Origin of the sequence: Blattabacterium sp. (Blaberus giganteus) (assembly GCF_000262715.1) — a bacterium.
Taxonomy (GTDB): Bacteria; Bacteroidota; Bacteroidia; order Flavobacteriales; family Blattabacteriaceae; genus Blattabacterium.
On sequence record NC_017924.1, the window covers coordinates 403,700 to 461,370 of the forward strand.

Consider the following 57,671-nt stretch of genomic DNA (forward strand, 5'->3'; position numbering starts at 1 on the left):
ATTGTTCGATATTTTCTTTTATGTCCACCTCCAAAATAACGCATAGTCATGCGACCTACATTATTTCTACCTCCAGATTTACTCTTTCCTTTTACTAAAGTTTTTTCAGGATCAGAATTTGTAAGTTGATCAAACCCATTCACAATTTTAAAACGTTGACCAGGTGTTATCGGTTTCAATTTTTTTATTGACATTAAATTTTTTTTTCGTTTAAAAAATTAATTTTTTGGTTTTCATGAAATTGAACAATTGCTTTTTTTATTTTATTACTTCTTCCATAAATAAATCCTTTTTTAGTATATTTAGATTTATTTTTTCTAGGAGAGATCATTGTTTTAATATTTTTTACAGAAAATCCAAATAATTTTGTGATCTCTTTTTCAATTTGAATTTTATTACAATTTATATTCACAGAAAAAATATAACGATTGCATTTTTCTTCTTTATAAGATTTTTCTGTAACAAAAGGTTTTACTAAAATCATTGTATTTATATTATATAGATAGAAATTTATATATTTTTTTTATGGAATTTTCAGAAAAAATAATATATGGAAAATTTATCAGTGAAAAACAATCTAATTCATTTATATTTAATAATTTAAAATTTTTCAAATTTCTAGAAGACAAATATAAATTTTTATTTATTTCTCCAATGATCATCAATGATTTCTTATTTTTTAATTTTAAAAATTTTAATAAATTCAAAATAAATTTAGTTTTTGGAACGTTTAATTGAAAATTTTCTATAATCAAAACTTTATTCTGTATTAATTTTTGTTCTATAATAAATTTTCGTACTATATTTTTAGTACGTTTATTTAATTTTGTCAAATATTTTCTTGGTTTAGGTCCAAAAACTCTACCACCACCTCTAAAAATGGGATTTTTTATATCTCCTTTTCTAGAACCTCCAGTTCCTTTTTGTCTATGTAATTTTCTGGTACTTCCAGATAATTCTCCTCTTTCTTTAGACTTGTGTGTTCCTTGACGTTGAGCCGATAAATATCTTTTAATTTCTAAATATATAGAATGATTATAAGATTTTTTAAAAAAAATCTTATCGTTAAATTCAATTTTTTTATTGGTATAATTACCTTTTATATCTAAAATTTTTAATTCCATTCTTTTTTTTGAATCATTAAATATGAATTTTTGTTTCCTGGAACTGAACCTTTTAAAATCATGATATTATGATCAAAATCGATTTTCAATATTTTTAAATTTTTAATAGTTACACTTTTTTTTCCCATTCTACCAGCCATTTTTTTCCCTTTGAAAACACGAGATGGATCAGACCCCGCCCCTATTGAACCTGGAGCTCTTAAACGATTATGTTGTCCATGAGTTCTTTCTCCTACTCCTGAAAAATTATGTCTTTTAACTACACCTTGAAAACCTTTTCCTTTAGAAATTCCTTTTACATGAACTAATTCATTTTCTTTAAAAAAATTAATATTGATCGAACTTCCCAAAACAAAATTAGAACCCTGATTTATTCTAAATTCTAACAATTTCTTTTTCGGAGTCAATCCAACTTTTTTAAAATGATAGAATAAAGACCTATTAGTTTTCTTAATTTTCTTATCATCTATTCCTAATTGAATAGAAGAATAACCATCATTTTCTACTGTTTTTATCTGAACAATATAACAAGGGCCTACTTTCACAATAGTGCATGGAACGTTTTCTCCATTTTTCAGAAAAATACTAGTCATTCCCATATTTTTTCCTATTAAACCAGACATATTAATCACACTTTTATCTCTGCTTCCACTCCGCTTGGTAATTCCAATTTCATTAGTGCATCTACTGTTTTAGATGAAGCATTATGAATTTGTAAAAGTCTTTTATGTGTAGGAAGAAAAAATTGTTCACGAGACTTTTTATTTACATGAGGAGATCGTAACACCGTAAATATTTTTTTTTCAGTAGGTAAAGGAACTGGTCCGTTCAATACAACTCCTGTGGGAAGCACAGAATTTACAATTCTTTCGGCCGATTTGTCTAATAAATTATAATCATAAGATTTTAATTTAATTTTTATATCATGACCCATAGTTATTTTTTATTTCTATTTTTATTTTCTATATTGTTTATTACATTTTCAGGAACTATTTCATAATGAGAAAATTCCATAACAGAGGTTCCTCTACCAGAAGAAAGTGTTCGCAATACTGTAACATATCCAAACATTTCTGATAAAGGGATTAAAGCTTGAATTACTTTTATATTCTTTTTGCTATTCATATTTTGTACAATTCCTCTTCTACGATTTAAGTCTCCTATTATATCTCCCAGACTTTCTTCTGGAATTAAAACTTCTAATTTCATAATTGGTTCTAACAAAACAGGTTTAGCTTTTTTAGCTGCTTCTCTAAAACCTAATTTACTTGCTATCTCAAAAGATAGTTGATCAGAATCAACAGAATGATAAGAACCATCTAATATAGTAACTTTAGCACTATCTATTTCATATCCAGATAAAGGTCCATTTTTCATCATTTCTCTAAATCCTTTTTCTATAGAAGAAATATATTCTTTTGGAATATTTCCTCCTTTTATTTTATTAATAAAAACTAAACCAGATTTACCTATGTTCCCGGGTTCTAATCTGAATAATATATCCGCATATTTACCTCTACCTCCTGTTTGTTTTTTATAAATTTCTCTATGCTCTACTAAATCTGTTAAAGCTTCTTTATATTCTACTTGAGGTTTCCCTTGATTAACTTCAACTTTAAATTCTCGCTTCATTCTGTCAACAATTACTTCTAAATGAAGTTCTCCCATCCCTGAAATAATAGTTTGACCTGTATAATTATCTGTTCTTACCTGAAAAGTAGGATCTTCTTCCATTAATTTTGATAAAGCTAAACTCATTTTATCTATATCCGATTTATATTTAGGTTCAATTGCTAAACCTATTACTGGTTCAGGAAACAATATTTTTTCCAATAATATTGGATATTTTTCATCACACAAAGTATCACCTGTTTTAATATCTTTAAAACCGACCACAGCCGCTATATCTCCAGCTCCAATTTTATCTACCGGATTTTGTTTATTTGCATGCATTTGATATATTCTAGAAATACGTTCTTTATTTCCAGATCTAGCATTAAAACTATAAGAACCTGATTCTATTTTACCAGAATAAACTCTAAAAAAAGCTAAACGACCAACAAAAGGATCACTTGCTATTTTAAAAGCTAAAGCAGAAAAAGGTTCATTTTCGTTAGGTTTTCTTTTTTCTTTTTTTTGGGTTATAGGATTGATCCCAACTATATCTTTAACCTCAAGAGGAGAAGGTAAATATTTACATATAGCATCCAACATAGCTTGAACTCCTTTATTTTTAAAAGATGAACCGCATAAAATAGGAATTACTTTCATTTTTATTGTATTTTCTCGCAAAGAGAGAATAATATCTTCTTGTGATATAGAGGAAAAATTTCCATACAAAAATTTTTCCATGATATCATCGTCATATTCAGATAACGTTTCAATAAGTTTATTATGAAAATTATAAGCCATATTTTTCATATTATCCGGAATAGGAATTTTTTGATATGTCATTCCATAATCTTTATCATCCCATATAATAGCCTGATTAGTGATTAAATCGACAACTCCTTGAAAATTATCTCCAATACCAATAGGTATTTGCAGAGGAATTGGATGAGCGCCTAAAATTTTTTGTATTTGAGAACAAACATTAAAAAAATCGGCACCCTGACGATCCATCTTATTTACAAAAGCAATTCTAGGAATTGCATATTTATCTGCTTGTCTCCATACTGTTTCAGATTGAGGTTCTACTCCATCTACTGCACTAAATAAAACAACCATTCCATCCAAAATTCTCATAGATCTTTCTACTTCTACAGTAAAATCTACATGCCCTGGAGTATCTATAATATTAATTTGATATTTTTTATTATTGTATACCCATTCACAACATGTAGCAGCAGAAGTAATAGTAATTCCACGTTCTTGTTCTTGTTTCATCCAATCCATAGTTGCTGCCCCATCATGAACTTCTCCAATTTTATGATTAATACCTGTGTAAAATAAAATTCTTTCTGTAGTAGTAGTCTTTCCTGCATCAATATGTGCTGCAATTCCTATATTTCTTGTATACTTCAAATCTTTTTCCATAAAAAAAACATAAATAACTAAAATCTAAAATGGGAAAAAGCTTTATTAGCTTCTGCCATTTTATGAATATTTTCTTTTCTTTTTACAGCTTCTCCTTGTTCTTGGAAAGCATCCCATGTTTCATATGCTAATTTATGAGCCATTGTTTTTTCATTTCTAATAGAAGCACAAGATATTAACAATTTCATTGCTTTTGTTATTTTACTATTAGATGTAATAGGAACAGGAACTTGAATGTTAGATCCTCCCATACGACGACTTCTAACTTCTACATGAGGCATTACATTTTTCAATCCTTCTTTCCATATTTCCAACGCAGATTTTTCTTCTTTTTCTTTAATAACATCTATTTTTTCCATAGCATTATAAAATATATTATAAGCTATATTTTTCTTTCCATTTTTCATTAAATGATTAACAAAACGCGTCACTAAAGGATCCTGAAATTTAGGATCAGGAAAATATAATTTTTCTTTTTTTTTTACTTTTCTCATTAATAATTTAACCTTTTTTATCTACTTTAGCTCCATATTTGCTTCTGCTTTTTTTTCTTCCGTGAACTCCAGCCGTATCTCTAGCTCCCCGTACTATTTTATATTTTACTCCTGGTAAATCCTTTACTCTACCTCCTTTAACTAATACAATTGAATGCTCCTGAAGATTGTGTCCTTCTCCTGTTATATAACTAATAACTTCTCTTCCATTCGTAAAACGAACACGAGCTACTTTCCGCATTGCAGAATTGGGTTTTTTTGGTGTAGTTGTATAAACTCTAGTACATACACCTCTTTTTTGAGGACAAAACTCCAAAGCTACAGATTTTCGTTTTTTAGAAACAGAAGTTCGTCCTTTTCTAATTAATTGTTGTATAGTAGGCATATCCTATATTTAGAATGCAAATTATGCTATTTAACAATAAATTACAAAACTTATAAAAAATAAATTAAATTAAGGATTATCAATATTAATTCTTTTATTTTGAAAAAAATCTTCTTCTAATGATTTAATATTAAGTTCGTTGTAAATATAACTAAAAGTCGAGAGTAAACAAGGATATCCATCTACAATAGCAATGTTATGTTCATAATGAGATGAAATTTTATTATCTAAGGTAGTTATCGTCCACCCATCTTTATGAAAAACAATTTCAGATGAACCCATATTCACCATTGGTTCTATAGAAAGAACTAATCCTTCTTTTAATTTAATCCCTTTTCCTTTTTTTCCATAATTTGGAATTTTAGGATCTTCATGCATATTTTTCCCAAGTCCGTGTCCCACAAGATCTTTTACTACATTATAACCACTTTTTTCAACATAAGATTGTATAGAATAACCTATATCTCCAATTCTATTTCCATATTTACAATTAGATATTCCAATGTAAAGAGATTTTTTAGAACAATCCAAAAATTTTTTTGTATCATAAGATACTTTTCCAACTTCAAAAGTGTAAGCATGTTCCCCATAAAATCCATTCATATAAACTCCACAATCTATAGATAAGATATCTCCATTACATAATGGATTTTGATTAGGAATACCATGTACAATTTGATGATTTGGAGAAACGCACAAAGTATTTGGAAAATCATATAATCCTAGAAAAGCTGGTTGACCACCATGATCACGAATAAAATTTTCTGCAAGTTTATCCAAATAAAGAGTATTTACTCCTGGTTTTACTTCTTTAGCTAACATTCCTAATGTCTTGGATGCTAAAAAAGCACTCTTTTTGATTAATGTTATTTCTTCAATAGTTTTCACCATTATCAAAATAAATAATTTTATTTCTATATTATAGAAGTGAAATTCCACTCATAGTTTTAGGAATAGGTAATTTCATTATTTTCAAAATAGTAGGTGCTACATCTGATAAAATTCCCTCTTTTTTTAAAAAAATATTTTGTTTTTTTATATTTCTATCTAAAAGAATAAAGGGAACTGAAGAAGTAGTATGTGCTGTATGAGGAGTTCCATCTTGATTTATCATATAATCTGCATTTCCATGATCCCCCACTATAATAACTGTATATGAATTACTCATAGCTTCTTCAGAACAAGATTTAACACATTTATCAACAAATTCACATGCTTTTATTGTTTCTTTCATTTTACCAGTATGCCCAACCATATCTGGATTAGCAAAATTAAGACAGATAAAATCTGATTGTTTTCTTTTTAATTCCGGAATAATTTTTTTAACAATATTTTCTGCACTCATTTCAGGTTTTAAATCATAAGTAGAAATTTTGGGAGATTCACACAAAATCCTTATTTCCCTATCAAAAGGAGTTTCTCTCCCTCCAGAGAAAAAAAAAGTAACATGTGGATATTTTTCTGTTTCAGCTATACGTATTTGTTGTTTTCCTTCTCTTTCTAAAACTTCTCCTAAAGTATCTGACAAATATTTTTTCTCAAAAAGAACATGAACTCCTTTATATATAGGATTAAAACAAGTCATAGTTATGTAATAATACAAACTTAATTTTTTCATTCCTGAAAAAGGAATATTATTTCCTGTCAATAACTCTGTAATTTGTCTAGAACGATCAGAACGAAAATTAAAACAAAGAACGACATCTCCATCCTTTATTCTTGAAATAGGAATTTCATTTTCATCAACAATTATTAAAGGTGATATAAATTCATCTGTGATTCCATTATTGTAAAAATTTTCTATGGAAGAAAAAATATTTTTAGTATATATTCCTTTAGAATGAACCATTGCATCATATGCTTTTTTAGTTCTTTCCCATTTATGATCACGATCCATTGAATAATATCTTCCAATAATAGAAGACAATTTTCCAACATATCGTTTAGTGACATTTAAAAGTTCTTTTATATAAAAAATACTCTTCTTTGGAGAAGAATCTCTTCCATCTGTAAAAATATGTATAAAAACATTTTTTATTCTTTTTTCATGTGCAATTTTAAGAAAATAAAAAAGATGATTCATATGCGAGTGAACTCCCCCATCAGATAATAATCCAATAAAATGAACTCTTTTGTTAAGAAGAGAAATTTCTTTAAAAAAAATATCGATTTTTTTTATAAATGAATTGTTTTTTATAGATACATTAATTCTTTCTAAACTCTGAATGACCTTTTGTCCGGATCCTAAATTGATATGACCTACTTCAGAATTTCCCATTTGTCCTTTAGGTAATCCAACATCACATCCTGATGCTTTTAATTTACTATAAGGAAAATTAGTAGAACAATAATCAATAAATGGAGTTGAAGCTTGTTCTATTGCAGAAGAATAATAATTTTTATAAGAAGATAAACCCCATCCATCTAAAATTATTAACATTAATTTTTTCATCCAATTTATTTAATTAAATTCTTACTCTTTTAAAAAGATTTATTTTTAAATTTTTATCATATTTATCTAAATATTTTTGAACAGTTATTTTAGTATTTTTTATAAATTTTTGGTTTAAAAGAGTATTTTCCAACACAAATTTTTTAATTTTTCCTTGAATCATTTTCTTTTTTATGGAATCAAATTTATTATTTTTATCAATTTGATCTTGAATCATTTCGATTTCTTCATTCATTAATGATACGGGAATTTCTTTTTCATTAATAGCCACAGGATTCATAGCAGCTATATGCATCGCTATATTTTTAGCAATAGATTCGTTTATTTTATAAGAAAAACTAACTAATACAGCTATTTTTTTGGTATAGTGAGTATAATTCATCACAAATGGAGAATCTATTTTTTCAAAAATTTTTAATTCTAATTTTTCACCTACCACTCCCATTTGAGTTTCAATCATCTCTTGAATACTTTTGTATTCATTATATGGACTGTATAGAAAATCAACTTTATTATTAAATAATAATGATTGTTTTGAAAGTATAGATAAAAAATCTAAAAATTCATAACTTTTAGATAAAAAATCAGTTTCACAACTAATTCCTATAATTGTACCACAAGAATAATTTGAATTCACAGAAGAAATTAAAGCACCATCCTTCATATGATATGAGGAACGATTAATTGCTATTTTTTCTCCTTTTTTTCGTAAAATACGAATAGCATCATCAATGTTACCATTAGAATGAATCAACGCTTTTTTACAATCCATAATTCCAATTCCCGTGAGTTTTCTAAGTTTATTAATTTTTTCTAAGGAAACTTTCATAATTTTTTATTTATAAAATCTTTATTTTCACGTTCATTTTTATTAATAGAAATACCATGTTGAATGGCTTCTGATACAAACTTTAGAATAATATCTATAGACTTAGAGGAATCATCATTAGAAGGAATAGGATATTGAATGTCATTAGGATCTGTATTGGTATCTACCATTGCAAAAACAGGTATTTTTAATTTTTTGGCTTCAGTTAAAGCAATTTTTTCTTTATTTGGATCTACCAAAAAAATACCACCTGGTATATGATTCATATTTGAAATACTTCCTAAATTTTTATATAATTTTGCGTACAGTCGATCAATTAATATTCTTTCTTTTTTAGATAAAGTATCGAAAGTCCCATTTTTTTTCATTTTTTCTATGTTATTCATTTTTTTAACAGACTTACGAATTGTTGTAAAATTAGTAAGCAATCCTCCTAACCATCTTTCTGTTATACAAGGCATGTTTACACTTTTTGCATAAAAAAAAACTTTTTCTTTAGCTTGAGCTTTTGTTCCTACTAATAATATTTTTTTTCCATTCGTAGCTATTTTTTTTAAACCATTACAAGCTTCCTCTAATTTTGAAATTGTTTTTGATAAATCTATAATATGAATGCCTCCTTTTTTCATAAAAATAAAAGAACGCATATTAGGGTTCCATTTTCGTGCAATATGCCCAAAATGAACACCTGCTTTTAATAAATCTTGAGTATTGATTTTCATTTATATTTTAACGTTTTGAAAATTGATACTTTTTTCTAGCTTTTTTTTGACCAAATTTTTTTCTTTCTACTTCTCTAGAATCTCTAGTTAACAATCCTTCAGATTTCAATTTTTTTCTATTTTTTTCATCAACTTGACAAAGTGCACGAGATATAGCAAGACGAATTGCTTCCGCTTGACCATTAAATCCGCCTCCAAAAACTTTTATATTTATATCAAATTGACTTAATTTTTTTATTATTTCAATGGGATACAAAATCTTATGATGAAGATATTTTGGAAAATATTGATTCAATTCCATTGAATTAACAATTATTGATCCATTTCCTGTTTTCAAATATATACGGGCAAGAGATCTTTTTCTTCTACCTATAGTATGTATCATAATTTTTCTAATTTCAATAAAATAGGTTTTTGAGCTTTGTGTTGATGTTCAGATTTTGGATATACATGTAAATTTTTAAATATTAAACGTCCTAAACGATTTTTAGGTAACATGCCTTTAACTGATTTATATATTATATTTCTTGAATCTTTATCAAACAAATTTTTAATTGAAATAATTTTTTTTCCACCTGGATAACCGGTATAATAAATATATTTTTTATTATTCCATTTTTTCCCAGAAAGTTTAATTTGATTTGAATTAATAACAATAACATGATCTCCACAATTTATATGTGGTGAAAAAAAAGGTTTATGTTTCCCCATTATAATATGAGAAATTTTAGTAGACAATCTTCCCAAAATTTGATTAGCAGCATCTATTATGATCCAATATTTTACTATTGAATTTTTTTTAGCTGAATTCGTTTTTAAACTCAAATGATCCATATTATTTTTTCTTTAATATAAGAAATTTTCAAAATTTTAATTAATGACTTTTTGTCATATTTTTTTTTTATTGTCATACTTTATCTCTCTCTTTATTTATAAAAGTTTTATTTTCATTATGGCATAATGATTGGATAGGTCCTATTGTAATGAAACTAACACATGAAAAAAAACTAATAAAATGAGTAAAATTATAGGTATAGATCTGGGAACAACAAATTCTTGCGTTTCTGTTATGGAAATCAATGATCCGGTTGTCATTCCTAATTCAGAAGGAAAAAGAACTACTCCATCTATTGTAGCTTTTGTAGAAGGAGGAGAAAGAAAAATAGGAGATCCTGCTAAAAGACAAGCGGTAACTAATCCAAAAAAAACCATTTTTTCCATAAAAAGATTTATGGGAAGAATGTACTCAGAAGTTTCTGAGGAATTAAAACATATCCCTTATAAAGTTATAAAAGGAGGAAACAACACCCCCAGAGTTGATATAGAAAAAAGACTATATGCTCCACAGGAAATATCTGCTATGATTTTACAAAAAATGAAAAAAACAGCAGAAGATTATCTTGGAGAAGAAGTAAATAGAGCTGTAATTACAGTTCCTGCTTACTTTAACGATGCACAAAGACAAGCAACTAAAGAAGCTGGAGAAATAGCAGGATTAAAAGTAGAAAGAATTATAAATGAACCTACTGCAGCAGCTTTAGCTTATGGTTTAGATAAGAATAATCAAAATAAAAAAATAGTTGTATACGATTTAGGAGGAGGAACATTTGATGTTTCTATCCTAGAATTAGGAGATGGAGTCTTCGAAGTTTTGTCTACTAATGGAGATACTCATCTAGGTGGAGATGATTTTGATCAAGTTATCATTAATTATTTAGCAAATGAATTTATATCTAAAGAAAGATTAGATCTTAGAAAAGATCCAATGGCTTTACAACGTTTGAAAGAAGCATCTGAAAAAGCTAAAATAGAATTATCTTCTTCAAATCAAACAGAAGTGAATCTACCTTATATTACAGCAACAGAATCAGGTCCTAAACATTTAGTTTTAACTTTAACTCGATCAAAATTTGAACAATTATCAGAAAAATTAATACAACGTTCTATAAATCCTTGCTCTAAAGCATTAAAAGATGCAAATTTAACAACTAAAGATATAGATGAGGTCATTTTGGTAGGAGGATCTACTCGTATACCAAAAGTGCAAGAAGAGGTAGAAAAATTCTTTGATAAAAAACCATCTAAAGGAGTTAATCCTGATGAAGTTGTAGCTATTGGAGCCGCTATACAAGGAGGAGTATTAACGGGCGATGTACAAAATGTATTGTTATTAGATGTTACTCCTTTGTCTTTAGGAATTGAAACTTTAGGTGGAGTTTTCACTAAACTTATTGAATCTAATACTACAATCCCTACTAAAAAATCAGAAATTTTTTCTACAGCGTCTGATAATCAATCAGCAGTAACTATACGTGTAGGACAAGGAGAAAGACCTATGTTCAATGATAATAAGGAAATAGGTAGATTTGATTTAGTAGATATTCCTCCAGCACCTAGAGGAATTCCTCAAATTGAGGTAACTTTTGACATAGATGCTAATGGAATACTTCATGTTTCTGCAAAAAATAAAGGAACAGGAAAAGAACAATCTATCCGTATAGAAACTTCTTCTGGTTTGAACCAAGAAGAAATAGAGAAAATGAAAAAGGAAGCAAAAGAAAATGCCCAAAAAGATGATAAAATAAAAGAAGAAATCGAAAAATTAAATGCGGCAGATAATCAAATATTTCAGTCTGAAAAACAATTAAAAGATTATGGGAACAAATTATCTGAAAATAACAAAAAAAATATAGAAGATACTTTAGAAAAATTAAAAATAGCTCATTCCAAAAAAGATTTTACCTCTATAGACGATTCCATGAAAAAATTAAACGAAGCTTGGACCAATGCATCTCAAGATATTTATAACACAAAAAACACAAATAAAAACAATCAATCAAACCAAAAAGAAGATGAAGAAAAAAGTAGCAAAGGAAATGAAAATGTACAAGATGTCGATTATGAAGAAGTAAAATAAAATAATAAAATAAAGGGAGTCTATTTATGATGGAATTATGGAAATTTTAGTTTTTCCTCCAATAACTTTTTCTCCCTTTTTCACAAAAATTATAGAATTTAATGGTAAAAAAACATCAACTCTAGATCCAAATTTAATAAATCCAAATTCATTTCCTTTTTTTACTATGGAATTCTTTTTTGCATAAAGAATAATACGTCTAGCTAAAAAACCAGCTATTTGTCGAAATAATATCTTATTTCCTTTATTTGTTTCTACCACTATTGTTGTATGCTCATTATGTAACGAAGATTTAGGAAGCCAAGCTATCATATATTTACCAGGGTGGTATTTTACATAAATAACTTTACCGGAAACAGGATATCTATTAACATGAACATTAAAAGGAGACATAAAAATGGAAATGCATATGTGTTTTTTTTTCAAAAATTCATTCTCAAAAATTTGTTGTACATCCATAATTTTTCCATCAACAGGAGAGATGATTATTTCTTTATTTTTTTCATGAATATCATAAAAATTCCTTTTTGGATTTCTAAAAAAGAAAATTAAAAAAATATAGAATACAATAAGAAAAATTGATACAAAAATACAAATTAATCTAGATAATAATAAAAAAGAAAAAATGGCTAATAATAATACTATTACTAATGTATATACTAAAAATGGAATTCCTTCTTTATGAATCATGATTATAAAATTTTATAAATAAATCATAAAAATTTTTATAATTTTATAATTTTATTTAAAAACATAAACAAGACTAACTACTACAGTAGCTATAATAGGAATCACAAAAATAAAACTATCTAATCTATCTAAAAAACCACCATGTCCGGGAAACCAGGTTCCTGAATTTTTAACGTTACAAGATCTTTTAATAGTAGATTCAACAAGATCTCCAATAGTAGAAAAAATTGGAACTGTGAAAGATAAAATTAACCAATATTTTTTTTTCCATATTTTGTATAAAAGAAATCCTAATACAATACAAAAAAATAAACCACCAACAACTCCCTCCATTGATTTTTTAGGAGAAATAGATGTAGCTATTTTCCTTTTTCCCCATTTTTTTCCTATTAAATAGGATAAAGAATCATTTGTCCATATTAAAATAAATGTACCTAAAATTAATTGTTTTCCATGACAAACAATAGCATATATATAAGATGCTAAATAAAATGGCATAATAACGTATACCAATCCAAAAATTAAATGACTCACTTCTACAATTTTCTCTTTGTTAGAAGATTTTTTAGAAAATAATTGAATAACGAGAAAAATTATAGAATAAGGAATAAAACAAATAATATATGAAATTAATCCCTTTTCTTTTTCTGCTATAAAAAGATCCATAAAAATAGAAAGCAAAAAAAACAAAAAAGTTACTTTAATTAAAGTTGTATTCGTTCTTAATATTAATAAAAATTCAAAAAAACAAAAAAAAGATAATATCATCATTACAATTCTAAAAGTTTTTTCCCCTCTATCAATGGAAAATAGAATTGAAATAACATAAATAAAACCGGTAAAAAATCTTATCAAAAAGTCTAAATACTTCTTTTTTTTATCATTCATTATTCAATTAAGTCAAGGAGAAGATATATTACTAACAGAACCCAACATATCACCAATTTCATCAGGATAAGGTCTTTCTCCAAATATTTTTTTCAAATCTTCTCTAAATATAACCTCTTTTTCCAATAACTCATTAGCCAACATAGATAATTTTTTCTCATTGTTTTTTAATATATTTTTAGCTCTTTGATATTGTTCTGTTATAATTTTAGATATTTCTTCATCTATGATTTGAGCCGTTTTTTCACTATAAGGTTTAGAAAAAGACAATTCATTTTGTCCTGTAGAATCATAGTAAGAAACATTTCCAATTTTTTCATTTAATCCAAAAATAGCGACCATAGATTGAGCTTGTTTAGTGACTCTTTCTAAATCATTTAAAGCTCCAGTAGAAATACTACTAAAAATAATTTCTTCTGCTGATCTTCCAGCTAATAATGCACATATTTCATCTTTCATTTGTTCCGGAGTGGTCAATTGTCTTTCCTCTGGTAGATACCACGCTGATCCTAAAGATCTCCCTCTTGGAACAATGGTGACTTTTACTAAAGGAGAAGCATGTTCCAGTAACCAACTTATTGTGGCATGTCCAGCTTCATGATAAGCAATTCGTTTTTTTTCATTTGGTTTTATGATTTTATTCTTTTTTTCTAAACCTCCAATAATGCGATCTATTGCATCAATAAAATCTTGATTTTCTACCTTGGATCTATTTTTCCTTGCAGCAATAAGCGCTGATTCATTACAAACATTAGCGATATCAGCTCCACTAAATCCTGGAGTTTGTCTCGATAAAAAATCAATATCTACGTTATTAGATAATACCAATCTTTTAATATGTACACGAAATATCTCTTTTCTTTCATTTAATTCAGGTGGATCAACTAATATAGTTCTATCAAAACGACCAGGGCGAAGTAAAGCTTTATCTAAAATATCGGATCGATTTGTAGCAGCTAATACAATTACATTAGTGTGAGTCCCAAATCCATCCATTTCTGTTAAAAGTTGATTTAAAGTGTTTTCTCTTTCATCATTTGATCCAGCTATACTACTTTTTCCACGAGCTCTTCCTATAGCATCTATTTCATCAATAAATATTATACATGGAGATTTTTCCTTAGCTTTTTCAAATAAATCTCTTACTCTAGATGCTCCTACACCTACAAACATTTCCACAAAATCCGATCCTGATAAAGAAAAAAATGGAACCTTTGCTTCCCCTGCTACCGCTTTTGCTAATAAAGTTTTTCCTGTTCCTGGGGGTCCTATTAACAAAGCTCCTTTAGGTATTTTTCCTCCAAGTTTAGTATATTTTTGAGGACTTTTTAAAAATTCCACTATTTCTTGAACTTCTTCTTTAGCTCCTTCTAGCCCAGCGACATCTTTAAATGTTATTTTTACATTATCATTTTCATCGAATAATCTAGCTCTAGATTTTCCTATGTTAAATATTTGACCTCCAGGACCTCCACTTGTAGTGCCTATTCTTCTAAATAAAAATATCCAAAAAATAATTAATAATATAAAAAATATACCATAATCAAAGAAAAATTTAGTAATGGTATATTCTTGTTGATTTTTAAAATCAATAATAGTATTTAAATTATACTTATTTTTATACTCTTCAAATTTTTTTTGAAAAAATTGTAAATCTCCTATTTCAAATTCATATTGCAATGGCTGTGTGATGAGCCTTTTTTCTTCATTATTTTGATTATTATTAAATGGTAAAAATTGTTTTTTTAGATAAACATATACTATTTCTCTGTGTTTTACTATAATTTTTTGCACTTCTCCTTTTGACAGAATATCAAAAAAAGTATCCTGATCTATTTTTCTGGGATTAGAAAAAGAAGATTTAAAAAAAAATATCCCCAAAAATATGGCAAATATAACTGCATATACCCAAAAAAAGTTGTTTTTACTTTTTATTTTTTTATCTATCATATAGGTTTCTTCATTAACTTGATTTTAAAAATAAAATCTTAGTTATATTTAGTATTGTGATTCCAAAGATTTTCTATATCATAATGTAATCTTAATTTTTTTTTAAAAATATGAACAACGATAGAAACATAATCAACTAAAATCCATTCTTTATTTCTCAATCCTTCTATATGCCATGGTTTTTTCTGTAATTTTTCAATTGTTGTTCTCTCTATAGATTGAGAAATAGCATGTACTTGATTATGAGAATCTCCATTACAAATCACAAAATAATCACAAATAAAATTTTCCCTATCTTTTAAATTTATAATAGATATATCTTTTCCTTTAACCATTTGAATTCCTTCTATGATTTTATATAGTAGCAAAACAAAAATTATTTAAATAAATAAGCATTTATTAAATTTATTTTAAAAAAACAAAAATAAGGTTTTCGCTTTAAAGAAGTTATATTTTCCAATATAAAACATTATGAAAAAATTTATTTGGCCTATAAATCTAATTATATTAAAAAAAATAGACTCTACGAATCAATATGCTAAAAAATATATTTACGAAAAATATAATTGGGTAATTATTTGGACAATGAATCAAACCAAAGGAATAGGTATGAACAAAAATTCATGGTATACAGAAAAAAAAAAGAATTTGACTTTTAGCATAGTGTTAAAACCTATTATAACTTTATATATAAAAAAAATATACATCATAAATATTGTTATAAGTAATGCTGTACATAAAATTTTATCTAAATATTATAATAAAAAAAATAAAGAAAAAATTTGGATTAAATGGCCAAACGATATTGTTATTAACAATAAAAAAGTAGGTGGAATCTTAATAGAAAATAGCGTTTTTTCAAAAAAAATTCATACTATTATTATTGGGATAGGTTTAAATATTAATCAAACACAATTCAAAAAAGAATGGAATGCTTCTTCTATAAAAGAGATCTTCAATCTGAATCTTGATTTAGATTATATTTTTTATAATATTATATATTTTATTCAAAAAGAATATCTTTTTTTTATAATTCACGGAGAACAATTTATACGCAAATATTATATCAATCATTTATATTTAAAAGATCAAGTTTCTATTTTTTATATTTATAAAACAAATAATTATATTTTGGGGATAATACGATCTATAAGCAATCAAGGATTTTTAGTTATTGAATCAAATGAAAAATTCTATTTTTTTTCTCATAAGGAAATAAAATTTGTTATTACGTAAAGTAGAGCATATTTAATACTTTTTTTTGTCTACTATTTCTTTATATCCAATGTAATTTTGTCTTACAATTTTCTTTTCTTTATAATAATTTTTTTTTCATCTAACATTAATTCTTTAATGAAAAAGAAAAATCCAATATTAATTATATTAGATGTAAAATAATATAAAGACAAAGCAGATGCATAACTATTTATAAACAAAAGCATAACAATAGGCATTAAATATAACAAAAAATTCATATTAGGAATAGAAGGATCACTTTCTTTTTGATGAAAATCTTTTCTTCCATCATTGCTAAATTTTGTATAAACTAACAATGCTAAAGAATATAACAATGTGAGTAAACTCACATGATTTCCATAAAAAGGAATGAAAAAAGGTAACTTTAAAATTGAATCATATGAAGTAAGGTCTTCTACCCAAAAAAAAGATTTTCCTCTTAAATTAATTAGAGTAGGAAAAAATTTAAATAAAGAATAAAAAATAGGAATCTGAAATAATGTGGAAATACATCCAGACATTGGATTTATACCAACATTATGATATAATTCCATTATGGCTCTTTGTCTTTTGAAAACGTTTTCTCTATACTTATGATTTAATTTCTCTATCTCTGGACGAATCAATTTCATCATGGCACTTAACTTATATTGTTTATAGGTAATTGGATACAATATAAGTTTTACAACTACAGTCATCAAAATAATAATAACACCATAATTTAAATTTGTTTTCTCCAAAAATTGAAAAACTATTAAAAAAAAATATTTATTAATCCATTTAAGAAAACCCCATCCAAATGGAATAATATTTTCAAATCCATTTTGATATTTTTTTAACAAATTCAAATCTAAAGGACCAAAATAAAAACGAAAAGAAAAATGAAATTCATCATTTTTTACCGTATTTATAAATGTTCGAAATTGAATTTTTTTTAAAAAAGATCCTGAATAAAAATTTTCAGATCTAACAAAAACATTTTTCAACATTTTTTCCGGAATAAATATAAAAGAAAAAAATTGTTGTTTATGAGCAATCCAATTTGCTCCATATATATTTTTATCTTCTGTTTTTTTTTCAGACAAATATTTTACAGAAGAGAAATTATTTGGATTATCAGAAATAGAATAATATACTTGAGTATAAGAATTCTCCCAATCTCTATCCTTTTCTAAGGATAAAATTTTATGTTCTAAATTGAAATAAGATCCTTTTCTAATAAAATGAGAAAGATTTTTAGTCTGTATAGAAAAACCAATGTCATATTGATTTTTTTCTCCTATTGTATATTTGTAATCTAAGAATCCTTTTCCATAAGGATTTTTAGCTCTCATAATAAGAGTTTTAATTCTTGATGCTTTATCTTTTTCTAATAAAAAGGGTTTAAAATATAAAGTATTTGTATCAATATTTAATCCTTCTTTATTAAAAAAAGATAATTTGTATAAAAAACTAGAATTTTTTATTAAATAAAGAAGTTTAGCATGATATGCTAATAAAGAATCATATGCTTTATATTTTTTTAAAAGAACTTCATGGATTCCTCCCCCTAAACTAGATATTTTTAGTTTCAAAACATTATTTTCTAAGAAAAAAAAATCATTTTTTTTTCTTTTATCCGTAATAAAAATTTCTTTTTTTGAAAAATTTTTTTGACGATTAAAATTTTGTTTTTTGAAACTGCTGTTATTATCATTATTGATATAAGTAAAAATTATTAAAACAAACGATATAAGAATTAATCCTATTATAGAACTGTAATCTAAATTTTTATCCTTCATATATAGAAGAATTCTGATAATCTATAGACATTTGTATAAAATTAGTAAATAAAGGATGTGGATTTGTTACTGTACTTTGATATTCTGGATGATATTGAACAGCCAAGAAAAAAATATGATTTTCTAATTCTAATGCTTCTACTAAACCTGTATCTGGATTTATTCCAACAATCTTCATTCCAGCATTAGAAAAATATTCTAAATAATCATTATTAAATTCATATCTATGACGATGTCTCTCAAAAATTTCTTTTTGACCTCCATAAATAGAAAATATTTTAGATCCTTCTGTAAGAGTACATTTCCAATTTCCTAAACGCATTGTCCCTCCTATGTGAGTTAATTTTTTTTGTTTATCCATTAAACTTATTACTGGATGAGATGTATTTGGATTTGTCTCATAACTTTCTGCTTTTTTAAATCCTAATACATTTCTAGCAAATTCTATTACGGCAATTTGCATTCCAAGACATATCCCAAAAAATGGAATTCTATTTTCTCTTGCATACTTTACTGCAAGTATTTTTCCTTCTATTCCCCTATTACCAAACCCTGGAGCTACTAAAATTCCTGAAATTCCTTCAAAATCTTTTTTTATATTTTTTTCCTTAATCATCTCTGAATAAATCCATTTTATATCCACATCCGTATTATTTTCTGTTCCTGCATGAATTAAAGCTTCTGTAATTGACTTATAAGAATCATGTAAAGAAACATATTTTCCAACCAATGCAATTTTAGTTTTATATTTTGGATTTTTATATTTTTTTATAAAAGTTCTCCATTTTTTTAAATTCGGAATAGTAATAGAAGATAAGTTTAAATGATTTAACACAACTTCATCAAAATTTTGTAAGTGTAATAAACAAGGAATTTCATATATTATTTTAGTATCAATTGATTCAATAACATGTTTTGGTTTCACATTACAAAATAATGCTAACTTTTTTCTAATATTATCAGATATATGTTTTTCTGTTCTACACACTATAATATCTGCTTGTATCCCATTTTCCATTAAATTTCTGACAGAATGTTGCGTTGGTTTTGTTTTTATTTCTCCAGTAACCGCAATGTGTGGAAGCAATGTCAAATGAATAACCAATCCATTAAATCTTCCTAATTCCCACTTTAATTGACGAACGGATTCAACATATGGCAAACTTTCTATATCTCCTACAGTCCCACCTATTTCAGTAATAACAATATCATAATTTCTGGATCTTCCAAGAATTTTAATACGTCTTTTAATCTCATTAGTAATATGAGGGATTACTTGTACTGTCTGTCCTAAATAGGATCCTTTTCTTTCATTATCTATCACTGTTTTATATATTAAACCTGATGTTACGTTATTTTCCTTAGTTGTAGATTGATTCAAAAATCGTTCATAATGTCCTAGATCCAAATCTGTTTCTGCTCCATCTTTAGTCACAAAACATTCCCCATGTTCATAAGGATTTAAAGTTCCTGGATCTATATTAAAATAAGGATCTAATTTTAATATAGAAACTTTATAACCTCTAGCTTTTAACAACATCCCTAATGAAGCTGAAACAATTCCTTTTCCCAAAGAAGAAGTGACCCCACCTGTAACAAAAACATATTTTGTTTCCATCAAAATAAAATAAAAAAATTCAACAGATTAAAATTATATTCTGATCTTTTGATTTTTTTATTTTTATCTTATTTATCTTATAGAATTTATAGAGATTTCTCATTTTTTTGAATGAGAATTTATGATTTTTTTTTTATATTTACCAAACTTGGAGCAAGTCCTACACAATCAGCTCCCTGTAAATCTTCCAGGGTGGGAACACAGCAAAAGAAATCAGGTAGTAGCGATGTGATGTAGTTAAGCTTGCTCCTTTCATGTTAAGTTTGTTTAAGTTAGTGCTAGAATAAAAAAATGAAAATAGGAGTTTATGGAATATTCGTTAAAATGTAATTTCTGTGGAAGAAACAAAAATGATATCGCCTTTCTTATATCAGGAATTAACGGACATATTTGTAATTATTGCATAGAAAAAACTTATTCTATAATTCATAAAAAATTTATTATAAAAAATACTAACGAAAAATATAAAAAAGATAATAAAAACTTTGAAGAAATCAAAAAACCCAAAGAAATAAAATCTTTTCTGGATAAATATGTTGTGGGACAAAACGAAGCAAAAAAAATTATATCCGTAGCTGTTTACAATCATTATAAACGTATTCAACAATATAAAGATTGTAATAAAAAAAATATAGAAATCGAAAAATCCAATGTATTATTGATTGGAGAAACTGGAACAGGAAAAACTTTGTTAGCAAAAAGTATATCAAAACTTCTAAAAGTTCCTTTTGCTATAGCCGATGCTACTTCACTAACTGAAGCAGGTTATGTAGGTGAAGATGTAGAATCTATTTTAACAAAATTATTACAATCTGTTAATTATGATATTAGTTCTGCTGAAAAAGGAATTATTTTTTTAGACGAAATAGATAAAATTTCTAGAAAGAGTAATAACCCTTCTATTACTAGAGATGTATCTGGAGAAGGAGTACAGCAAGCGTTATTAAAAATATTGGAAGGATCCGTGATCCATGTTCCTCCACAAGGAGGAAGAAAACATCCAGATCAAAAAATGATACAAATGAACACTGAAAATATACTATTTATAGCTGGAGGAACATTTGATGGAATCGAAAAAATTATTTCTGATAGAATAGAAGAAATGTCTATTGGCTTCATCACTCATGTCTATCAAAAGAAAAAAAACAGCAAAAAAAATTATCTAAAAAATATTATTTCTGAAGATTTAAAAAAATTTGGATTAATTCCTGAAATTATAGGTAGATTTCCTATTGTTACTTACTTAAATCCATTAAATAAAAATATGTTAAAAAAAATTTTATTGGAACCAGAAAATGCTTTAATAAAACAATATCAAAAATTATTTGATATGGATCACATATCTTTAAATGTTACAGATGAAGCGTTAAATATTATAGTAGACAAAACTTTTCAACTTGGGTTAGGTGCTAGAGGATTACGAACATTTTGTGAAAAAATATTTTTAGATTATATGTTTGATATAGAAAACGTTCGATCTATACTAAATATAGATAAAGATATTGTAATACAAAAACTATCTTGTTCTTAATCTTACTTACTCTTAGTTAATTTCCATAATGTTTTTATTAATTTTGATAATCCCTCTTTTGTAAAAGAAGAAATGAAAATAATGTTTTCTTCTAATTTTGAAAAAAATTCTTTTATTTTTTTTTTCTTTTCATCATTAATCAAATCTGATTTAGATATAGCTAATAAACGTTTTTTTTTTAAAAGATTTAAATTAAATTTTTTTAATTCATTTAACAAAATGAAATATTCTTTTTTTTTATCACTTGTATCTGAAGATATTAAAAATAACAAAACAGAATTTCGTTCTACATGTCTTAAAAAATAATGACCAAGACCTTTTCCCTCAGATGCTTTCTCTATAATTCCAGGAATATCAGCTACTAAAAAAGAATTAAAATCTTCTACATTTACTACACCTATTTGTGGAGTTTTAGTTGTAAAAGCAAAATTACCTATTTTAGGTTTTGCTTTTGTAATTGTAGAAAGTAAAGTAGATTTACCACTATTAGGAAAACCTATAAATCCTACATCTGCTAAAATTTTTAATTCTAAAAAAACCCAATTTCCTTTTGTTTTAATTCCCGATTGTGTATAATGATAAGATTGATCAGTAAAATTTTTAAAAGAAGCATTTCCTTTTCCTCCTTTTCCTCCTTTAAATAAAACTTTTTTTTGAAAATCTTTGGTTATTTCCATTATAATATTTTTTCTTTCATCTTTTACTACAGTTCCTATAGGTACTTCTATTAATAAATCTTTTCCATTGGCTCCAGTTATATTGTTCCTCTTTCCTGGAAATCCGGCCTTAGCTATCCAATGTTTATGATATCTTAAATGTAAAAAATTATGAATATGAGAATTTCCTTGAATAAGAATATCACCTCCTTTTCCTCCTACTCCTCCATCAGGTTTTCCTATAGAGACATATTTATCTCTATAAAAATGAATGCATCCAGTTCCTCCATCTCCACTTTTACAATAAATCTTGATAAAATCAATAAAACAGTTTTTCATATTATTTTTTTAAGACAGATTCATAATTTTTTTTTCTATAAAAATAGAAATTTTTTTCACAGATAAAGAAGCGTTTAATTTTATTATACTATTTTTCCATTTTTGATTATTCCATATTAGAGAAGTTTCTTTATCATATTCTCTTATTCTTCTTTGAACTGTAATAATATCTGTATCATCATTACGATGACTTGTTTCCCCCCTCTTTAATAATCTATTTATTATCAATTTTTTTTGAATAAAAAAATAGAAAATTATATTAATTTTACCTAGACAAAATTTTGTTAATACTTCTTCTAAAGAAAAAATTTGATTTTTGGTTCTAGGATATCCGTCATAAATAATTCCTTTAGCCTTAAAATGTTTTTGAATTTCCATGTTTAACATATTTGTAGTAATTATATCAGGAACCAATATTCCTTGATTTATATAACAACTAGCTAATTTTCCTAGATTAGTTTTTCTTTTAATGTGATCTCTAAATATCATTCCAGTAGATAGGTGTATGAAACCAAATTTATTTGATATGATTTTAGCTTGAGTTCCTTTTCCACAACCTGGTGGTCCAAACAATATAATATGTATCATAAAACAATAAAAATTATGAATTTCATGCAAAAAAAAATACAGTAGATAAAATTATCTAGATATAATAAATAAAAAAGAAGTTTTATATTATCCGTACTAAGTCCACAATATTTGTGAAAATATAGAATAGAAGAAGTGTAGTTTATACTTAATTATACTTATAAATGAATAGCTTTACCATAAGCATTAGCTATAGATTCTATAATGGATTCACTTAATGAAGGATGAGGATGTATGCTTCCCAAAACCTCATGGCTGGTTGCTTCTAATTTTCTGGCTACTACTACTTCTGGAATCAAATCTGTGACATGATTTCCTATCATATGACATCCTAACCATTCATCATATTTATCATCAAAAATAACTTTTACGAAACCATCAGTATTTTCATCAGAAATAGCTCTACCTAGAGCATTAAAAGGGAATTTAGCTACTTTTACATGAAATCCTTTTTCTTTAGATTCTTTTTCCGTATAACCTACTGAAGCTATTTCAGGATCCGATCTAACACATTTTGGAACGTTATTGTAATCTATTTTTTGACAATTTAAACCTTTTATATTTTCAATGCAATTTATTGCCTCATATGAAGCAACATGAGCCAAAGATGGAGTTTTAATTACGTCTCCAATAGCATAATATCCATTTATATTTGTACGATAATTTTCATCTACAACTACAAATCCTTTTTCTGTTTGAACCCCTATTTCTTTCAATCCAATATGTTTAATATTAGGAACTACTCCTATTGCATATAGAATCATTTCTGCTTTTAAAATAATATTTTTTAATGATGATGTTTTAATCTCAACCATGACTTCATTATTTTCATTATTATAAGTGATTTGATTTATGTTAGAAGACACATAGTTTTTAATTCCTATTTTATCAAAATAATATTTCAAATAATCAGATATATCATCATCTCCATTAGGATATAATTTAGAACAAACTTCTATAACAGTAACTTTTGTTCCCATAGAATGATAAAAATAAGCAAACTCCAATCCTATAGAACCAGAGCCTATAATTATCATTTTTTTTGGTAATGAAGATAAGGATAGGGCATCCTTATATGTTATAATTTTTTTTCGATCATATTGAATGTTTGCATTCATTTTAGGAATGGCGCCAGTAGCAATAATAATATGTGAAGCAGAATATTCTCCTATGCTTCTTTCATTCTGAAAAATTTCTATTTTCTTTCTTTTTTTTAATAGTGCATTTCCATAAATAATATGAATTCCATTTTTTTTCATTAAAAACAAAACTCCTTTTTTTATTTTATCTACGATTTTTCTACTTTTATAAAGAATTTTAGAATAATTTATTTCAATATCTTCATTTTTTATTCCGAATAATTCTCCATTTTTCTTTATAGATTGCAAAATTTTCGCACTATTTAAAAGTGATTTTGTAGGAATACATCCCCAATTCAAACAGACACCTCCAACAGATTCTTTTTCTACTACAGCTGTTTTCATTCCAAGTTGTGCTGCGCGTATAGCAGCTATATAACCTCCAGGGCCACTTCCTAAAATAATAACATCAAAACGCATAATCGTAATATAAACAAATAAATAAATTTACAGATTTTTCTGTTTAATATTAATTTCACATACAAAAGAAAAATAATAAAAAGATTCCATTTATTTTGTTATGTAACATATGTAACAAATAAATATTATAAATTTGTTTGTAAAAGTAAAAAATAAATATGAAGTTTTTCATAGACACAGCTAATTTAAAAGAAATTGATGAAGCAAGGTCGTTAGGAATGTTAGATGGAGTGACAACAAATCCATCTTTGATGTCAAAAGAATCTGTATCAAATCAAAAAGAAATTCAAAAACATTATATATCCATATGCGAACGTTTAAAAAACAATGAAAATCTAAGTGCAGAAGTCATCAATACTAATTACATTGACATGATTCAAGAAGGTGAAAAACTTGCACTTTTACATCCAAGAATTGTAGTAAAAATTCCTATGACTAAAAATGGAATTAAAGCTATTAAATATTTTTCTAATAAAAAAATTAAAACAAATTGCACTCTCATTTTTTCTATAGGACAAGCAATCTTAGCAGCTAAGGCTGGAGCTTATTATGTTTCCCCATTTTTAGGAAGATTAGATGATCTATCTTATAATGGATTAAATTTAATACAAGAAATAAAAAATGTGTATGAAAACTATCATTTTGATACCAAAATATTGGCTGCTTCTATTCGTCATCCCTTACACATTATAGAATGTTCTAAAATCGGTGTACATGCTATAACCTCTCCCATAAGTGTTATTTATTCATTATTTTATCATCCACTAACTGATATAGGATTAGAAAAATTTATAAAAGATTTTCAGAAAAAAATAAGATAATTATATTTTTATTTTCCCATTTAATAAATATCGAATAGAAATAGATGTAGATTTTGGTAATTTCTCATAGAATTTTGATAATTCAATTTGTTCTTTGTTTTCAAAAATTTCTTCTAAATTATTTTTGTTTATAAAATTGAATTCTTCCAATTTAGTATCTAAATCTTCCTTAATTTGATTGTTTATTTCTTTACTTATTTTTTCTAATATACATATAGTTTCATATATATTTCTTTTAGATTTTTTTTCTAACGAAACACGATCTATAGTTTCTGTATTTATTGGAGCATTAATATCTTTTAAGAAATTAATAAGGGTCATATTGTTTTAATTTTTTACATTAGAAGAATACGGAAAATTTTTCATGTATTTTTCATATTTAAAAAATCCTTTTTTTATCAATTTTATATTAGGATACGAGAATTTTATACATAACTTTTTCTTTTAAAAAAAAACTTTTTGTAAAATCATGAATAAAATCCTGAAAATAAATTTGCATATTTATGTATACATTATAATATAATTAGCAATATAATAATTTTTTTCTATCAGGATTTTTTTTCATAAAATTTATTGAGTTTATTTGCAACATTAGTTTTTGTTTGATCTAAATTAAAATTAAAAAGATACAAGGATTATTTTTTTTCTGAAAAAAGAAAAGATTCTTTAAAAAAGAAACAAAAAATAACATTGCTATTAGATAGAAAAAATGATTTTAATCAAAATTTTTTATTTTTATGAAAATTTTTGATATCTCTATCAAATAAATACAAACCTCCTTTATCTTCTCCTATTAATTTGATTTTATCTAAAATCATTTTACTTAAAGCTTCTTCCTCTATTTGTTCTTCTACATACCATTGAAGAAAACTATATGTGAAATAATCTTTCTCTTGAAAAGAAATTTCTACCAAATAATTTATTTCTTTAGAAATTTTTTTCTCATGTTCAAATAATTTCATAAACAATTCTTTTAGAGATACACATGTTATATTTATAATTGAGATATTATTATTGTATGAAACTACATTTCCACCCCTTTTATTAATATATCTAATTAATTTCAACATATGTATTCTTTCTTCGTTTGAATGATCATATAAAAATTCACATATCCCTTCATAACCTTTTCTTTCTACCCAAGATGCCATAGATAAATACAATTGAGAAGATTCTGATTCTCTATTTAGTTGTTTAATTAATTCTGTTTGTATTTTTTCACTGAGCATATTTTTATAATTTATGAATCATTGATTTTATTTAACAAATGTAATATCTTTTCTCTTAAAGAAGAAGTTCCAACTAATAACGGTAATCTTACATATGGATCACATATTCCTATTATACTTAAAAATGTTTTAATTCCTGTAGGATTTCCTTCTTCATAAATAAGATCTATTATTTTAATAATATTGTAAAAAATAGAAAAAGCTTTTCTCACATTGTTATTTCTTGCTAAGGATACCATTTTAGAAATTTTATCAGGAAATCCTTGAGCAATTACAGAAATCACCCCTTCTCCTCCACCAAATACAACAGGCAAGGTAATAAAATCGTCTCCTGATATTACACTAAAATTTTCTGGTTTATGTTCTAATATTTTATAAGATTGTAAAACATCCCCAGATGCTTCTTTTATTCCTATTATATTTTCGAAATCAAAAGCTAAACGTAAAATAGTGTCTGGTGTAATATTAGATCCGGTTCTTTTAGGAACATTATAGATAATTATATCTGCTTCTGTACAATTTACAATTGATTTAAAATGTTGATATATTCCTTCTTGAGAAGGTCTATTATAATAAGGAGAAACTGAAAGAATAGCATAAAAATCAGGTAAGTTTTTTATGCTATTTATTTGTTTTATAACATTTTTTGTATTATTCCCTCCTATTCCTAATATCAAAGGAAGTTTTTTATAATTTGCATTTTGAATGCATTTTATAACATCCGATTTTTCTTCTTTTTTTAAGGTTGTTGTTTCTGCTGTAGTTCCCAATGCTACCAAATAATCTACATTATTATCCAATACATATCTTACAAGTTTTTCAAGTCCATTAAAATCAATTTGTTCATTCTTTTTAAAAGGTGTAACTAACGCTACACCTGTTCCATATAATTTTTTCATAATTTTATGATTCTTATTTCATATATATTTCATTATTTTTTGATATTTAATAAAAAATGAAAACAGATGTAAGCATACATAAAAAACCATGAAATAATGTAACTAATAATCTTTTTTTGCTCTTGGTCTAGCTGCAGATACAATAATATTTCGACCCATAAGTTCTGTTCCATTTAATTTTTCTATAGCTTGTTTAGCATTTTCTTCGTTAGACATTTCTATAAATCCAAACCCTTTACTTCTTTTGCTAGAAGTAGATTCATCAAAAATTATTTTCACATGAGTTACCTCTCCCACGGATTCAAAATATTTTTTCAATTCTTGTTCTGTCATATCATAAGATAAATTACCTACGTATAGTTTCGTATTGTCCATATTAAAAATAAATTGTTTTAAAAGCAAATTTAGAGAAATATTTTTTCTAAAAAAGAAAAATATATTACTTAATTAAAAATCAGTTTTTATAATAATTTTTTTTTAAAAAATAAAAAGATTAAAAAAACAAAAGTTTTCCATTTTTTTACGTTAATTTGGAAAATTTTTTAAAAAAAGAAGACTTTAATGAATAATTTTTCTATTGTCTCATCATTATTGGATAATGATTTTTACAAGTTTACAATGCAAAATGCTGTCATTAAATTGTTTCCATTAGCAAAAGTCAAATATGAATTTATAAATAGAGGAAAACACCCTTTTCCTAAAAATTTTGATAAAATTTTAAAGGAAAATCTAAATAAAATGACTTATTTGAAACTTTCAAATGAAGAAAGAATTTTTTTAGAAAAACACTGTCCTTATTTAGATTCTTCCTATTTAGATTTTTTAAATAAATATCAATATAATCCAAAAGAAGTAAATATATTTCAAAAAGGAAAAAATATTAAAATGCATATAGAAGGGTTATGGAGCCGTACTATACTGTGGGAAGTTCCTTTAATGTCCATTATATCCGAATTATATTATAAGTTAACAGAAACTAAAAACATATCGGAAAATAAAATTATAAATATAACCAAAGAAAAATTAAAAAAGTATAAAAAACTACAAGTTAAAATTGGAGAATATGGAACAAGAAGAAGATATTCTTATAAAGTACATAAACTAGTTTTAAAAATATTAAAAGAAGAAGGACAACCTTTTTTTATGGGAAGTAGTAATGCTCATCTTTCTCATATTTTTTCAATAAAACCAATAGGAACTCAAGGGCATGAATGGATTATGTTTCATGCAGCTAAATATGGATTTAACATAGCAGATCGTATTGCTATGGAAAATTGGTTTAACATTTATAAAGGGAATTTAGGAATAGCTTTATCAGATACATATACTTCTCCTATTTTTTTTAAAAATTTTAACAAAAAACTTTCAAATATTTTTCAAGGAGTGAGACATGACAGTGGAGATCCTATTTTTTTTGCTAAAGAAATTATAAAACATTACAAAAAATTTAAAATAAATCCAATAAGAAAAAAAATTATATTTTCAGATAATCTTAATCCATGTAAAGTTGCTTATATTTCTTCTTTTTGCAAAAAAAAAATAAATACTTATTTTGGAATAGGAACTAATTTTACTAATGATATAGGTCTTCCTCCCATGAATATGGTCATAAAAATGGTTAAAGCACTTCCAGAAAAAAAATGGATATCAGTCGTCAAACTTTCTAATGTAGAAGAAAAATCTACAGGAAAAAAAAATATGATTTTTTTTGCAAAAAAAATCCTTCATATATAAAAAATTTTTGTTTATGACATAATGACATTATGTATTTTTATGTAAAATATGTGTATGAAAAACAAAAATTTTTATATTGAAAATTATGGATGTCAAATGAACATATCAGACAGTAATATTATTACTTCTATTTTATTAAAGAATGGTTTTTTTTTATCTGAAAATTTAAAAAAAGCAAATATAATATTGTTAAATGCTTGTTCTATAAGAGAAAAAGCAGAATTAACTTTAAAAAAAAGATTGGAACAATTAAAATTTTTAAAAAAAAAGAAAAAAATTTGTGTTGGAATTATAGGATGTTTTTCAAAACAAATTAAAAATTTTCTTTTACAAGAAAAAATGGCAGATTTTTTTGTAAATCCGGATTCTTATAGAGAAATTCCTAATTTTATTTATTATTCTACAATCGGAAAACAGTATTTTCATGTTGCTAAAAAAAATGAAACTTATGCAGACATAAGTTCTATACAGAATAATAAAAAAATTACAACTTTTTTAAGTATAACAATAGGTTGTAACAATATGTGTACATTTTGTATTGTTCCTTTTACCAGAGGAAGAGAAAGAAGCAGAGATCCATATTCTATAATCAAGGAATGTAAACGTTTATATAAAAATGGATATAAAGAAATAACTCTTTTAGGACAAAATGTTGATTCTTATCTGTGGATAGACACAATTCAAAATAAAAAAAATATTGTAAATTTTTCCAAATTTTTGGATCTTTTAGCCAAAGAAATCCCTTATATGAGAATCAGATTTTCTACATCTAATCCTCATGATATGTCTAATCAAGTACTAAAAGTAATTTCTAAACATAAAAATATTTGTAAACATATTCATTTGCCTGTTCAATCTGGAAGTAATAAAATATTAAAATTAATGAACAGAAAATATACACGTGAAAAATATCTGTTTTTAGTTAAACAAATTAGAAATATTATTCCTGAATGTTCTATATCTCATGATATTATCACTGGATTTTGTAATGAAAATGAAAGAGATCATCAAGATACCATAAGTTTAATGAATGAAATAAAATATAATTATGGTTACATGTTTTCTTATTCTCCTAGACCTGGAACTTATGCATATAGAAAACTTAAAGATGATGTTCCTAAAGACATAAAAAAAAGACGATTAAAAGAAATTATTGATTTACAAATTAAACATTCATTTTATCGAATGCAAGAGCATTTAGGAAATATAGAAGAAGTTTTAATAGAAGGAGAATCAAAAAAAAATAATCAATATTGGTATGGAAGAAATACACAAAATTTAATCGTAGTCTTTCCTAAAAAATCTCTAAATATAGGAGATTTAGCACATGTAGAAATAATAGATATGACATCTGCTACTTTAATAGGAAAACTTTGCAAATAAAAATAAAACATGGAATCTGTTTCTGTCCAAAATATAAAACAAAAATTTGGAATCATTGGATATGATTACGCTTTACATAGAGCATTAGAAAAGGCTATACAAGTTTCATCCACTGATATTTCAGTGTTAATTCTTGGAGAAAGTGGAGTAGGTAAAGAATTTATTCCAAAAATTATTCATCAATATTCTTGTAGAAAGCATCATGCATATATTGCAGTAAATTGTGGAGCAATTCCAGAAGGAACTATTGATAGTGAACTTTTTGGACACGAAAAAGGTTCTTTTACAGGAGCCACAAGTATGCGAAAAGGTTATTTTGAGGAAGCCAATGAAGGAACCATTTTTTTAGATGAAGTTGGAGAACTTCCACTTACTACGCAAGTTCGTCTTCTTAGAATATTAGAGTCTGGAGAATTTATTAAAGTAGGATCTTCTAAAATTCAAAAAGCTAATATTCGTATTGTTGCTGCTACGAATTTGAATATGATAGAATCCATACAAAAAGGAAAATTTAGAGAAGATCTATATTATCGTTTAAACACAGTACAAATTAATCTTCCTCCTTTACGTTTTCGTAAAAATGATATTAAATTTTTATTTAAAAAATTTTCTAACGATTTTGCAGAAAAATACCATATGCCTCCAGTAACACTTACTGAAGAATCTTTAAAATATTTGGAAAATTATTCTTGGCCAGGTAATATAAGGCAATTGAAAAATCTCACGGAACAAATTTCCGTAGTTGAAACTAAACGTGAAATTTCTGTAGAAAAATTAAAAGAATATATTCCAGAAAATATTCCATCGATATCTTTTTCTAATCAGAATGTAATAGAAACATCTTTTCATGATAGAGAAAGAGATTTTCTTTATAAAATTTTATTTGATATGAAAAAAAATTTCAACAATTTAAAAAATATTACTTTTCAATTAATTAAAAATAATTCAAATACTAGATTTATTGAAAAAAATCAACAACTTATGGAAAAAGTTTTTGGAAAAATGATTTTTAATAGAAATAGAGATGATTCCATTTTCAGATTAGAAGATTCATCTAAATCTGAAGAAGATTTAGATTATGAAGAAGTAGAAGAAAATTTATCCAAAAACGAGTTATCTTCTTTTTCTTTACAAAAAAAAGAAATTGAATTTATTCAAAAAGCTTTGAAAAAAAATAATGGAAAAAGAAGAAAAGCAGCAAAAGAATTAGGAATTTCAGAAAGAACATTATACAGAAAAATTAAACAGTATGGCTTATAAAAAAATTTTTTTTGTTTTTATTTTATTTTTTATAGTTAGTTGCTATGATTCTTCTGTTTCATCATTTTTTGATGAAAAAAAAACAATAGAAATAGGAAAATTTTCAGAAGTAGTTAATATACCTAAAAGATCTATTTCCTTAGATTTTAAAAAAAATATTGAAGATTATATAATGAAACACAATCCTCACAATTTAGTAATAAAAAATGGAGATGTTGTTTTAGAAGGTATATTTTTGAATTATGCAATTATTCCAATAGAAAATTATCCATTAAAAAAAATTAAGGTTACAGCAAAAATATATTATATAGATAATTTAGAACCAGAAAAAAATTGGGAAAAATGTTTTGTTGTATCTGAAGAATTTTACAATAAAAAAAATTTTTTTTCAAAAGAGATTATTGACAAAATCATAAGTAAGTTAACAGTTCAAGTATATCGAAAAATATTTTATGATTACAAAAATACGATAATAATTGAATAATTAATTGAATTCAATCATACATACATAATTAATATTAATTATTTATAATTTATAATTATAATGGAAAATATATCTATAATCATGTTTGGTTTTTTTATTATTGTAATATGTATTTTACTTATACTGGTAATATTAATACAAAACCCTAAGAAAGAAAGTATTCACCAATCTTTTATGGAAAAAAATTTTAGATTTTTTGGAATCAAAAGAACAAATACATTTTTGGAAAACGTGACTTGGTTTTTATCCATTATTATATTTTTTTTGACTCTATTTTTTAATTTTTTATTAAAATCAAAAATAAATATGTCATAATGACATTTAATATTTATTATAAATTTAAAATTTTTCCATTTGGCATGTTTTTGGCTCATGAATAAATAATTAGAATCATTAACCTTAAAAATTATTTATAATATGAGGGAAGTTAAGATTAAACCTTTAGCAGATCGTGTTCTTGTACAACCAGATCCTGCAGAAACAAAAACTGCTTCAGGAATTATTATTCCTGATACAGCAAAAGAAAAACCACAAAAGGGGACTATAATAGCAGTAGGTAAAGGAAAAAAAGATGAACCTATGAATTTAAAAGAAGGAGATAGAATTTTGTACGGTAAGTATTCTGGTACAGAATTGAAATGGGAAGGAGAAGAATATCTCATTATGCGAGAATCTGATGTTATAGCTATCATATGATTCATGTATAACTTTATTAGGTAAATTCATTAAAATTTAAAAAATTATGGCAAAAGATATTAAATTTGATATTGAAGCAAGAGATAAATTAAAAAAAGGAGTAGATGCATTAGCAAATGCAGTTAAAGTAACTTTAGGACCAAAAGGTCGTAATGTTGTGTTGCAAAAATCTTTTGGCGGCCCTCAAGTAACTAAAGATGGAGTTACTGTTGCTAAAGAAATTGAATTGGAAGATTCTATAGAAAATCTTGGAGCTCAAATGGTGAAAGAAGTGGCTTCTAAAACAAATGATGTAGCTGGAGATGGAACCACTACTGCTACGGTATTGGCTCAAGCTATTGTTAGGGAAGGATTAAAAAATGTAGCAGCTGGAGCAAATCCTATGGATTTAAAAAGAGGAATAGATAAAGCTTTGGAAGTTGTTATATTAGATCTAAAAAAACAATCTAGAGAAGTAGGAGGAAATACAGAAAAAATAAAACAAGTAGCTTCTATTTCTGCAAATAATGATGAAAAAACTGGAGCTTTGATAGCTGATGCTTTTGAAAAAGTAGGAAAAGAAGGAGTAATTACTGTTGAAGAAGCAAAAGGTACAGATACATCTGTAGACGTAGTTGAAGGAATGCAATTTGATAGAGGTTATCAATCCCCTTATTTTGTTACAAATACTGAAAAAATGATAACAGAATTTGATCAACCTCAAATTTTATTATCTGATAAAAAAATAGCAGCAATGAAAGATTTGTTACCTATATTAGAACCTGTAGCACAATCTGGAAAACCTTTATTAATCATTTCTGAAGAAGTAGAAGGAGAAGCATTAGCCACATTAGTAGTAAATAAAATACGAGGAACTTTGAAAGTGGCAGCAATTAAAGCTCCTGGTTTTGGAGATAGAAGAAAAGCTATGTTAGAAGATATTGCTATTCTTACAGGAGGAACAGTTATTTCTGAAGAAACAGGAAGTAAATTAGAAGATGTTAAATTAAATATGCTAGGAAAAGCTGAAAGAGTTATTATAGACAAAGATAATACGACTATAGTCAATGGAGGAGGAAATAAAAAAGATATCAGAGCACGTGTAGATCAAATTAAAGCTCAAATAGAATCTACTACGTCAGATTATGATAAAGAAAAATTACAAGAACGTCTTGCAAAATTAGCTGGAGGGGTCGCTGTTCTTTATGTTGGAGCTGCTTCTGAAGTTGAAATGAAAGAAAAAAAAGATCGTGTGGATGATGCATTAAATGCAACTAGAGCTGCGGTTGAAGAAGGAATTGTTGCTGGAGGTGGAGTTGCTTTAGTTCGTGCTATTAAATCTTTAGATAATGCAAAAGGAGATAATGTAGATCAAGATACTGGAATTCAAATAGTAAGAAGAACACTTGAAGAACCTTTACGTCAGATTGTAGCTAATGCAGGAGGAGAAGGATCTGTTGTGGTAGCTAAAGTAGCAGAAGGAAAAGGTGATTTCGGATATGATGCTAAAATTGGTGAATATAAAAATATGATAGTAGAAGGAATAATAGATCCAACTAAGGTAGCTAGAGTTGCATTGGAAAATGCGGCTTCCGTATCAGGAATGTTGTTAACTACTGAATGTGTTGTAACAGAAATAAAAAAAGATGAACCTAATGTAGCGCCTCCAATGCCAGGTGCTGGAGGAGGAGGAATGGGTGGAATGATGTAATGAAAATGAATAAGTTAAGTTAAAAAAAATAGTGTCTCAGAAAAGACACTATTTTTTTATAAAATAAAACTAAAACCAATTTTTCTGAATTTTCAAAGTTTGTTCAATAACGTCTCTTACGCATCCTCTTCCTCCTCTTTTAGGTGAAATATATTTAGATATATCCTTAACTTCCTGAACTGCATCTATTGGAGAACAGGGTAAAGCTACTGATTTCATAATCTCAATATCAGGAATATCATCTCCCATATAGAGAACTTTTTTTTTAGTAATATTTAATATATTACAATATTCATCTAAATATTTTTTCTTATTATCTACTCCTTGATAAATATAACGAATATTTAAACCTCTCAATCGTTTAAAAACCATTAAATCAGATCCTCTTGTTATGATACATAAATTATACCCTTTTTTTTTTGCCAATTGCATTGCATATCCATCTTTGGCAAACATTTGTCTAACCAGATTTCCATCTGGAAATAAATTAAAAGTACAATTTGTCAATACTCCATCTACATCAAATATGAAAGTATTAATATCATTCATTATACTTATATAATTTTCCATATATTTCATTATACATCAATAAAATAGCATCTCCTTTTGTTTTATAACAAAAAACATCTATTCCAACACACAAAAAAAATATCATTACGACATATGAATCAATTAGATTTAAAAAAATTTAAATATCCTCAAAATTAATATTTGTGAAATTTTTTATCTCTGAGGTTTTTTTTTGTTGTCCATCCTTGATTTCCTGATTGTATGTAGTATGATTTTTAAAATCTTTTTGATGACGTTCTGAAATTACTTCTCTTCCTTTTTCATTAATAATGAATCGAATCATATCGTCAAGTATACTTTGAAACTTTGAGAAATCTTCTTTATACAAATAAATTTTGTGTTTTTTATAAGTTACTTCTCCTGTTTCGGAAAAATTTTTCTTACTTTCAGTTATAGTCAAATAATAATCACCAGCTCTTGTTTCTCTCGCATCAAAAAAATAAGTGCGACTACCAGTTTTTAGAGTACGTGAACAAATTTCATTTCTTTCTTTGATGTTTTCTTTTTCGTCCATTTCAATATATATTATAATCCTAATTAAGCAAATCTAAACAAAAAAAATGGTCCATACTATTTTTATTATAATTATTCAAAATAAATTTTTATAAATATTGTGATTTTCTATTTTTGATATTTTTCCATTTTTCAAAACAATAAATAAATCAAACTCCGAAATATAAGAAATATCATGAGTTATAATGATAATAGTGCTACATCTCATTTCTTTTTTGAGATAACGAAGAATTAATTTTCTAGTTTTCTGATCTATAGCAGAAAAACTATCATCAAATATAATAATTTTTGGATTTCTTATTATAGCTCTAGCTATACATATTCTTTGTTTTTGTCCTCCAGATAAAGTAATTCCTCTTTCTCCTATAATAGTTTCATATCCATTTTTGAAATTTAAAATTTCATTTTCTATCATAGCAATTTTAGCTGCATCATATACTTTACATGGAGTTACTTTTCCTACACTTCCTAAAGCTATATTATTATAAATAGAATCTGAAAAAAGAAAAGATTCTTGAGGAACATAACCTATATTATTTCTAAAATTATATAAATTGTGATTTTTTAAAGATAAATTATCTATTAATATTTCTCCTTGATTTGGATCATAAAAACGGGAAATTAATCTTCCTACAGTTGTTTTACCTGATCCTGTTTCTCCTGTTAAAATCAAAGTTTTTCCTTTCATCAAACTAAAGGATATTTTTCTAATTGTATGATTTTGATTATTCTTGTTTTTATAATTACAATAAAAAAAACTCACATTTTTAAATTGAATTCGTCCAAATATTTTTGTTTTTATAAGATTATTATTTAATATTTCAGGTTTTTCTTTCAAAAATTCACTAATACGAATTTGCGATACTTTAGCTTTTTCTGAAATAGAAACAACCCACCCTAATATAATAAAAGGAAAAATTAAAACATTTATATATGTGAAAAATTCAGCAATAGTTCCAATTTCTTTTATTTCTCCTTCAAAGAATTTTTTTCCTCCAAAAAAAAGAATTAACAAATGACAAATTCCTATAAAAAATATAATAACAGAAGATAATATAGTGTCAATTTTAGCTAATTCTATATTTTTTTTTTGATATTTTAATATAATTTTTTTATGTTTTTCTTGAAAAAAAGCTTCTGATACAAATGATTTAATAACGTGAATTCCTGAAAAGGTTTCCTGTACAAAAGAACAGATAATAGATTGAAAATTTTGAACTTCTTTACTCTTATTAGTGATATAAACACTAATATAATAAATAGAAATAAAAAGAATAGGAATAGGTAAAATGACATAAAAAGTCAACATTTTGTTAATCCGTAACATTTGCATAAATACCATAAAAAAAAGAATAATCAAATTTAAAAAATACATTATTCCAGGGCCTATATATTGTCTTATAAAAGAAACATCTTCTGTAAGACGATTCATTAAATCCCCTGTAGAATTTTTTTTATAAAAAGATAAACTCAATTTTTGATAATGTGAAAAAATTTCATTTTTTATATCAAACTCTATCATTCTAGACGTAGTAATTATGCATTGTCGCATATGATATTTCACAAATCCACCTATAATTGGGACTATTAATATAATACTGGTATAAATACAAATCTCTTTTTTTAAAGAAAAAGAATCTGATGTATTAGAAAAATTCGTAAACAGATTTTTTATGGTATTAACTGATTTTCCAATATAAGGAATAGGAAGTAAAGTTAAAATATTTGATACTAAAATTAATAAAAATCCTACACACAAACGAAATTTGTACTTTTGACAATATCTTTTGCTAAAAGCAAATAAACCACTCATATAATACACAAAAATACAAACTTTTTAAGTTTTGATTTTTTATTTATATAATTGTACGAAAAATTTTGTTGTGTATAAAAATCAACATTATTATAACAAAAAATGTCAATAAGACGACACTTTAGAATAAGAAGTTTACAATTTTTATATGCTCAACATTTATCTAAAATGGATTCAAAAAAAGTTGAAAAAAATATGCTAAAAAGTATTGAATCATTACATCATATGTATATTTTTCTTCTTTATTTAATTTTAAAAATTAGAGAAAATGCTATAAATTTTAATAATAAAACAGCCATTATTCAAAAATTTGCATACAATTCAGTAATAAAAATACTATCTAAAAATAAATATTTGATAGAAGAATATCATTCAACAAAAAATTCTGTAAAAATTTTATGGAATCAACAAGACAAATATATTTTTATGTTGTTACAAGAAATGCAAAAAAAACCAAATTTTTGCAAAAAATATTATAAAGAATCCTATTCTTCTTTCGATTCTTTCGAAGAAGAAAAAACATTTTTAATAAAATATTATAAAAATTTTTTTATTCCAAATAAAAAATTAGTGGAATATATAGAAGATTTATATTACATTAATGGAGAAGAAGATTTATATATAGCTCATACGATGGTATGCAAAACTTTACAATTTATCAATCTTTCTACACCTAAAAATTTTAAATTATACAATATTTATAAAAACAATGAAAACAAAAAATTTATCATCAGTTTATATCGAAATACAATTTTTCACAAAGACGAATTTAATAATTTAATTAATAATACATCAAATAACTGGGATATAAAAAGAATAGCAATTATAGATTTGATTATATTACAAATGGCAATTTGCGAATTTTTATATTTTCCAAACATACCTCCTAAAGCAACTATGAATGAATATATAGAAATTACAAAAATTTTTTGTATGGAAAAAAGCAAAATTTTTATTAATGGAATATTAGATAATATATTTAAGTTTTTGTATAAAAAAAATAAAATATTCAAAATAGGAAAAGGACTTATGTAAGTTTATTCAAAATATTACATTTTATGTTTTTTTCATTACAACAAAATTCGATTGCAAACACCATTTGGATGTTTGTATTAATTTTTATTATATTTTATTTTTTCATGATACGTCCTCAAATAAAAAAGCAAAAAATTGAAAAACGATTTCAGGAAAATTTAAAAATAGGAAATCATATAGTGACAAACTCAGGAATACATGGAAAAATCATAAATATTACAGATTATTTTTGTATTCTAGAAACTATTACAGGAAAAATAAAACTTGAAAAAAATACAATATCAAAAGAATTAACTCAATTACGTTATGGTAATAGTACCAACAACATTTCTACTATAGAGTATGATAAAAAAAACAGAAAATAGAAAAATAAAATTAGTAGGTATAACGGGAAGAATGGGGTCTGGAAAAAGTTTATTTTCTTCTTTCTTAAAAAAAAAGGGAATCCCTGTTTATTATTCAGATCGAAGAGGAAAAATATTAATGAATCAAATAATATTGATAAAAAAAAATATTATAAAATATTTTGGAAAAGATTCTTATAAAAGAAATAAGATAAATAGATTTTATTTATCTGAAATTGTATTCCAAAATCCTATAGCGCTAAAATTATTGTGTTCCATTGTACATCCATGGGTGTCACTCGATTTTAAACAGTGGATGTTTTCTGTATCTATACAAAAAAAAATTATGTATGTTGTAAAAGAATCAGCTCTTTTATTTGAAAGTGGAAGTTATCAGGAATGTGATTTTGTTATAACTATAACTTCATCAAAAAAAAATATGATAGAAAGAATAATAAAAAGAGATAATTTAAATGAAAATCAAATTACATATCGTTTAAAAAATCAAATATCTGATAAAAAAAGAGAAAAAAAATCCAATATTATAATTAAAAATTATTTATCAACACACCATTTACAAAAAGAAGCAGAAAAAACACACAAAATGTTAAAAAAATTAATTACATAAAGTCAATATGGGTAAAGGAGATAAAAAAACTAGAAGAGGAAAAATAAGAAATAAAACCTATGGAAATCTTCGTCCAAATCCAAAAAATGCTAACAAAAAAAAGAAAAAAAAATAAATTAAAAATGTTCTTCTTTTTTATTGTTACCGTCGGTTAAAATAGACAAAAAATATATTAATTGTGCTAAACTACCTAAAGCAGAAACAACGTAAGTCATAGCTGCCCAGTTTAATGATTCTTTTGCTTTATTATATTCTTGATAGTTTACTACATTTTTATTTCTTAGCCAAGTTAAAGCTCTATTACTTGCATCAAATTCTATAGGTAATGTAACAAAAGAAAAAAATACTACTAAAAAAAACAATCCTATTCCTAATTTAAGAATCAAAGAATCTTTTCCACCTGAACTGTAAAAAATAGTTAATCCAGACATTATCGCTATATTAATGAATTTAGAACTAAAATTCAGAATAGGGATTAAATGATTCCGTAATTTTAGTAAATTGTATCCTAATCTATGTTGTAAAGCATGACCACATTCATGAGCTGCTACTGCAACTGAAGCTGCAGTCCTATCATTGTATACTTTTTCACTCAAATTTATTGTTTTATTAATGGGGTTATAATGATCCGTAAGTTCCCCCTCTACAGAAATAACATTCACATCATAGATTCCATGATCTGTTAACATTTTCTCTGCTATTTCTTTTCCACTCATACGCGAATGCAGGTATAACTTAGAATAAGCAATAAACTTATTCCTTAATATAGTATTGACTATAACACTTATAAAAAAAGTAGTTCCTACAATAATATAATAAGTCATAAAAATCTATTTTTAAACAAAATTATTAATTTATAAATTAAAATGAAAATATATATAAATTAGCTTATATGTCAAACTTTTGACTATGAATATACCAAGAGTAAACAACCTAAAAAGAGTCGTTATTATTGGTGCTGGATTTGCTGGGTTACAAGTAGCAAAAAAATTAAGAAGAGATAAATTTCAAGTAGTTCTCATAGATAAAAATAACTATCATACTTTTCATCCTTTATTATATCAAGTAGCTACGGCAGGTTTAGAACCAGACTCTATAGCACATTCTATTAGAAACATTATTAAAAAAACAAAAAATTTTTTCTTTAGATTAGCTAAAGTGCATTACATTAACACAAAAGAACAAAGAATCTATACAAACATAGGACGTTTATCCTATGATTATTTAATTGTAGCAACAGGATCTGTAACCAATTATTTTGGAAATAAAAATATAGAATCTTTTGCTTTACCAATGAAATCTATTCCAGAAGCTTTAAATTTAAGAAGTGTTATTTTGCAAGATTTTGAAACAGCTTTATTGACAAAAAATGACAAGGAAAAAAAAAGACTGATGACTTTTGTTATTGTAGGAGGAGGTCCTACTGGAGTAGAGCTAGCTGGAGCATTAGCGGAAATGAAAAAATACGTATTGCCACATGATTATCCTGATTTAGATATTCAACACATGAATATTCATTTATTACAAGCAACTTCTAGATTATTAGATGGAATGTCTGAACAATCAGCTAAACAAGCTTACAAAAATTTGAAAGAATTAGGAGTTATCATTTGGTTGAATTCTTTAGTCAAAGACTATAATGGAGAAGTTGTTTTTATGGAAAAAAATAAAAAAATCGAATCTTCGAATGTAATATGGGCTGCAGGGGTTAAAGGAGCTATTTTAAAAGGTTTTATAAAAGAAGATGTAAAAGGAAATAGAATTTTAGTAGACAATTATCTTAAGACTATAAAATACAATAACATTTTTGCAATTGGAGACGTTGCTTATATGAATGAAAATAAACATTATCCTAACGGTCATCCTATGACAGCTCAACCTGCAATACAACAAGGGAATCATTTAGCTAAAAATTTAAATTGTTTTTTATTTGATAATGATAATAAAACGAAAATGAAACCTTTTGTTTACAAAAATTTAGGTTCTATGGCTACTATCGGTAGAAATAAAGCTGTATGTGATTTCCCTTATTTAAAATTAAAAGGTTTTTTAGCGTGGATTGTTTGGATGTTTGTTCATTTAATTAGTTTAGTAGGTTTTAGAAATAAAGCAATAGCTTTAACCAATTGGATCATTCAATATTTTCATTACAACAAAAGCGTACGTTTGATTATCAGACCATTTCATAGAAAAAAAAAAATTATTTAAAAATAAGTTGAGAAAGAATATTTTTCATTTTATTTTCTGTTTCCATATATTCTTGATGGATGTTGCTATCTATAGTAATACCACTACCGGCATATAAAGTCATTTCTTTTTTACTTTCTTTTATTCTTACACATCTTAAATGAAGATATAATTCCATGTTGTTGTTATTAACAATTCCAATATAACCTGTATAGAAATTTCTTTTAAATCCTTCATTTTCATGAATAAAATATAAAGATTTTTTTTTTGGATAACCACAGATAGAAGGGGTTGGATGCAACCTGTTTAATATTTCATAATAATCAGGCTTCTCATAAAAATAAAAATAAATTGGAGTTTCTAAATGTTTTAAATGACCAATTTTTATAACTTTAGTATCTCCTATATAAATAGAACCTTTATAAAATTTCAAAAGATGAATAATATATCTTATTACAATTTTATGTTCTTCTATTTCTTTTATTGTCCATTTACTAATGGATCCCCAAATAGTTCCTGCTAAAGCTGAAATTTTTAACTCTTTATTATAACATTTCATAAGTAATTCGGGAGTACATCCAATCCAAAATCCATAATGGGAATCATACCAAAGACTAATTAAAGCATTGGGATAAGTATAAATTAATTTTAAAAATGTTTTTCTAAAATAAAAATGACTAAAGGGAATTTTTACAGATCTGGATAAAACAACTTTTTCAAAAATTCCTTTTTTTATATTTTCAATAGCTTTTTTTATTAAATTTTTATATTTATAAGAATATGTTAAAAAGAAAGAATTTCTTTCCCAGAAAGAAGAAAAAATATTTCCTTTTTTATTTTTTATATCTACACAATAAATTTTTTCTGGATATATTTTTATAGTATGATCGTGATTAAAACTTTTAATTAAAAAAAATTTTTCACTAACATAATCACAGTTACACCGATTGCAGTGAGAATAAAAAAATATTTTTTTATCATAAGGTTTTTTAAAAATAACGAAATTATTTTGGTTATAATAATTTTTTATAATTTTTTTATATAAAGAAAAAACACTAATTTTTGTTGACATCTTTATTTTTAATAATTATAATATTAGTTAATTTGCAAAAACTAATAATGTTTTTTTTTTCATCATAAATGTTAACTCTAACAAAATGTAAAATGTTTCCTTTATGAAAAATTTTAGCTTTGGCAAATAAAATTCCTTTTTTTATGGATCTAACATGATTTGCAGAAATTTCAATACTAAAAACATTCAAATTATTTTTTTTTTCATTTCTAATATTTATAAAAGAAATAGAACTTCCAACGCTTTCAGCTAAAATTATAGTAGCACCTCCATGGTGATATCCAAAAGGTTGAAGTGTTTTATAGGTTATAGGCATTTTTGCTATTAATGTATCCAATTTAGGAGATAAAAAAATAAATTGAATTTGCATTATGTTTATCAATGTGTTTTTCTTAAAATTATTTAATTCATTTAATAATTCTTGATTTTTTTTTTTCATAATATAAATTAATTTAACATTATTTTATCTATTTTTTTTACATAGAAAAATTAAATATGTATGAAAAGGAAAAAACTAGATGAAAATCTTATTCCTTTAATAGGAAAGGAAAAACAAATTATAGGGTTTGAAAAAAAAGAAAAAATTCATATAAAAGGATTACTACATAGTGCTGTTTCTGTTTTTATTTTTAATATAGAAAAAAATTTAATGTTGCAAAAAAGATCTTCAAAAAAATATCATTCTTCTTTGCTTTGGACTAATACTTGTTGTAGTCATCCTAGAAAAAATGAATCTGTTTTAAAAGCAGCTCATCGTTGTTTGATAGAAGAAATGGGTTTTGATTGTTTTTTAGAACAAAAATTTAGTTTTATTTATCATGAATATTTAAGTAATGGTTTAATAGAAAATGAATTAGATCATGTTTTTGTAGGATACTATGAAAAATCTCCAGTTATAAATTTTAAAGAAGTAGATAATTGGAAATGGATTTCATTAAATGAATTAATTAAAAATATTCATATTTGTCCAAATTCCTATACTATTTGGTTTAAAATTATTATTAAAAATTATTTAAGTCAATTAAAATGTATTGAAATATGATAGCTACCATAAGTCGAAAAGGATATTTTAGTGCTGCACATAGACTTTACAATAATCATTGGGATTATCAAAAAAATGTTGATACATTTGGAAAATGCGCTCATTTAAACTATCATGGGCACAATTATGAATATATCGTAAGTGTGACAGGAAAAATTGATCCAGAAACAGGATTTGTTTTCAATTTACAAAAGTTGAAACAGATTCTTTCTTATGAAATAGAAAAACTTTTTGATCATAAAAATATTAATTTAGATATTAAAGAATTTTCATCTATTAATCCCACTATAGAAAACATTGTTATTTTCATGTGGAATCGAATAAATAAAAAAATATCTTCTAACTTAGATTTAAAAATAACTTTGTACGAAACGATAAATAATTTTGTAGAATATGAGGGAAAGTCATAATCTTAAAAAAACTATTTTATATGATAATCACATTTGTTTGGGAGCTAAAATGGTTAACTATTCAGGATTTTACATACCACTTCAATATACTTCTTCTTTAACAGAACATATGTCTGTAAGAAATTCTGCTGGAGTTTTTGATGTCAGTCATATGGGAAAATTTATTTTGAAAGGGAAACATTCCGTAGACCTTATTCAATATATAACTACAAATGATCTATCTAAAATAAAAATTGGACAAGCTCAATATAATTGTTTTATTAATAAAAAAGGAGGAATTATAGATGATCTAGTTATTTATAAAATATCGGAAGAAAAATTTTTACTTATAGTTAATGCTGCTAATATTGAAAAAAATAGAAAATGGATAAAAAATCATATTGTAAAATACAAATATTATGATGTTGAATTGATAGATCATACTTTAAAATATTCTATTTTAGCCATTCAAGGACCTATGTCTTTATTTTATACTCAAAAATTAACAAATATTTCATTAAATAAAATTTCTTTTTATCATTTTGAAGTAGGAGAGTTTTCAGGAATAAAAAATGTATTAATTTCTCGTACAGGATATACAGGATCTAAAGGAATAGAAATTTATGTTTCCAATAAAAATGCAGAAAAAATATGGAATGACATTCTAGAAATAGATAAAATAATTCCTTGCGGAATAGCAAGCAGAAATTCATTAAGATTAGAAATGGGATATCGTTTATATGGACAAGATATTTCTGAGAAAATAACACCTGTAGAAGCCAATTTATCTTGGATCATAAAATTCGAAAAAGAATTTATAGCAAAAGAAATATTACAAAAACAAAAGAAAGAAGGAAAATATAAAAAATTTATATCTTTTCTTGTAGAAGAAAAAAATAAAATTCCAAGACAAGGACATTTGTTAATAGATGAAAATAATATTTCCATTGGTTATGTAACCTCTGGTGTTTATTCCCCAGTTTTAAAAAAAGGAATTGGATTAGGATATTTAACAAGTCAAAAAAAAACAAATTCTATATTTATTTTTATAAGAAATCAAAAAATACTCATTAAAATGGTAAAATTACCTTTTATTAAAGTACAAAATTGAATGTAAATTAAGTGTAAGTTTTAAAATCATAATTTTATCAAAGATAAAAGCTATAGTATATTTAAAACATATTAAAAAAAATTTTTTATTAGCTGTTCCTGTATTCTTTACTCAATTAGGCGTAATATTTGTTGGATTATCTGATAATATGATGGTTGGTATTTTAGGGAAACAAGCTTTAGCTTCTGTTTCATTAGCTAATGCTGTTTTTTTTATTATGATCATTTTTGGATTGGGTATATCCACAGCTATAGCTTCATTAATCGCATCTATAGATGCAAAACAAGAATATAAAAAGGGAGCCATTGTTTTGCACCATGGATTAATTTTAAATTTTTTCTTATCCATATTTATGTATGGATTGATACATATATTTTGCTACATTTTTCCTTATTTAGGACAACCTAAAGAAATATTAAATGAAACTATATCTTTTTTAAAAATCGTGTCTATTTCTATTATTCCTTGGATGATGTTTGAAGTTTTTCGAAAGTTTTCAGAAGGAATATCTTTAGTATTTCCTGGTCTTGTTGTAACTTGGATTTCCGCTTTTATTAACATAATATTAAATTATATATTTATCAATGGAATTTGTGGATTTTCTAAATTAGGCATTATCGGGGTTGCTTATGCTACTTTAATATCTCGTACAACTATGTTAATTGGAATTTTTATTTTGTTGTATAAATACAAAAAAGTACATAATTACTACAATGAATTAAAATGTTTTTTTTTAGAAAAAGAATGTATGAAAAAAATATTGAAAATAGGGATTCCTTCTGGATTACATATGTTGTTTGAAATGAGTGCTTTTGCTATTTCTTCTTTTATATCAGGAAAATGTGGAACCAAAGTGTTAGCTGCACATCAAATAGTTATTAATTTAGTATCATCCACTTTCCTTCTGAGTACAGGTTTTTCTGTAGCGGCCACAATAAGAATAGGAAATCAATTTGCTTTAAAAAATTTTTTAGAATTAAAAAGAATAGGAAAATCTATTTTTTTTATGGGATTTATTTTTATGTTAATCTGTAGTTTTTTCTTTTTTTTCTTTCGAAGTGACATTCCTTATATCTATATAAAAAATGATGATGAAGTTATACAACTTGCAGAAAAAATGATTGTTATAGCCAGTTTTTTTCAATTATCTGACGGATTACAAGGAATTATTCTTGGCGCATTAAGAGGATTACAAGATGTTCATATTCCGATGTGGATTAGTTTCTTTTCTTATTGTATTGTTGCTATACCTGCATCATGGTTTTTATCCATTAAAATGGGAGGAACAGGAGTATGGATTGGATTAGGATTAGGATTAACTATATCAGCTATGTTACTTTTTGCAAGATATAAAAGTATAATTCAAAAACTCATAAAAAAAAATGCAATAAACGTTTAATATTCAACAAACTATTCATATTAAATATAAATATATATATTTGTTATGCAACATTTAATAGCATTTTTACCATTCTTTTATGAAAACATTTAAAGAATATAATTTTTTTAACGATAGTATAATTCAAGCTATAGAATATATAGGGTTTAAGTATCCAACCCCGATACAAGAAAAAGTGATCCCTTTTTTGTTATCTTCAGAAAAAGATATTATAGCATTAGCACAAACAGGAACAGGAAAAACAGCTGCTTTTGGTCTTCCAATTATTCAAAAAATGAATTTTGAATCATCTCTTCCTCAAGCTTTAATTTTATGTCCTACAAGAGAATTATGTATACAAATAACACGTGATTTTTGTCGTTTTTCAAAATTTTCATCATTTATAAGAATCGTTTCTTTATACGGAGGAGCGAATATCCACTCTCAAATAAAATCTTTAAAAAATAAAACTCATATTATAGTAGGAACTCCAGGAAGGATTATTGATTTAATCAAAAGAAAAAAATTATATTTTAATGAAGTTCAATATTTAGTACTTGATGAAGCTGATGAAATGCTAAATATGGGATTTAAAGATGAGTTAGATTATATAATAGAAAAATTGCCAAAAAAAAAACAAAGTCTATTGTTTTCGGCTACAATGTCTAGATATATGAACGCGATTGCTAAAAAATATTTAATAGATCCTGTAGAAATTGTTGTAGGAAAAAAAAATATAGGATCCGATGATGTAAAACATGTTTATTACATCATAGAAAATTTTAGTAAAAAATATTTAGCTTTAAAAAGAATTGTAGATATAAATCCTGATATTTATGGAATCATATTTTGTAGCACTAAAAAAGAAACTAAGGAAATAGCAGAATTTTTAATTAAAGATAGTTATAATGCAGATGCTTTACATGGAGATCTTTCACAAACACAACGTGAATCTGTTATGAATAAATTTAGGAACAGAAATTTACAATTGCTTGTAGCAACAGATGTTGCCGCTCGTGGATTAGATGTCAACAATATTACTCATGTTATTAATTATAGCATTCCAAATGAAAGCGAAACTTATGTACATAGAAGCGGTCGAACTGGAAGAGCTGGAAATATAGGAATTTCTGTTTGTATTATTCAAACTAAAGAAATTAGAAATTTAAGAGAATTCGAAAAAAGAACTGGAAAAAATTTTGATCGTATTATGCTTCCAACTGGAGAAGAAATATGTGAAAAACAATTATTTAATTTTGTAAAAAAAGTAAAAAAAATAGTTGTAGATGAGAAACTAATGAAAAAATTTCTTCCAGAAATACAAAAACATCTAGAATTCCTAGATAAAAAAGAATTAATAAAACGTTTTTCCTGGATTAAATTTAATCATTTTATAAATTATTATAAAAATTCTAAAGATTTAAATCCTGTTTCTTTTTCTTACAAATCTTACAAAAAAAACTATCTAAAAAAAAGAGATTTATCAAAAACAAAAAAATTAAAAAAAGAATCTTTCTCAAAACTTTTTTTAAATATAGGATCTAAAGATAATTTAACTAAATTAGGATTAATAAATTTAATCAATCAAGCAGTTAATAACTCACGTATTAATATTGGCCATATAGAAATTTTATCAAATTCTTCGTTATTTGAAGTAGAAAAACGTTATAGAAATAAAATATTAATAGGAATGAGCAGAATCAATCATCTGGGAAGACCTTTTTCTATAGAAATTAAAAACTAAAATTTTTTTTGTTATGGCTGGGAATATTTTTGGAAATTTGTTTAGAGTAAGTACTTTTGGGGAAAGTCATGGAATAGCATTAGGTGGTATTATTGATGGATGTCCATCAGGAATAGAATTAGATTTCAAAGAAATTCAATATGAATTAAATAGAAGAAAACCTGGACAATCTTCTATAGTGACTCAAAGAAATGAGCCTGATAAAGTAAATTTTTTATCTGGAATCTTTAATAATAAAACAACAGGAACTCCAATAGGTTTTATTATTTATAACAAAGATCAAAAATCTGATGATTATAATCATATTCGTAAAATTTATCGTCCATCACATTCAGATTTAACATATGAAAAAAAATATGGAATAAGAGATTACAGAGGAGGAGGTCGTTCTTCTGCAAGAGAAACTACATGCAGAGTAGTAGCTGGAGCTATTGCTAAACAATTAATAAAAGATATTACAATTACATCTTATGTTTCTTCTGTAGGAGATATATCTATTAATAAATCTTACCAAGAATTAGATTTATCTAGAGAATCAATAGAAAAAAATTCTATAAGATGTCCAGATCCATATACTGCGGAAAAAATGATATCTAAAATAAAAAAAATAAAAAATCAAGGTGATACAATAGGCGGGACAATCTCTTGTATAATTACAAATGTTCCAATAGGAATTGGAGAACCTGTTTTTGAAAAATTACATGCTGAACTAGGAAAAGCTATGCTTTCAATTAATGCTGTAAAAGGATTTGAATATGGAAGTGGATTTCATGGAACTCATTTAACAGGTTCTCAACATAATGATTTATTTCAAAAAGATGGGACGACTAAAACAAACTTATCCGGAGGAATACAAGGAGGAATTTCAAATGGAATGGATATTTATTTTAGAATCGCATTCAAACCTGTGGCTACAATTATGAAAAGACAAAAAACAATAGATAAACATGGAAATGTTATTCTTATGGAAGGAAAAGGAAGACATGATCCTTGTGTTTTACCTAGAGCTATTCCTATTGTAGAATCTATGGCCGCTTTAGTTTTAGCAAACTATTGGATGTATGCTAAACTATCTAAATATTCTTCAATTAAAAAAATTATCAAATGAATCAAAAATCTATTGTTTTTATTTTAGGTCCTACCTGTGTAGGAAAAACTTCTCTTTCCTTATTTTTAGCTGAAAAATTCAACACTGAAATTTTGTCTTGCGATTCTAGACAATTTTATAAGGAATTAAAAATAGGAACTTCCATGCCTACTATAAAAGAACTATCTCGTATTCCTCATCATTTTATTGGACATTTAAGTATTCATCAAATATACAATGCAAAATTGTTTGAAAGAGATTCCTTAAATAAGATTTCAAAATTATTTACTCAATATTCCATTTTGATTATGGTAGGAGGATCTGGTTTATATGAAAAAGCAGTAACAGAAGGGTTATCTGAATTTCCTAAAATTGATTTAGATATTAAAAATCATTTAATTCATCATTTTAAAAAAAAAGGGATTTACTTTTTACAAAAAGAATTTTTAAAATTCAAAAAACCAGACGAATTAATAGATATTTCTAATCCTAGACGCTTAATTAGATATTTAGAAATCGTTAAATCTACAGGAAAAAGTCCTTCTTTTTTTTATAAAAAAAAAAAGAAAAGAAATTTTTTAATTTTAAAAATAGGATTAACAATGCCTAGATGTGAGATTGATTATAGAATCAATAACAGAGTAGATAACATGATGAAAATAGGTTTATTAGATGAAGCAAAACTTTATTATCATTATAGAAATTTAAATAGTTTACAAACTATAGGATATCAAGAAATATTTGAATTTATTTCAGAAAAAAAAAATAATTTGAATGAAAGTATAGAAAAAATAAAAAAAAATACTAGAAAATATGCAAAAAGACAATTGACTTGGTATAAAAAAGATACGTCAATTATATGGTTTCATCCAAAAGAAAAAGATAAAATATTTGATTTTATTTTAAAAAAAACAATGGGCAATACTGGATTTGAACCAGTGACCCCCTGCTTGTAAAACAGATGCTCTAAACCTAACTGAGCTAATTGCCCTATTTTTTATTCTTTTCAAATGTAAGAAAAAAAATTTTTATAATATAAAAAAATCTCAGATATAACAAATGTACTTCCAGTAATTAATATCAAATCATTTTTATTAGCTTTATTTTTTGCATACAAAAAAGCCTTTTTAACAGAAGGAAAAAAACTAATTTTATCATGATTTTTAAATATTTTATAGACTAATATTGTCAAATCATGAATAGAATACTTTCTATCTATATTAGGCTGACAAAAATAATAAAAAGATTCAATAGGAAAATGTTTTAATAATTGATCTACTTTTTTTTCTTTAACGAAACCCAAAACTAAATGTAATTTTTCATATGATTCTTTTTCTAACTGTTTATTAATCATACATGCGCCTTCTTCATTATGAGCTATATCACAAATAATTTTTGGATTTTTATGTTGTAAAATATGCCATCTTCCTTTCAAATTTGTATTTTTAATCACATTTTTTAATCCTTTTTTTATTGATTGATTAGATACTATTACATTTTTTCTATAATGTAAAATACTTATAGTTTTCAATACGACATTTCGATTAAAATTTTGATAATCTGCTTCAAAAGGCATTTTGTATTGAGCATCTTTTTTAGATTTTACAGAAAAATAAATTGGAGCATTTTTTTTTAAAGCTTCTTGAAAAAAAAGAAACCGGACATCTCTCGAAATTTTCCTTCCTATTATTACTGAGACGTTTTTTTTTATAATTCCTGCTTTTTCCAAAGCAATTTTTAATCGATGATTTCCAAGAGTTTCTGTATGATCCATGCTAATATTTGTAATTATAGATATTACTGGAGTAATCAAATTAGTAGAATCCAATCTTCCTCCCATTCCTACTTCAATTATTGCTATATTTACCTTTTTTTCTTTAAAATATTTAAAAGCTAAAGCTGTATTCATTTCAAAAAATGAAATTTTTTCTTTTTCTATAAATTTTTTATTATCATTTATAAAATCTACGATAAAATCTTCTTCTATCAAAACACCATTATAGGTTATTCTTTCTCTAAAATCTATTAAATGAGGAGAAGTGAATAATCCTATTTTATATCTTTCTTCTTGTAATATAGAAGATAACATATGTGCTGTAGATCCTTTTCCATTTGTTCCACCGACATGTATACTTTTAAAAAAATTTTGAGGATTTCCTAAATAAGAACAAAAATTTTGTATTCTCTTTAAACCTGGTTTATATGATTTCAACCCCGTTTTTTGATAGATTGGAAGACGTTTAAAAATCCATAAAACTGTTTCTGTATAATTCATATCCCAACTATTAAAATAACATAGCAAAAATATATTTTTTTCAAAAAATTGGTTATATTCGTATTATAAATGATTTCTAATTATTTATTCAAAATAAAATCACATATACATTTTATTGAAAAAATTATAGAGGAAGATATAAAAAATGGATTTCCTATCAAAAAAATTAGATTTCGTTTTCCTCCTGAACCTAATGGATATCTTCATATTGGACATGTGAAAGCAATATGTTTGAATTTTGAGTTAAGTAAAAAATACAAATCTCCAATAAATTTAAGATTTGATGATACCAATCCTATAGGAGAAAATAAAAAATTTATAGATTCTATAAAAAAAGACATTCTTTTTTTGGGGTTTCATTGGGATAATGAAAGTTATGCTTCAGATTATTTTTCTAAACTTTATGAATGGGCTATAAAATTGATTCAAAAAAATAAAGCTTATGTAGATGATCAATCTAAAAATATTATCCAATTTCAAAGAAAAAATCCTTTTGAAATTGGAATAAAGAGTCATTATAGAAACAGATCTATAGATGAAAATTTGTTTCTTTTCGAGAAAATGAAAAACGGATTTTTTGAAGAAGAATCTTGTGTTTTAAGAGCTAAAATTAATATGAGTTCTTCAAATATGAATATGCGAGATCCAATTATGTATAGAATTTTACGTAGGAAACATCATAAAACTGGATATCAATGGTGTATTTATCCTACTTATGATTGGACACATGGTTTATGTGATTACATAGAACAAATATCTCATTCATTATGCTCTTTAGAATTTGAAAATAGACGTCCATTATACGATTGGTATTTAAGTCAAATTTATAATCAAAATAAAAAAGATAAAATAAAACCTAAACAAATAGAGTTTTCAAGACTAAATTTAAGTCATACTATAACTAGTAAAAGAAAAATACAATATTTAATTGAAAAAAAAGTTATTCAATCTTGGGATGATCCACGTATTTTAACAATATCTGGATTACGTAAAAAGGGATACACTTCTATTGCTTTAAAAAATTTTATTCATAAAATAGGAATTACAAAAAGAAATAATATTATAGACATATCTTTTTTGGAGTTCTGTATTAGAGAACATTTAAATAAAATAACTCCTAGAGTTATGGTCGTATTACATCCAATTAAATTAATTATTGACAATTATTTGTTAAATCATACTGAATGGGTGGAAGCAGAAAATAATCCAGAAGATTCTAATTTCGGAAATAGAAAAATCCCATTTTCTAAATATGTATATATTGAAGAAAATGATTTTTTGGAAAAAGACGAAAAAAATTTTTTTCGTCTTAGTATTGGTAAAGAAGTAAGACTGAAAAATGCTTATATCATTAAAGCAAATTCTGTTATAAAAAATTATGAAGGAAAAATAAAAGAAATACATTGTACCTATGATTCTCATAGTAAATCTGGACAAAAAAACAAAATAAGAGAGAAAGGAAGAGTGAAAAGTACTTTACATTGGGTATCTGTAAAACACTCTTTTCCTATTGAAATTAATTTATATAATTCTCTTTTTTTAAATAGAAACCCAAATATAGATGATTTTCATAAACATATTAATCCTAAATCAAAAAACAAGATTATAGGTTATGCAGAACCTTCTTTAAAGAAAGCAAAAAAAGGAGATCATTTCCAATTTCAAAGAATTGGCTATTTTTATGTAGATAGCAAAATTATAAATAAAAAAGATCAAATCATTTTCAATAAAACGGTATCTATCAAAAATAAATGGAATGAAACAAAACGATAAAAACTTTTTTGAAAGTTATTTCAAAATATCTGGAAATATGTTTTCATATTCTCTTAATCCAGTTCCTGCAGGAATTTTATGTCCTACGATTACATTTTCCTTTAATCCGTGTAAACAATCAATTTTACCACTTATAGCTGCTTCACTTAAAACTTTTGTTGTTTCTTGAAATGAAGCTGCAGATATAAAAGATTTAGTTTGTAACGCTGCTCTTGTTATTCCTTGTAATATTGGCCTTGCTGTAGCAGGAATAGCATTTCTAGTTTTTATTAATTTTTTATTTTTATATTTTAAAACTGCATTTTCATTTCTAAGATCTCTGTAACTAATAATATCTCCATTTTTAAATATTTCAGAATCTCCGAAATCTTCAATCACTTTCATTTGGGAAATTCTGTCATTTTCTTCTACAAAATCATCTTTATATTCTATATTTCCATCCAAAAATTTAGTATCTCCTACATCTATAACTTCTACCTTTCTCATCATTTGTAAAACGATAACTTCAAAATGCTTATCATTAATTTTTACACCTTGCAAACGATACACCTCTTGTATTTCTTTTATTAAATATTCTTGGACAGCCCTAGGTCCTCTGATATTTAGAATATCATTAGGAGTAACAGCTCCATCTGATAAAGGCATTCCTGCTTTTACATAATCGTTTTCCTGTACAAGTATTTGATTGGACAGTTTTACAAGATATTTTCTTATTTCTCCTGTTTTAGATTCCACAATAATTTCTCTATTTCCTCTTTTTATTTTTCCATGACTCACGATTCCATCCATTTCTGATACTACAGCTGGATTAGATGGATTACGAGCTTCAAACAATTCAGATAAACGAGGTAATCCTCCTGTAATGTCTCCTGATTTTGCTGTCCTTCTTGGAACCTTAACTAATATTTTTCCTATATCTATTTTTTCTCCGTCTTCTACCATTAAATGAGAACCTACTGGTAAATTATACACTTTTAGTTCTTCATTTTTGTCATTAATAATTTTTAATGTTGGTATTAAATTTTTGTTTCTAATTTCCGTTATTACCTTTTCTTGGAATCCAGTTTGTTCATCAATTTCTACTTGAAAAGTAACACCTTGTTCTAAATGTTGATAAGATATCACACCAGAAAATTCTGCAACAATAACTGCATTATACAAATCCCATTTGCAAATCATGTCTCCCGATTTCAAATGATCTCCATGTTTAACATATAAAGAAGCTCCATAAGGAATATTATTTATCATTAAAATAGATGATTTTTTTAAGTTGAAGAGTTTCATTTCTGTTGATCTAGAGACTACTATCCCTATTTTATCAGAATATTGTTTTGTTTTCACAAATTTTAAATCTTCAAATTCTACAATTCCATCATATTTTGCTTTTATTTGTGAAGATTCTGTAATATTTCCTGCTGTACCACCCACATGAAAAGTACGTAAAGTTAACTGAGTTCCTGGTTCTCCAATTGATTGAGCTGCAATCACTCCAACAGCTTCTCCTTTTTTAACGACTTCTCCTGTAGATAAATTACGACCATAGCATTTAGAACATATACCCATTTTTGCTTCACAAGTTAAAGGAGATCTAACTTCTACTATTTCAATTTCAGATTTATCAATGATTTCTGCTATTTTTTCATCAATCATTTCCCCTGCATTAATTATTAATTGATTTTCTTTATTATAAATGTCATTTAAAGACATACGGCCTAAAATTCTATCAAATAAAGTTTCTACTATTTCTTCATTTTTTTTTAATGCAGAAATTTCTAATCCTCGTAAAGTTTTACAATCTTCTATTTTGATAATAACATCTTGAGCTGCATCTACTAAACGTCTTGTAAGATATCCAGCATCTGCAGTTTTTAATGCAGTATCTGCTAATCCTTTTCTAGCACCATGAGTGGATATAAAATATTCTAAAATAGAAAGTCCTTCTCTAAAATTAGATAAAATAGGATTTTCAATAATCTCCCCACCAGAAGATCCTGCTTTTTGAGGTTTAGCCATTAAACCACGCATTCCTGAAAGCTGACGTATTTGCTCTTTAGAACCTCTTGCCCCAGAATCTAACATCATATATACAGAATTAAATCCTTGTTTATCTTCTCGCATATATTTCATTACTTTTTCTGTAAGCATAGCATTAGTATTTGTCCATATATCAATTACTTGATTATAACGTTCATTATTTGTAATTAATCCCATATTATAATTCATTTTTACGTTATCTACTTGTTTAATAGCATTATTAACCATGTCTTTTTTATTATCAGGAATAATAATATCTCCTAACCCAAAAGATAACCCACCTTTAAATGCATTATAAAAACCTAATTCTTTAATATCATCCAGGAAATTAGCTGTTGTAGGGACATCTGTTAGATATAATATTTTACCTATAATCTCTCTAAGAGATTTTTTCGTAAGAGATTTATTAATAAATCCTACTTTATTAGGGACAACTTGATTAAATAATACCCTACCTACAGTGGTTTCTATTATTTTAAAAATAAATTTTTCCTTTTCACGAAGGGATACTTTAACTTTTATCACAGAATGTAAATCTACTACACCTTGATTATATGCTATTTCAACTTCTTCTGGAGAATAAAAAATAAATTTTTCTCCTTTTACTTTTTTTTCAAAATTTGATAGAAAAGGTTTAGTCATGTAATATAATCCTAATACCATATCTTGAGAAGGAACTGTTATAGGAGATCCATTAGCAGGATTTAATATATTTTGAGAAGCCAACATTAAAAGTTGAGCTTCTAATATAGCTCCATGAGATAATGGTAAGTGAACCGCCATTTGATCTCCATCAAAATCAGCATTAAAAGCTGCACATACTAACGGATGTAATTGAATTGCTTTTCCTTCTATTAATTTAGGCTGAAAAGCTTGAATTCCTAACCTATGCAATGTAGGCGCCCTATTTAATAAAATAGGATGTCCTTTTAATACGTTTTCTAAAATATCCCATATCATAGGATCTCTTTTATCAATAATTTTCTTGGAAGATTTTACTGTTTTTACAATTCCTCTTTCAATCAATTTACGTATAATAAAAGGTTTATAAAGTTCTGCTGCCATATCTTTAGGTAGTCCACATTCATGCAATTTCAAATGTGGTCCTACTACAATAACAGATCGTGCTGAATAATCTACTCTTTTTCCAAGAAGATTTTGTCTAAAACGACCTTGTTTTCCTTTTAACGTATCGGATAAAGATTTTAAAGGACGATTTGCTTCTGATTTTACAGCAGAAATCTTTCTAGAATTATCAAAAAGCGAATCTACTGCTTCTTGAAGCATTCTTTTTTCATTCCGTAAAATAACTTCAGGCGCTTTAATTTCTATAAGTCTTTTTAAACGATTATTTCTTATAAGCACACGACGGTATAAATCAGTCATATCAGAAGCAGCATAACGACCTCCATCCAAAGGAACTAAAGGACGTAATTCAGGGGGTATAACGGCTAATACATGAATAATCATACAAGACGGACTTCCTCCATTTTTTTTTCCTTCTTTAAAAGATTCAACAACTTGTAAACGTTTCAATGCTTCAGTTCGTCTTTGTTTAGAAGTTTCATTGTGAGCTTGATTTCTTAATTCCATAGATAAAAGATCCAAATCTACTAGATTTAAAAGATTTTCTATACATTCCGCACCCATTTTAGCAATAAACTTATTCGGATCAGAATCATCTA

General features: G+C 25.5%; 59 protein-coding genes and 1 tRNA gene (2 of these 60 running past the window's edge). 24 read left to right on the forward strand and 36 right to left on the reverse strand.

What is annotated here, in order from left to right; all coding sequences use genetic code 11:
* The 14 genes from rplB to rplM form a co-directional block, all read right to left on the reverse strand.
* Positions 1-194: the 5' end (the start) of a 50S ribosomal protein L2 gene (gene rplB, locus BGIGA_RS01940; protein WP_014726695.1), read on the reverse strand. The gene continues 631 nt to the left of window position 1, outside the view; 194 of the gene's 825 nt are visible here — the first part of the coding sequence; its start codon is at positions 192-194; its stop codon lies off the left edge, out of view.
* A complete protein-coding gene (locus BGIGA_RS01945) occupies positions 194-484 on the reverse strand; it encodes a 50S ribosomal protein L23 (RefSeq protein WP_014726696.1) in 291 nt (96 codons plus the stop codon). Before BGIGA_RS01945 ends, rplB begins: the two co-directional genes overlap by 1 nt.
* Before the next feature lie 10 nt (positions 485-494).
* Positions 495-1,124 (reverse strand): 50S ribosomal protein L4, encoded by a 630-nt coding sequence (gene rplD, locus BGIGA_RS01950; protein ID WP_014726697.1) that lies wholly within the window; start codon positions 1,122-1,124, stop codon positions 495-497.
* Positions 1,115-1,747 (reverse strand): 50S ribosomal protein L3, encoded by a 633-nt coding sequence (gene rplC / locus BGIGA_RS01955; RefSeq protein ID WP_014726698.1) that lies wholly within the window; start codon positions 1,745-1,747, stop codon positions 1,115-1,117. Before rplC ends, rplD begins: the two co-directional genes overlap by 10 nt.
* A gap of 5 nt (positions 1,748-1,752) precedes the next feature.
* A complete protein-coding gene (gene rpsJ, locus BGIGA_RS01960; protein ID WP_012840772.1) occupies positions 1,753-2,058 on the reverse strand; it encodes a 30S ribosomal protein S10 in 306 nt (101 codons plus the stop codon).
* 2 nt (positions 2,059-2,060) lie between these two features.
* Positions 2,061-4,160: an elongation factor G gene (gene fusA, locus BGIGA_RS01965; RefSeq protein WP_014726699.1), complete on the reverse strand. Its 2,100-nt coding sequence runs from the start codon at positions 4,158-4,160 to the stop codon at positions 2,061-2,063.
* Positions 4,161-4,177: 17 nt separating this feature from the next.
* Positions 4,178-4,654 (reverse strand): 30S ribosomal protein S7, encoded by a 477-nt coding sequence (gene rpsG, locus BGIGA_RS01970; RefSeq protein WP_014726700.1) that lies wholly within the window; start codon positions 4,652-4,654, stop codon positions 4,178-4,180.
* A gap of 7 nt (positions 4,655-4,661) precedes the next feature.
* Positions 4,662-5,039 carry a 30S ribosomal protein S12 gene (gene rpsL, locus BGIGA_RS01975; protein ID WP_014726701.1) on the reverse strand — a complete coding sequence of 126 codons (378 nt, stop codon included), beginning with the start codon at positions 5,037-5,039 and terminating at the stop codon, positions 4,662-4,664.
* A gap of 69 nt (positions 5,040-5,108) precedes the next feature.
* Positions 5,109-5,930, reverse strand: coding sequence for a type I methionyl aminopeptidase (gene map / locus BGIGA_RS01980; RefSeq protein WP_014726702.1), 822 nt, complete (start codon positions 5,928-5,930; stop codon positions 5,109-5,111).
* Between the two features lie 28 nt (positions 5,931-5,958).
* Entirely contained in the window at positions 5,959-7,491 is a 1,533-nt protein-coding gene (gene gpmI / locus BGIGA_RS01985) for a 2,3-bisphosphoglycerate-independent phosphoglycerate mutase (RefSeq protein WP_014726703.1), read from the reverse strand.
* Between the two features lie 13 nt (positions 7,492-7,504).
* The gene (tsf, locus tag BGIGA_RS01990; protein ID WP_014726704.1) at positions 7,505-8,320 is read right to left on the reverse strand and encodes a translation elongation factor Ts; all 816 of its coding nucleotides are present in this window, start codon (positions 8,318-8,320) and stop codon (positions 7,505-7,507) included.
* Entirely contained in the window at positions 8,317-9,042 is a 726-nt protein-coding gene (gene rpsB, locus BGIGA_RS01995) for a 30S ribosomal protein S2 (protein WP_014726705.1), read from the reverse strand. Before rpsB ends, tsf begins: the two co-directional genes overlap by 4 nt.
* A gap of 7 nt (positions 9,043-9,049) precedes the next feature.
* Complete coding sequence (gene rpsI, locus BGIGA_RS02000; RefSeq protein ID WP_014726706.1) at positions 9,050-9,427, reverse strand: 30S ribosomal protein S9; 378 nt, start codon at positions 9,425-9,427, stop codon at positions 9,050-9,052.
* A complete protein-coding gene (rplM, locus tag BGIGA_RS02005; protein WP_014726707.1) occupies positions 9,424-9,876 on the reverse strand; it encodes a 50S ribosomal protein L13 in 453 nt (150 codons plus the stop codon). The genes rpsI and rplM overlap by 4 nt, the downstream gene beginning before the upstream one ends.
* A 181-nt stretch (positions 9,877-10,057) precedes the next feature.
* Here rplM and dnaK point away from each other — a divergent pair, with 181 nt between their 5' ends.
* Positions 10,058-11,959, forward strand: a complete 1,902-nt coding sequence (dnaK, locus tag BGIGA_RS02010) for a molecular chaperone DnaK (RefSeq protein WP_014726708.1) — start codon at positions 10,058-10,060, stop codon at positions 11,957-11,959.
* A 24-nt stretch (positions 11,960-11,983) separates the two neighbouring features.
* Here dnaK and BGIGA_RS02015 read toward each other — a convergent pair whose 3' ends face one another.
* From BGIGA_RS02015 to rsfS, 4 genes are read right to left on the reverse strand one after another with little or no spacing between them, the layout of a single operon-like run.
* Positions 11,984-12,649: a phosphatidylserine decarboxylase family protein gene (locus BGIGA_RS02015; protein ID WP_014726709.1), complete on the reverse strand. Its 666-nt coding sequence runs from the start codon at positions 12,647-12,649 to the stop codon at positions 11,984-11,986.
* 51 nt (positions 12,650-12,700) lie between these two features.
* Positions 12,701-13,537 carry a phosphatidate cytidylyltransferase gene (locus BGIGA_RS02020; protein WP_014726710.1) on the reverse strand — a complete coding sequence of 279 codons (837 nt, stop codon included), beginning with the start codon at positions 13,535-13,537 and terminating at the stop codon, positions 12,701-12,703.
* A 12-nt stretch (positions 13,538-13,549) separates the two neighbouring features.
* The gene (gene ftsH, locus BGIGA_RS02025) at positions 13,550-15,487 is read right to left on the reverse strand and encodes an ATP-dependent zinc metalloprotease FtsH (RefSeq protein WP_014726711.1); all 1,938 of its coding nucleotides are present in this window, start codon (positions 15,485-15,487) and stop codon (positions 13,550-13,552) included.
* 38 nt (positions 15,488-15,525) lie between these two features.
* Positions 15,526-15,855, reverse strand: coding sequence for a ribosome silencing factor (gene rsfS / locus BGIGA_RS02030; RefSeq protein ID WP_014726712.1), 330 nt, complete (start codon positions 15,853-15,855; stop codon positions 15,526-15,528).
* Between the two features lie 103 nt (positions 15,856-15,958).
* Here rsfS and BGIGA_RS02035 point away from each other — a divergent pair, with 103 nt between their 5' ends.
* Complete coding sequence (locus BGIGA_RS02035; RefSeq protein WP_014726713.1) at positions 15,959-16,723, forward strand: biotin--[acetyl-CoA-carboxylase] ligase; 765 nt, start codon at positions 15,959-15,961, stop codon at positions 16,721-16,723.
* A gap of 62 nt (positions 16,724-16,785) precedes the next feature.
* On the opposite strand, the gene yidC is transcribed toward BGIGA_RS02035, so the two are convergent.
* On the reverse strand, positions 16,786-18,504 hold the full coding sequence (gene yidC / locus BGIGA_RS02040) for a membrane protein insertase YidC (protein ID WP_014726714.1): 1,719 nt from the start codon (positions 18,502-18,504) through the stop codon (positions 16,786-16,788).
* Positions 18,494-20,122, reverse strand: coding sequence for a CTP synthase (locus tag BGIGA_RS02045; protein WP_014726715.1), 1,629 nt, complete (start codon positions 20,120-20,122; stop codon positions 18,494-18,496). Before BGIGA_RS02045 ends, yidC begins: the two co-directional genes overlap by 11 nt.
* 307 nt (positions 20,123-20,429) lie before the next feature.
* On the opposite strand from BGIGA_RS02045, the gene clpX reads away from it, so the two are divergent.
* Positions 20,430-21,653, forward strand: a complete 1,224-nt coding sequence (gene clpX, locus BGIGA_RS02050) for an ATP-dependent Clp protease ATP-binding subunit ClpX (RefSeq protein WP_014726716.1) — start codon at positions 20,430-20,432, stop codon at positions 21,651-21,653.
* Between the two features lie 2 nt (positions 21,654-21,655).
* Here the strand turns inward: clpX and obgE are convergent, their stop codons facing one another.
* From obgE to lpdA, 3 genes are all read right to left on the reverse strand, one after another.
* Complete coding sequence (gene obgE / locus BGIGA_RS02055; RefSeq protein ID WP_014726717.1) at positions 21,656-22,648, reverse strand: GTPase ObgE; 993 nt, start codon at positions 22,646-22,648, stop codon at positions 21,656-21,658.
* Between the two features lie 9 nt (positions 22,649-22,657).
* Complete coding sequence (locus BGIGA_RS02060; RefSeq protein ID WP_014726718.1) at positions 22,658-23,236, reverse strand: nucleoside monophosphate kinase; 579 nt, start codon at positions 23,234-23,236, stop codon at positions 22,658-22,660.
* 158 nt (positions 23,237-23,394) lie between these two features.
* A complete protein-coding gene (lpdA, locus tag BGIGA_RS02065; RefSeq protein ID WP_014726719.1) occupies positions 23,395-24,795 on the reverse strand; it encodes a dihydrolipoyl dehydrogenase in 1,401 nt (466 codons plus the stop codon).
* Positions 24,796-24,953: 158 nt separating this feature from the next.
* Between lpdA and fsa the strand changes: the two genes are divergently transcribed.
* Entirely contained in the window at positions 24,954-25,616 is a 663-nt protein-coding gene (gene fsa / locus BGIGA_RS02070; protein ID WP_014726720.1) for a fructose-6-phosphate aldolase, read from the forward strand.
* Here fsa and BGIGA_RS02075 read toward each other — a convergent pair whose 3' ends face one another.
* The 4 genes from BGIGA_RS02075 to BGIGA_RS02090 form a co-directional block, all read right to left on the reverse strand.
* Positions 25,617-25,937 (reverse strand): hypothetical protein, encoded by a 321-nt coding sequence (locus tag BGIGA_RS02075; protein WP_014726721.1) that lies wholly within the window; start codon positions 25,935-25,937, stop codon positions 25,617-25,619.
* A 398-nt stretch (positions 25,938-26,335) separates the two neighbouring features.
* Positions 26,336-26,845: a ferritin gene (locus BGIGA_RS02080; RefSeq protein ID WP_014726722.1), complete on the reverse strand. Its 510-nt coding sequence runs from the start codon at positions 26,843-26,845 to the stop codon at positions 26,336-26,338.
* An 11-nt stretch (positions 26,846-26,856) separates the two neighbouring features.
* On the reverse strand, positions 26,857-27,744 hold the full coding sequence (gene dapA, locus BGIGA_RS02085) for a 4-hydroxy-tetrahydrodipicolinate synthase (RefSeq protein ID WP_014726723.1): 888 nt from the start codon (positions 27,742-27,744) through the stop codon (positions 26,857-26,859).
* Positions 27,745-27,846: 102 nt separating this feature from the next.
* Positions 27,847-28,119: an RNA-binding protein gene (locus BGIGA_RS02090; protein WP_014726724.1), complete on the reverse strand. Its 273-nt coding sequence runs from the start codon at positions 28,117-28,119 to the stop codon at positions 27,847-27,849.
* Between the two features lie 186 nt (positions 28,120-28,305).
* Between BGIGA_RS02090 and pncB the strand changes: the two genes are divergently transcribed.
* The 7 genes from pncB (at position 28,306) to groL (ending at position 34,991) form a co-directional block, all read left to right on the forward strand.
* The gene (pncB, locus tag BGIGA_RS02095; protein WP_014726725.1) at positions 28,306-29,478 is read left to right on the forward strand and encodes a nicotinate phosphoribosyltransferase; all 1,173 of its coding nucleotides are present in this window, start codon (positions 28,306-28,308) and stop codon (positions 29,476-29,478) included.
* Between the two features lie 54 nt (positions 29,479-29,532).
* Positions 29,533-30,861 (forward strand): tRNA (N6-isopentenyl adenosine(37)-C2)-methylthiotransferase MiaB, encoded by a 1,329-nt coding sequence (gene miaB / locus BGIGA_RS02100; RefSeq protein WP_041178348.1) that lies wholly within the window; start codon positions 29,533-29,535, stop codon positions 30,859-30,861.
* A gap of 9 nt (positions 30,862-30,870) precedes the next feature.
* On the forward strand, positions 30,871-32,121 hold the full coding sequence (locus BGIGA_RS02105; protein WP_014726727.1) for a sigma-54-dependent Fis family transcriptional regulator: 1,251 nt from the start codon (positions 30,871-30,873) through the stop codon (positions 32,119-32,121).
* Complete coding sequence (locus BGIGA_RS02110) at positions 32,111-32,605, forward strand: hypothetical protein (RefSeq protein WP_014726728.1); 495 nt, start codon at positions 32,111-32,113, stop codon at positions 32,603-32,605. The genes BGIGA_RS02105 and BGIGA_RS02110 overlap by 11 nt, the downstream gene beginning before the upstream one ends.
* A gap of 81 nt (positions 32,606-32,686) precedes the next feature.
* Entirely contained in the window at positions 32,687-32,920 is a 234-nt protein-coding gene (secG, locus tag BGIGA_RS03120) for a preprotein translocase subunit SecG (protein ID WP_238526734.1), read from the forward strand.
* 102 nt (positions 32,921-33,022) lie between these two features.
* Entirely contained in the window at positions 33,023-33,301 is a 279-nt protein-coding gene (groES, locus tag BGIGA_RS02120) for a co-chaperone GroES (protein ID WP_014726730.1), read from the forward strand.
* A 46-nt stretch (positions 33,302-33,347) separates the two neighbouring features.
* The gene (groL, locus tag BGIGA_RS02125; protein WP_014726731.1) at positions 33,348-34,991 is read left to right on the forward strand and encodes a chaperonin GroEL; all 1,644 of its coding nucleotides are present in this window, start codon (positions 33,348-33,350) and stop codon (positions 34,989-34,991) included.
* Positions 34,992-35,060: 69 nt separating this feature from the next.
* On the opposite strand, the gene BGIGA_RS02130 is transcribed toward groL, so the two are convergent.
* From BGIGA_RS02130 to BGIGA_RS02140, 3 genes are all read right to left on the reverse strand, one after another.
* Positions 35,061-35,540: a KdsC family phosphatase gene (locus tag BGIGA_RS02130; RefSeq protein ID WP_369710658.1), complete on the reverse strand. Its 480-nt coding sequence runs from the start codon at positions 35,538-35,540 to the stop codon at positions 35,061-35,063.
* A gap of 139 nt (positions 35,541-35,679) precedes the next feature.
* Positions 35,680-36,075, reverse strand: coding sequence for a DUF3276 family protein (locus tag BGIGA_RS02135; RefSeq protein ID WP_014726733.1), 396 nt, complete (start codon positions 36,073-36,075; stop codon positions 35,680-35,682).
* A 75-nt stretch (positions 36,076-36,150) separates the two neighbouring features.
* The gene (locus BGIGA_RS02140; protein WP_014726734.1) at positions 36,151-37,887 is read right to left on the reverse strand and encodes an ABC transporter ATP-binding protein; all 1,737 of its coding nucleotides are present in this window, start codon (positions 37,885-37,887) and stop codon (positions 36,151-36,153) included.
* A gap of 102 nt (positions 37,888-37,989) precedes the next feature.
* On the opposite strand from BGIGA_RS02140, the gene nusB reads away from it, so the two are divergent.
* Genes nusB through BGIGA_RS03125 form a run of 4 tightly spaced genes read left to right on the forward strand, consistent with a single transcriptional unit; the run spans position 37,990 to position 40,009 of the window.
* Positions 37,990-38,922: a transcription antitermination factor NusB gene (gene nusB / locus BGIGA_RS02145; protein ID WP_014726735.1), complete on the forward strand. Its 933-nt coding sequence runs from the start codon at positions 37,990-37,992 to the stop codon at positions 38,920-38,922.
* Between the two features lie 23 nt (positions 38,923-38,945).
* Positions 38,946-39,287: a preprotein translocase subunit YajC gene (yajC, locus tag BGIGA_RS02150; RefSeq protein WP_014726736.1), complete on the forward strand. Its 342-nt coding sequence runs from the start codon at positions 38,946-38,948 to the stop codon at positions 39,285-39,287.
* Positions 39,265-39,894 (forward strand): dephospho-CoA kinase, encoded by a 630-nt coding sequence (gene coaE, locus BGIGA_RS02155; RefSeq protein WP_014726737.1) that lies wholly within the window; start codon positions 39,265-39,267, stop codon positions 39,892-39,894. The genes yajC and coaE overlap by 23 nt, the downstream gene beginning before the upstream one ends.
* Before the next feature lie 7 nt (positions 39,895-39,901).
* A complete protein-coding gene (locus BGIGA_RS03125; protein WP_014726738.1) occupies positions 39,902-40,009 on the forward strand; it encodes a 30S ribosomal protein THX in 108 nt (35 codons plus the stop codon).
* Position 40,010: 1 nt separating this feature from the next.
* On the opposite strand, the gene BGIGA_RS02160 is transcribed toward BGIGA_RS03125, so the two are convergent.
* Positions 40,011-40,718, reverse strand: coding sequence for a zinc metallopeptidase (locus BGIGA_RS02160; RefSeq protein WP_014726739.1), 708 nt, complete (start codon positions 40,716-40,718; stop codon positions 40,011-40,013).
* A gap of 85 nt (positions 40,719-40,803) precedes the next feature.
* On the opposite strand from BGIGA_RS02160, the gene BGIGA_RS02165 reads away from it, so the two are divergent.
* Entirely contained in the window at positions 40,804-42,102 is a 1,299-nt protein-coding gene (locus BGIGA_RS02165) for an NAD(P)/FAD-dependent oxidoreductase (protein ID WP_014726740.1), read from the forward strand.
* Here the strand turns inward: BGIGA_RS02165 and BGIGA_RS02170 are convergent.
* Entirely contained in the window at positions 42,095-43,153 is a 1,059-nt protein-coding gene (locus BGIGA_RS02170; protein WP_014726741.1) for a chorismate-binding protein, read from the reverse strand. The genes BGIGA_RS02165 and BGIGA_RS02170 overlap by 8 nt on opposite strands.
* Positions 43,137-43,592 carry a hotdog fold thioesterase gene (locus BGIGA_RS02175; RefSeq protein WP_014726742.1) on the reverse strand — a complete coding sequence of 152 codons (456 nt, stop codon included), beginning with the start codon at positions 43,590-43,592 and terminating at the stop codon, positions 43,137-43,139. Before BGIGA_RS02175 ends, BGIGA_RS02170 begins: the two co-directional genes overlap by 17 nt.
* Before the next feature lie 60 nt (positions 43,593-43,652).
* On the opposite strand from BGIGA_RS02175, the gene BGIGA_RS02180 reads away from it, so the two are divergent.
* The 7 genes from BGIGA_RS02180 (at position 43,653) to miaA (ending at position 50,860) form a co-directional block, all read left to right on the forward strand.
* The gene (locus BGIGA_RS02180) at positions 43,653-44,195 is read left to right on the forward strand and encodes an isopentenyl-diphosphate delta-isomerase (RefSeq protein WP_014726743.1); all 543 of its coding nucleotides are present in this window, start codon (positions 43,653-43,655) and stop codon (positions 44,193-44,195) included.
* Positions 44,192-44,605 carry a 6-carboxytetrahydropterin synthase gene (locus BGIGA_RS02185; RefSeq protein WP_014726744.1) on the forward strand — a complete coding sequence of 138 codons (414 nt, stop codon included), beginning with the start codon at positions 44,192-44,194 and terminating at the stop codon, positions 44,603-44,605. Before BGIGA_RS02180 ends, BGIGA_RS02185 begins: the two co-directional genes overlap by 4 nt.
* Complete coding sequence (gene gcvT / locus BGIGA_RS02190) at positions 44,589-45,695, forward strand: glycine cleavage system aminomethyltransferase GcvT (RefSeq protein ID WP_014726745.1); 1,107 nt, start codon at positions 44,589-44,591, stop codon at positions 45,693-45,695. The genes BGIGA_RS02185 and gcvT overlap by 17 nt, the downstream gene beginning before the upstream one ends.
* A gap of 151 nt (positions 45,696-45,846) precedes the next feature.
* Complete coding sequence (locus BGIGA_RS02195; RefSeq protein WP_014726746.1) at positions 45,847-47,094, forward strand: MATE family efflux transporter; 1,248 nt, start codon at positions 45,847-45,849, stop codon at positions 47,092-47,094.
* Positions 47,095-47,173: 79 nt separating this feature from the next.
* Positions 47,174-48,817, forward strand: coding sequence for a DEAD/DEAH box helicase (locus tag BGIGA_RS02200; RefSeq protein WP_014726747.1), 1,644 nt, complete (start codon positions 47,174-47,176; stop codon positions 48,815-48,817).
* A gap of 13 nt (positions 48,818-48,830) precedes the next feature.
* Entirely contained in the window at positions 48,831-49,925 is a 1,095-nt protein-coding gene (aroC, locus tag BGIGA_RS02205; RefSeq protein ID WP_014726748.1) for a chorismate synthase, read from the forward strand.
* The gene (gene miaA / locus BGIGA_RS03130; protein WP_014726749.1) at positions 49,922-50,860 is read left to right on the forward strand and encodes a tRNA (adenosine(37)-N6)-dimethylallyltransferase MiaA; all 939 of its coding nucleotides are present in this window, start codon (positions 49,922-49,924) and stop codon (positions 50,858-50,860) included. The genes aroC and miaA overlap by 4 nt, the downstream gene beginning before the upstream one ends.
* On the opposite strand, the gene BGIGA_RS02210 is transcribed toward miaA, so the two are convergent.
* Positions 50,820-50,895: transfer RNA gene (locus tag BGIGA_RS02210), tRNA-Val, on the reverse strand. The genes miaA and BGIGA_RS02210 overlap by 41 nt on opposite strands.
* Positions 50,896-50,910: 15 nt before the next feature.
* Entirely contained in the window at positions 50,911-52,179 is a 1,269-nt protein-coding gene (locus tag BGIGA_RS02215) for a folylpolyglutamate synthase/dihydrofolate synthase family protein (RefSeq protein WP_014726750.1), read from the reverse strand.
* Positions 52,180-52,248: 69 nt separating this feature from the next.
* Between BGIGA_RS02215 and glnS the strand changes: the two genes are divergently transcribed.
* Entirely contained in the window at positions 52,249-53,952 is a 1,704-nt protein-coding gene (glnS, locus tag BGIGA_RS02220; protein ID WP_014726751.1) for a glutamine--tRNA ligase, read from the forward strand.
* Positions 53,953-53,967: 15 nt separating this feature from the next.
* On the opposite strand, the gene rpoC is transcribed toward glnS, so the two are convergent.
* Positions 53,968-57,671: the 3' portion of a DNA-directed RNA polymerase subunit beta' gene (rpoC, locus tag BGIGA_RS02225; protein ID WP_041178394.1), read on the reverse strand. 529 nt of this gene lie beyond the right edge of the window; only the last 3,704 of its 4,233 coding nucleotides appear in the window; the start codon falls outside the window, past its right edge; it ends in the stop codon at positions 53,968-53,970.

What these genes read in the sequence shown, in the direction of transcription:
- BGIGA_RS01945 (WP_014726696.1), bottom strand. Translation starts at nt 484, where the DNA reads ATGATTTTAGTAAAACCTTTTGTTACAGAAAAATCTTATAAAGAAGAA.
- rplD (WP_014726697.1), bottom strand. Translation starts at nt 1,124, where the DNA reads ATGGAATTAAAAATTTTAGATATAAAAGGTAATTATACCAATAAAAAA.
- rplC (WP_014726698.1), bottom strand. Translation starts at nt 1,747, where the DNA reads ATGTCTGGTTTAATAGGAAAAAATATGGGAATGACTAGTATTTTTCTG.
- rpsJ (WP_012840772.1), bottom strand. Translation starts at nt 2,058, where the DNA reads ATGGGTCATGATATAAAAATTAAATTAAAATCTTATGATTATAATTTA.
- fusA (WP_014726699.1), bottom strand. Translation starts at nt 4,160, where the DNA reads ATGGAAAAAGATTTGAAGTATACAAGAAATATAGGAATTGCAGCACAT.
- rpsG (WP_014726700.1), bottom strand. Translation starts at nt 4,654, where the DNA reads ATGAGAAAAGTAAAAAAAAAAGAAAAATTATATTTTCCTGATCCTAAA.
- rpsL (WP_014726701.1), bottom strand. Translation starts at nt 5,039, where the DNA reads ATGCCTACTATACAACAATTAATTAGAAAAGGACGAACTTCTGTTTCT.
- map (WP_014726702.1), bottom strand. Translation starts at nt 5,930, where the DNA reads ATGGTGAAAACTATTGAAGAAATAACATTAATCAAAAAGAGTGCTTTT.
- gpmI (WP_014726703.1), bottom strand. Translation starts at nt 7,491, where the DNA reads ATGAAAAAATTAATGTTAATAATTTTAGATGGATGGGGTTTATCTTCT.
- tsf (WP_014726704.1), bottom strand. Translation starts at nt 8,320, where the DNA reads ATGAAAGTTTCCTTAGAAAAAATTAATAAACTTAGAAAACTCACGGGA.
- rpsB (WP_014726705.1), bottom strand. Translation starts at nt 9,042, where the DNA reads ATGAAAATCAATACTCAAGATTTATTAAAAGCAGGTGTTCATTTTGGG.
- rpsI (WP_014726706.1), bottom strand. Translation starts at nt 9,427, where the DNA reads ATGATACATACTATAGGTAGAAGAAAAAGATCTCTTGCCCGTATATAT.
- rplM (WP_014726707.1), bottom strand. Translation starts at nt 9,876, where the DNA reads ATGGATCATTTGAGTTTAAAAACGAATTCAGCTAAAAAAAATTCAATA.
- dnaK (WP_014726708.1), top strand. Translation starts at nt 10,058, where the DNA reads ATGAGTAAAATTATAGGTATAGATCTGGGAACAACAAATTCTTGCGTT.
- BGIGA_RS02015 (WP_014726709.1), bottom strand. Translation starts at nt 12,649, where the DNA reads ATGATTCATAAAGAAGGAATTCCATTTTTAGTATATACATTAGTAATA.
- BGIGA_RS02020 (WP_014726710.1), bottom strand. Translation starts at nt 13,537, where the DNA reads ATGAATGATAAAAAAAAGAAGTATTTAGACTTTTTGATAAGATTTTTT.
- ftsH (WP_014726711.1), bottom strand. Translation starts at nt 15,487, where the DNA reads ATGATAGATAAAAAAATAAAAAGTAAAAACAACTTTTTTTGGGTATAT.
- BGIGA_RS02035 (WP_014726713.1), top strand. Translation starts at nt 15,959, where the DNA reads ATGAAAAAATTTATTTGGCCTATAAATCTAATTATATTAAAAAAAATA.
- yidC (WP_014726714.1), bottom strand. Translation starts at nt 18,504, where the DNA reads ATGAAGGATAAAAATTTAGATTACAGTTCTATAATAGGATTAATTCTT.
- BGIGA_RS02045 (WP_014726715.1), bottom strand. Translation starts at nt 20,122, where the DNA reads ATGGAAACAAAATATGTTTTTGTTACAGGTGGGGTCACTTCTTCTTTG.
- clpX (WP_014726716.1), top strand. Translation starts at nt 20,430, where the DNA reads ATGGAATATTCGTTAAAATGTAATTTCTGTGGAAGAAACAAAAATGAT.
- obgE (WP_014726717.1), bottom strand. Translation starts at nt 22,648, where the DNA reads ATGAAAAACTGTTTTATTGATTTTATCAAGATTTATTGTAAAAGTGGA.
- BGIGA_RS02060 (WP_014726718.1), bottom strand. Translation starts at nt 23,236, where the DNA reads ATGATACATATTATATTGTTTGGACCACCAGGTTGTGGAAAAGGAACT.
- lpdA (WP_014726719.1), bottom strand. Translation starts at nt 24,795, where the DNA reads ATGCGTTTTGATGTTATTATTTTAGGAAGTGGCCCTGGAGGTTATATA.
- fsa (WP_014726720.1), top strand. Translation starts at nt 24,954, where the DNA reads ATGAAGTTTTTCATAGACACAGCTAATTTAAAAGAAATTGATGAAGCA.
- BGIGA_RS02075 (WP_014726721.1), bottom strand. Translation starts at nt 25,937, where the DNA reads ATGACCCTTATTAATTTCTTAAAAGATATTAATGCTCCAATAAATACA.
- BGIGA_RS02080 (WP_014726722.1), bottom strand. Translation starts at nt 26,845, where the DNA reads ATGCTCAGTGAAAAAATACAAACAGAATTAATTAAACAACTAAATAGA.
- dapA (WP_014726723.1), bottom strand. Translation starts at nt 27,744, where the DNA reads ATGAAAAAATTATATGGAACAGGTGTAGCGTTAGTTACACCTTTTAAA.
- BGIGA_RS02090 (WP_014726724.1), bottom strand. Translation starts at nt 28,119, where the DNA reads ATGGACAATACGAAACTATACGTAGGTAATTTATCTTATGATATGACA.
- pncB (WP_014726725.1), top strand. Translation starts at nt 28,306, where the DNA reads ATGAATAATTTTTCTATTGTCTCATCATTATTGGATAATGATTTTTAC.
- miaB (WP_041178348.1), top strand. Translation starts at nt 29,533, where the DNA reads ATGAAAAACAAAAATTTTTATATTGAAAATTATGGATGTCAAATGAAC.
- BGIGA_RS02105 (WP_014726727.1), top strand. Translation starts at nt 30,871, where the DNA reads ATGGAATCTGTTTCTGTCCAAAATATAAAACAAAAATTTGGAATCATT.
- BGIGA_RS02110 (WP_014726728.1), top strand. Translation starts at nt 32,111, where the DNA reads ATGGCTTATAAAAAAATTTTTTTTGTTTTTATTTTATTTTTTATAGTT.
- secG (WP_238526734.1), top strand. Translation starts at nt 32,687, where the DNA reads ATGTTTGGTTTTTTTATTATTGTAATATGTATTTTACTTATACTGGTA.
- groES (WP_014726730.1), top strand. Translation starts at nt 33,023, where the DNA reads ATGAGGGAAGTTAAGATTAAACCTTTAGCAGATCGTGTTCTTGTACAA.
- groL (WP_014726731.1), top strand. Translation starts at nt 33,348, where the DNA reads ATGGCAAAAGATATTAAATTTGATATTGAAGCAAGAGATAAATTAAAA.
- BGIGA_RS02130 (WP_369710658.1), bottom strand. Translation starts at nt 35,540, where the DNA reads ATGAATGATATTAATACTTTCATATTTGATGTAGATGGAGTATTGACA.
- BGIGA_RS02135 (WP_014726733.1), bottom strand. Translation starts at nt 36,075, where the DNA reads ATGGACGAAAAAGAAAACATCAAAGAAAGAAATGAAATTTGTTCACGT.
- BGIGA_RS02140 (WP_014726734.1), bottom strand. Translation starts at nt 37,887, where the DNA reads ATGAGTGGTTTATTTGCTTTTAGCAAAAGATATTGTCAAAAGTACAAA.
- nusB (WP_014726735.1), top strand. Translation starts at nt 37,990, where the DNA reads ATGTCAATAAGACGACACTTTAGAATAAGAAGTTTACAATTTTTATAT.
- yajC (WP_014726736.1), top strand. Translation starts at nt 38,946, where the DNA reads ATGTTTTTTTCATTACAACAAAATTCGATTGCAAACACCATTTGGATG.
- coaE (WP_014726737.1), top strand. Translation starts at nt 39,265, where the DNA reads ATGATAAAAAAAACAGAAAATAGAAAAATAAAATTAGTAGGTATAACG.
- BGIGA_RS03125 (WP_014726738.1), top strand. Translation starts at nt 39,902, where the DNA reads ATGGGTAAAGGAGATAAAAAAACTAGAAGAGGAAAAATAAGAAATAAA.
- BGIGA_RS02160 (WP_014726739.1), bottom strand. Translation starts at nt 40,718, where the DNA reads ATGACTTATTATATTATTGTAGGAACTACTTTTTTTATAAGTGTTATA.
- BGIGA_RS02165 (WP_014726740.1), top strand. Translation starts at nt 40,804, where the DNA reads ATGAATATACCAAGAGTAAACAACCTAAAAAGAGTCGTTATTATTGGT.
- BGIGA_RS02170 (WP_014726741.1), bottom strand. Translation starts at nt 43,153, where the DNA reads ATGTCAACAAAAATTAGTGTTTTTTCTTTATATAAAAAAATTATAAAA.
- BGIGA_RS02175 (WP_014726742.1), bottom strand. Translation starts at nt 43,592, where the DNA reads ATGAAAAAAAAAAATCAAGAATTATTAAATGAATTAAATAATTTTAAG.
- BGIGA_RS02180 (WP_014726743.1), top strand. Translation starts at nt 43,653, where the DNA reads ATGAAAAGGAAAAAACTAGATGAAAATCTTATTCCTTTAATAGGAAAG.
- BGIGA_RS02185 (WP_014726744.1), top strand. Translation starts at nt 44,192, where the DNA reads ATGATAGCTACCATAAGTCGAAAAGGATATTTTAGTGCTGCACATAGA.
- gcvT (WP_014726745.1), top strand. Translation starts at nt 44,589, where the DNA reads ATGAGGGAAAGTCATAATCTTAAAAAAACTATTTTATATGATAATCAC.
- BGIGA_RS02195 (WP_014726746.1), top strand. Translation starts at nt 45,847, where the DNA reads ATGGTTGGTATTTTAGGGAAACAAGCTTTAGCTTCTGTTTCATTAGCT.
- BGIGA_RS02200 (WP_014726747.1), top strand. Translation starts at nt 47,174, where the DNA reads ATGAAAACATTTAAAGAATATAATTTTTTTAACGATAGTATAATTCAA.
- aroC (WP_014726748.1), top strand. Translation starts at nt 48,831, where the DNA reads ATGGCTGGGAATATTTTTGGAAATTTGTTTAGAGTAAGTACTTTTGGG.
- miaA (WP_014726749.1), top strand. Translation starts at nt 49,922, where the DNA reads ATGAATCAAAAATCTATTGTTTTTATTTTAGGTCCTACCTGTGTAGGA.
- BGIGA_RS02215 (WP_014726750.1), bottom strand. Translation starts at nt 52,179, where the DNA reads ATGAATTATACAGAAACAGTTTTATGGATTTTTAAACGTCTTCCAATC.
- glnS (WP_014726751.1), top strand. Translation starts at nt 52,249, where the DNA reads ATGATTTCTAATTATTTATTCAAAATAAAATCACATATACATTTTATT.